The following is a 49,851-nucleotide window of genomic DNA, read 5'->3' as shown; positions in this document are numbered from 1 at the left end:
AAGACTTCAAAGATAAAGGGCTCCACCATGATTTTCGGGCGCATAAAGCCATTGGATGCCATATTGGCCACGGCCGAGAAGAAATCTCTCGTCCGTACCCTGGGGCCGGTTCAACTGACGCTGTTGGGTGTCGGCGCGATTATCGGCACCGGTATTTTCGTTCTGACCGCCGCCGCCGCGCAGAAGGCCGGGCCGGGCATGATGTGGAGCTTCGTCATCGCGGGCGCCGTCTGCGCCTTCGCGGCGCTCTGCTATTCCGAGATCGCCTCGATGGTACCCGTATCGGGTTCCGCCTATACCTATACCTATGCGGTCGTCGGGGAATTGCTCGCCTGGATGGTGGGCTGGGCGCTGATCCTGGAATATGCGGTCGCGGCCAGCGCCGTTTCGGTGGGCTGGTCCGGCTATTTCATGGGATTGCTCAAAAGCATAACGGGACTTGAACTGCCACAGGCGCTTTCGGCGGGGCCCGTCTGGACGATGAACGGCCTCATCCCGCATGCCGATTTCTCCCATGGCGTCATCAACATTCCCGCCATCGTCGTTGCGCTCGCCGTCACCGCTCTGCTGGTGATCGGCACCACGGAAAGCGCTCGCGTCAACGCCGTGCTCGTCGCCATCAAGGTGACAGCGCTCACCGCCTTCATCCTCTTGACGCTGCCCGTGCTGGACACCGGCAATTTCTCGCCCTTCGCGCCCAATGGCTGGTTCGGCCCGGAAGGCACAAGCGGCATGGGCATCGTTGGCGCGGCCGCCTCGATCTTCTTCGCCTATGTCGGTTTCGACGCCGTCTCGACCGCGGCGGAGGAAACCAAGAACCCGCAGCGCAACGTGCCCATCGGCCTGATCGGCAGCCTTGCGCTGTGCACCATCTTCTATCTGCTGGTGGCTGGCGGCGCGATCGGCGCCATCGGCGCGCAGCCGGTGCTCGGCCCGGACGGCGCCGTCGTCGCGCCCGGATCGCAGGGTTTCGCCGCCGCCTGCGCCACCGCGGCCCATGCGAAGGACCTTGTCTGCTCCAACGAAGCGCTCGCCCATGTGCTGCGTGAGATCAACTGGACCGTGGTAGGCAATGCCCTGGGCCTTGCCGCCAATCTGGCGCTGCCCTCGGTCATCCTGATGATGATGTTCGGCCAGACCCGCATCTTCTTCGTGATGGCGCGCGACGGCCTGCTGCCGGAAAAGCTGGCCAGCATCCATCCCCGGTTCAAGACGCCCCATGTCGTCACCATGGTGACGGGCGTCTTCGTTGCCATCGGCGCCGCGCTGCTGCCCGTGGGTCAGCTCGCGGACATCTCCAATTCCGGCACGCTCTTCGCCTTCTTCATGGTGTCGATCGCCGTGCTGGTGTTGCGCGTGAAGGAACCGGGCCGCGCCCGTCCTTTCCGCACGCCGCTGGTGTGGGTTATCGCCCCGATGGCGGCCGTCGGCTGCATCTTCCTCTTCTTCAACCTGCCCTTCGATGCCCAGCTGGTCCTGCCGGTCTGGGGCGGCCTCGGCCTCGTGCTTTATTTCATCTATGGCTATCGCAAGAGCCATGTGGGACGCGGCCTGATCGAAACCCACGAACAGGATGCCGGCATTCCGCCTCAGCCCGTGCCGCCTTTGCCGGGCGCGCATACGCCTGGCGGCCGGGACGCCTGATCGACGAAGGGGGGGGGCGGCCACACCGCCCCCCTTTTCAGTGCAGCGGTTCGAATTCCGGATCGCGCAGCGCGCCATGATGGGGGCGCGTGAACAAATTGCCCCGTTCGGCCCAGGCGACGATCAGGAAGGAGATCGAGCCGAACACTGCCAGCCCCAGCGTCAAAGGCAATGTCGTCCCGTCGAAGGCGCGGCCGATCAGGCTGCCCAGTGCGCTCGACACGGCCGTGGTCAGGAACGCCTGGAAGGAGGAGGCGACGCCCGCGCCCCTTGCGAAGGGTTCCATCGAGATCGCGCTGAAATTCGATGCGGTGAAGGCGATGGTCATCATCGTCGCCGCCTGCAGGATCATGAAGCTGACGATGGTTTCGTACCCCGTCAGGATCACCGCCAGATGCGTGACATTGATCGCCACCAGGCAGAGCAGCGCCGTCTGGCTCAACCGCCGCGCACCGAAGCGCGAGACGAGCCGGCTGTTGAGCAGGCTGCCGATCCCCATGCTGCCGGCGATGGCAGCGAAGGCGAAGGGGAAGATCCTCTGCGCCCCGAATATGTCGAAGAAAATCTGCTGTATCGAGAGGATGAAGCCGATCAGGCCACTCATCACGACGCCGCTTGCCAGCATATAGCCGATCGAGGTGCGGGTGCGCAGGATGGTGCCGACCGTGCGGAAAATCGTGCCCGCGCTCATGCGCAGGCGATTTTCGGGCAGCAGCGTTTCCGGCAGGCGCATGCTCATCCACAGCAGGACGGCCGTCGCCAGGATCGCGAGCGCCCAGAAGATCCAGCGCCAGGGCGCAATCCACAATATCGCCTGGCCGAATGTCGGCGCCATGACCGGGATCAGCATGAAAACGGCGAAGATCAGCGACATCACCCGGGCCATCGCATCGCCCCTGAACCGGTCGCGGACGATGCCGACGGTGATCACCCGGCTGGCCCCTGCGAAGAAGCCGGCGCTGACCCGGCCGACGAGCATCATGGCGAAGCTATGCGCGCCCGCGCAGGCGATGGAGGCGAGGATGAACAGCGCCATCGCGCTGCCCAGCACCCGCTTTCGCCCATATCGGTCGGACAGCACGCCGAACAATAGCGATCCGACCCCCAATCCCATGAAATAGGCGCTGATGATCAACTGCCGGTCATTGGGGTGGGGGACTGAAAGATCCCGGCCGATGTCGGGCAAGGCGGGCAGCATGGGATCGATCGACAGCGCGTTCATCGCCATCAGGCAGGCGCAGAGCATCACGAACTCATGGAACGCTATGTCCTTTTTCGGCTGTGCTGCGGCGACGTCGCGTTGATCGGTCATGCCGGTGGCTATGGGGACAATCGCGCGGACGCGCCACCCCTTTAGTGCCTTCGCGGGGCATTGCCTTTGCCGCCCATGGCATCATCGCGGCTCCGATCTATGGTATCTGCCGCGTTAACCATTTTTTATCCGCTGCCGGTGCAGCCTGTCGCTCGTCGAAAACCATCGCGTCGAAATCCATGAGGGGGATTCGGTTATGGCTAATGGACTGAAGAGTGCGCAGTTTCTGATGGAAAGCCGCTTCGCGGGGGCAGCCGACCGAACGGCGGAGGCCTGTTTCGATCTGGGTGTCGCCTATAGCTGTGGCACGGGCGGTCTGCCCGTCGATCTGATCGAAGCGCATAAATGGTTCAATCTCGCTGCGCTCAAGGGCAGCGAGGAAGGGCAGACGATGCGCGCGGAAGTGGCCGGGGAAATGTCGGCGCGCGAAATCGCCGAAGCGCAGCGGCAGGCGCGTGCGCTGATCGCCGCGACGCAATTGCGGGCTGCCTAGGCATTTCCAGCAGGGGCATCGCCCGATCGCCCGGAAATGGCGACAAGGCAAAAGCCTGGGGCGGCCGCGCCGATGCAAACGGATCGGTGCGATGATCCCACCGGGAAATAACGGGGCTACTCTCCAGCCTTTGCAGGAGTACGGGGCGCCTTTGATCGGACCTGACCGTCCGCCCACAGCCCCTTTGCATCAGTCCGGCCGTGCCTCGCCCTTTCGAAAGGGTGTCCTTTCGGTCAGCCACATCCTGTCGCGCTGCACGCCCTGCCGCTCTGCCGCCAGGAAGTCGGCAACGGCGCGGCGGAAGCTGGCATTGGGTATGAAATGCGCGGAAAAGGTCGGTTCCGGCGCATAGCCGCGCGCCAGCTTGTGGCCGCCCTGTGCACCGGCCTCCACCCGTTTCAGCCGGCGGGCGATGGCGATGTCGATCGCCTGATAATAGCATAGCTCGAAATGCAGATTGGGCACGTCCTCGGTACAGCCCCAATAGCGTCCATAGAGCGTATCCGCGCCGATCAGGTTGAGCGCGCCGGCGATCGGCTGCCCATGCCGCAGCGCCAGCACCAGCAGCACCCGGTCCCCCATGCTTTCCCCCAGCATGGAGAAGAAAGCGCGGGTCAGATAGGGGCGCCCCCATTTGCGCGCGCCGGTATCCTGGTAGAAGGTCCAGAATATGTCCCAATGCGCCTCCGTCAGCGCGGTGCCGGTCAGGTGGACGATCTCCAGCCCCTCGACCGCCCTTTCACGTTCCTTGCGGATATTCTTGCGCTTGGCGCTCGACAGGTCGGCCAGGAAGTCGCCGAAATCGCCATAGCTGCGATTGGTCCAGTGGAACTGGCTATCCTCCCGGATCAGCCAGCCTGCCGCCTCGAACAGCGGCACCTGCTCCGGCGCGATGAAGGTCGCATGGGCGGAGGACAGCTCATTCTGCTGCACCACCGCCTCGATCCCGGCGATCAGCGCCGGGGCGAGGGCTTCGTCGCGCAGCAGCAGCCGGGGGCCCGGCACCGGCGAAAAGGGCGCGGCGATCTGAATCTTCGGATAATATTGCCCGCCGGCCCGCTCCCAGGCATCGGCCCAGCCATGGTCGAACACATATTCGCCCTGGCTATGGGTCTTGCCATAGAGCGGCGCAGCGCCGGCGATCCGCCCATCCGGCCCGTCGATGACCAGCGGCAGGGGCTGCCAGCCGCTATTTCCGCCGACGCTGCCGGACCGTTCCAGCACCGTCAGGAAATCCCAGCTCATGAAGGGATTGGCATCCCCCGCGCAGGCATCCCACTCGTCGCGCGGCAATTCGGCCACGCCCTGGGCAAGGCGCGCCACGCACTCAGCCATGCGACCGCTCGAAGATGATCTGGTCCGCGTGCAGCGCCGCGCGGGCACGCTGCTCCTCGCCACGCACCGTCCATGTCAGCACGGGCAGGCCCCTCCGGCGGGCGTCAACGGATGAGGAGGAAGGCAGGTCGCGGATGTCACAGGCGATAAAATCGGGTTTCGCCGCCCAAAGTGCAAGGGCGCGCCCGATTCTGTCGCGCCAGCCGCGCTTGCCCTGCTCCGTGATCACCAGCCCGCGCACGACCATGGGACGGTGACGCCGGAACCAGCGCATCGCCACGGGATTGAAGGACATGACGGCCGCCGGCGTCTTGGGCCGCCGCGCGAGATCGTCGGCAACCGCCACGCAGATCGGTCCGACATGCCGCCCGTCAACCTTGATCTCGATGAGCAGCGGAACGTCCGTCCCGCACAGGTCGAGCAGGGCGCGAAGGCGGGGAACGCCGCCACCGTCCGGCAGCATCAGCCGGTCTATCGCCCCGGCATCATGATCCTGCACAGCCCCATTCTCGCCCGTCATGCGGCGCAGCACGGCGTCGTGGAAGACAATCGCCACATTATCGCGGCTGAGGCGGACATCGCATTCGATGCCGAAACCGCCGGCGATGGCGGCCGCGAAAGCCGCCATGCCGTTCTCGCTGATCCGGCCCCCATGCAGCCCGCGATGGGCGAAGGGGCGGGCAATCAGGAAGGGGAAGGCGTCAGGCCGGGCGGACAAGGACGATCGCGTCGATCTCGACCACCGCGCCCAGTGGCAGCACCGGCACGCCCACCGCGCTGCGGGCATGCTTGCCCGCGTCCCCGAAGACCTCGACCATCAGTTCGGATGCGCCATTGGCGACCTTGGGCTGGTCGGTGAATTCGGGCGTGCCGCTGATGAAGGCGCCCAGCTTCACGATCCGTTCGACCCGGTCCAGGCTGCCAAGCGCCGCCTTCATCTGGGCGATCAGGTTGAGGCCGCAGGCCCGCGCCGCCTTGACGCCATAGTCGAGGTCGCGGTCCTCGCCCAGCCGGCCCGTCATCAACTGGCCGTCGGACAGCGAGATCTGCCCGGAGATATGCAGCAGGCCGTTCGCTTCCACCGCCGCCACATAGGCGGCGACCGGCGCGGCGGCGGCGGGCAGGGTGATGCCCAATTCGGTCAGGCGGGCTTCGATGCTCATGCGGATGCTCCTTGAGTGGTCGGTAAGGTTTCGGGCGCCGGACCCTCGGCCAATCGGGCCGCGATCCAGGTTTCGGCGGCCGCCCAGTCGTCTATCCGGGCGTGGGCCCGCGGCGCGGCGGCTATCGTGCCGGCGATCTCCGGCTCACCCACCATGTGCAGGCGCCAGACGCCCGGCGCATGGTCCGCCACCGAGCCATGATGCTCGGCCAGGTCGTCGATGAACAGGGCGACGCTGGGCCGGCGCTCCGCGACGATGGCGGCCAGCGGCTGACCCTTGCCGCCCTGGTTCCAATAGACGGTGAAGGGGAGGCCATGGGTCGCGAGCTGCTCCTCCCTCTGCCGGTGATGCCGCTCCGTGATATTGGTGAGGACAACGATGTCCGCGATCCCGCTCAGGCGGCGCATCGCCTCCACCGCCCCGGCGATCGGCGTCTGGCGATGCATTTCCGTATCGAAGAAACCGATCAGCAATTCCCACACCAGCGCGCGCTCCAGCGGCTGGCCGCTGTCCTTGTGCCGCAGCGCCCCACCAAAGCCGCGCTCACGCATGTCGAAATGGACATTGTGGTTCTCGTCCAGCCATTGCCGGAAGGGCACCACCATATGCAGCAGCACCTCGTCGCAGTCGGTGATGATCAGGGGGCGGGTCATGCGATCAGGGACTCCCTTGCGGCGATCAGCGCCTCCGGCCTGCTGTCGATGCTTTCGGCACAGGCGATCAGATCCGGCTCATGATCGGCCAGGAAGCCCAGCACCGCACTCAATATCGCCGGATCGCCCACGCCGTTCCTCAGCGTATCGGCGTCCAGCCCGGTCAGCGCCAGCAGCCGGTCGGCGCGGCGATCGTCCGCCAGTGTCCAGGCCAGCGCCATCAGGGCCAGAACGGATGGCTCCCGGGTCTCGTCTGGGATATGTTGCTTGCCATGGTTAATGTCGGGACGCATGATTGATCTCAACGAAGGGCGGGCCTAGGGGGACGCACTTCCATTATGTTTGCGGATTTCTCCAAACGCGGGTGACTGGTGGCAAAGCGCGTGCTCGTTGTCGAGGACAACGAACTCAATCTCAAACTTTTTTGTGACCTGCTGCGCGCGCACGGGCATGAGGTGCTGCCGCTGCGCGACGGGCGGGACCTGCTGGCGCAGGCGCGCGAATTCCATCCGGACCTGGTGATCACCGACATTCACCTGCCGCATATCAGCGGGCTCGACCTCATCATCTCGCTGAAGCGGGACGCGCAATTGTCGTCGGTGCCGATCATGGCGGTTACTGCTTATGCGGGCCATGGAGATGAGGAACGGATTCGCGGGGCAGGCGCGCAGGCCTATGTGTCCAAGCCGATTTCCGTGCTGCGCTTCATAGAGCAGGTGAACGCTCTGCTCTAGGGCGCGGGGTTGCCGTTGCGGCCATGAAATCCTCCCTCTCCGCCGCCTGAAGCCGGGATTGTCACCGCCCGGTCATACGGCTTTCATCGATCCGTCTCCCTTTTGCAGCCATGTCGTCACGCGGCTCTGCCATGCCGCGGTCGCCAAGGGCGCGGCGTTCAGCCGACAGCCCGGATTGTACACAGGGGTATTCATCCATGTCTCATCTGACCGACGAGGCGCGCGCGGCCTTCCGCGATGCGCAGCCCAAGATCACTGCCGGCGAAGACAGCCTGGAATCGATCGTTGCCGCCAATCCGGCGCGCCGCACCGTGCTGAAGAACGGCCTGCTCGGCCTTTCCATGCTGCCGATGCTGGGTGCGCTCACGGCCTGCGGCGACGATGACGATTCCGGCTCGCCGACACCCACGCCCACGCCGACGCCAGCCCCGGCGCCCAGCTACGCCATCAACTTCGCACCGGTCGCGATCAACGGCAACGACACGGTCACGGTTCCCGCCGGCTACACCGTCGATGTGCTGCTGAAAGCAGGCGACTCGGTCGAAACCGGCACCGCCTATGCCCCCGGCAGCTTCCCCGGCAGCGCGGCCCAGACCAATTTCTGGGCGGGCGGCAATCATGACGGCATGGAATTTTTCGAACTGTCGGGCGTCGACCCCAACAGCGGCGGCCTGCTGGCGATCAACCATGAACTGCCGGATTACAACATCCTCTTTTCCAGCGGCGCCTATAATGCCGCCACCGCCACGGCCGACCAGAAGGCCATCGCCCTGTCGGCGGTCGGCGTTTCCGTCGTGGAGGTCGCCAAGGGCACGGACGGCAAGTTCGCGGTCAAGGCGGGCTCGCGCTTCAACAGGCGCTATAGCGGCAACACGGACTATCGCGTCGGCGGCCCCGCCGCGGGCCTGCTCTCCCCGACCATCCGCGGCACGCTCAACAACTGCTCCTCGGGCCGCACGCCCTGGGGCACCTATCTGACCTGCGAGGAGACAACCAACAACTATCTCGACCCGACGCAGCCCAACAACAATTATGGCTGGGTGGTAGAGATCGACCCCTATCAGGAGCTGGCCGCGCCGACGAAGCGCACCGCCATGGGCCGCTTCTCCCATGAGAATACCGCCTATATGGACGATGCCAACAACCGCGTCGCCTTCTATATGGGCGACGATTCGACGCCGGGATGCATCTACAAATTCGTGCCCGACCGCGCCTACAGCACCGGCAACCGCGCGTCGAACATCGACATGCTCGACTATGGCACGCTTTATGTGGCGCGCTTCAACGCGGATGGTACGGGTGAATGGCGGGCGCTGGTGCAGGGGCAGAATGGCTTGGTCGCCAATGCCTCCGACCCGGGCAATGTCAGCCAGTCGACCACCCCGCCGACCCCCACGACGGTCAGCTTCAACAGTACGGCCGATGTGCTCATCAACGCCCAGTCAGCGGCGCGCGTCGCCGGCGGCACGCTGATGGACCGGCCGGAATGGATCACGGTCGCGCCGAACCGCCAGGCGATCTTCGTCACGCTCACCAACAATAGCGGCCGCCGCGTCACCGATAACCCCAATCCGCGCACGACCAACCTGCACGGTCATATCCTGAAGTTCCGCGAAAATGGCGATTCGCCGCTGGCGACCCGCTTCACCTGGGAAGTCTTCCTGCTGGCGGGCAATCCCAATCTGGCCGAAGCGAACCTGAAGGGGAACATCAGCGGCGATTATTTCTCCAGCCCCGATGGCCTCCGCATCGATCCGCAGGGCCGCCTGTGGGTCCAGACCGATCATAATCTCACCGGCAATGCGGGCACGCTGAACGGTGCGGCGGTCAACATGACCCAGGCCTTCGGCAACAATTCGATGTACCATGTCGACCAGACGAGCAAGGCATCCAAGCGCTTCCTGGTCGGTCCCGTGGGTTGCGAGATCACCGGCATCGCCTATACGCCGGACCTCAAGAGCTTCTTCATCAACATCCAGCATCCGACCGGCAACTGGCCGGTATCGGGGCAGCAGCCACGCTCCTCGACCATCGTGGTGCGCCGTACGGATGGCCAGCCGGTCGGTAATTGATCGATCCGGCTTGGCGGATTTCGGCTAATCCAAGACATTCCCCTCCCGCAAGCGGGAGGGGTAGGGGTGGGTGCGAGCGTAGCGAGCTTCCAGCTTAGACCGTTGCAAATTCCCGCTGATGTCGCGCTAGCCCACCCCCTAGCCCCCTCCCGCTTGCGGGAGGGGGAATGGCAGGAAACCACCCAAAATCCGCCCCCAACCCGCATTTCCAGCCAACAAGGAAAGGCCCGTTCCCCCAGGGGGACGGGCCTCTTCGTTCGGGCATGACGCCGCGAACCGGTAATCGTCGGGCGACCGCAGCCGCCGTCAGATCACTTGATCTTGGCTTCCTTGAACTCGACATGCTTGCGCACGACGGGATCGTACTTCCGGAAGCTCAGCTTCTCGGTCTTGGTGCGCGGATTCTTCTTGGTGACGTAGAAGAAGCCGGTGTCAGCCGAGCTGACGAGGCGAATCTTGACGGTTGCTGGCTTGGCCATGGCCTTAGTCCCTGGTCGTGAATATCGTGAAAAAGAAGAGCGGCCCCAATTCTCTTGCGAGGAAGGGACCGCCCCGTTTCAGCGGTGCCCCATGAGGCAGATTCGGCCCCATGTCAAGGCTCGTGGCCCAGGCGCGGGGGTTATGCTACACTTTACGCGGCCTTAACCCGCTTCGCTCTATCAGGGAGCCGGAGTTACAGGACGGGGGAGTCTTCTCCATGCGACATGATCCGATGCTGGCCATTCTTGCCGATCTGCTGAGGCGGGTCGACGAGCTTGCGGGGGAAAGGGGCCATGTATCGGTCGTGCGGTTGCGCGACGAGATCGACCGCATTCGCCATATTGCCCGCGCCTTTCACCTCGACAGCGTGGAAAGCCTGGCCGGCACATTGCAATCGGCGCTGTCGCTCCAAGGCGCCGGACCGGTCATCATGTCCTATCTCGACCTGATGCGCGACGCGATCGCGGCCAAAATGCCGGAGGCGGACGTCATCGCCATGCCCGTCGCCGCCAAGCCGGCGGTAGGGCCCGGCGCGCACCTGACCGTCTGACTGTCTGGCCGGCTGAATGGATGCATTGCTGATCGCATTGCTCGGCTGTCTGTTGGCGGAGACGGGCGACAAGGGGCAGTTGCTGGCGCTTGCGCTGGCCGAACGGTTCCGCCGCGACGGAGCGGTGATAGCGGGGATCGTGGCGGCGGCGCTCGCCAATGCGGCCATCGGCGCGGCGGCAGGCGCCTTCATCGCGCCGATGCTGGGTACGGACGGGCGGCTCCTTTTCCTGGCGCTGGCGCTGATCTTCCTGGCGGTCGGCATGTTCTGGCCGACGAAACGGCCTGATCCCCTGGCAAGCTGGCGGCTGGGGCCCTTTCCGACCAGCGCGCTCGGCCTCTTCATCCTCGGCTTCGGGGACGGCGCGCAGTTCCTGATCCTGGGAATCGCCGTGCGGACCGCCGATCCTTTCCTGGCCGCGACGGGCGGGGCGATCGGCATCATCGCCGCGACCGTGCCCGCCATTCTGATGCGCGGGCCGTCGTTCAAGGCGCTGCCGCTTCGCGCGATCCGGCTGGGTGGTGGCGTGCTGGTGCTGCTGGCGGGCATGGCGGCGGCGGTGTCGGCCCTGCATCTCGCCTGATCGATTGGCTGCATCACACTGACCGGCATTATCCCGGCAAAATTCCTGTCTTGTCATGGCACCTTATCGGGGACAGACCATTATATGTCCGAAACCAAGTCCCCCAGCAGGAGCCAAGCATGACAGCCCCCGATCTCAAGACCCCGACGGACCTGCGCAGCAACGCCACCAAGTCGGTCGCAGAGGCGCTGAACGGCGTGCTCGCCGACAGCTATGCGCTGTATTTCAAGACCAAGAATTTCCACTGGCATGTATCCGGCCCGCATTTCCGCGACTATCATCTGATGTTCGACGAGCAGGCGACGCAGATCCTGGCGACCACCGACCTGATCGCGGAGCGGGTGCGCAAGACCGGCAACACGACGCTGCGTTCCATCGGAGACATTTCGCGTCACCAGTCGCTGGTCGACAATGACGCCGATTATGTAAGCCCCGGCGACATGCTGAATGAGCTGCGCGAGGACAATCTGAAGCTGGTCGAGGCGCTGCGCGCCGCCAAGGCGGCCGCGACCGAAGCGGGCGACAATGCGACCGAGGGCATTATCGACGACTGGACCGACGAGGCCGAGGAACGCGCCTGGTTCCTGTTCGAAGCTGGCCGCAACGCTTGATTGAATAGACGAAAGCCCTCCAGCCGAAACTGGAGGGCTTCTTTTTTTTGATCAGCATTTATCCGTTTGAACGATACCGATCTTTTTGCAGCGTGCTCCTGCGAAGGCAGGAGCCCAGTCCTGCCGTCCGAACTGGGTTCCTGCCTTCGCAGGAACACAATCCGGCATATTGCGAGGTCTACTCCTCCAATATCGCTTCGATCGCGAGGATCATGATCGCGCCCGGCTTACCGCCGAAATCGACGCTTTCGCCTTCTTCCGCATCCATCATCGCCCGGGCAAGCGGCGCGGAAAAGGCGATGCGTCCTTCAGCCGGCTCCGCCTCATCGTCTCCGACGATGGCGACCCGCTTCTCCTTGCCGTTCAACCGGTAGGTGACGCGGCTGCCGAAGGCCACGGCCTCCGCATCCGGCACCGGCCGCAATTCCGCCGTCGCCAGGCGCGTGCGCCAATAGCGCAGCTCGCGCTTCAGCTTCTTGGCGTCCTCCTCAGCCATGGCTTCGGTATCGACCGCCTCCAGCGCTTCCACCTTCTCCCGCGTCAGCCGCAGGCCGCGCGCCGTCACCCAATTGGGTCCGGGCGGCAACGGAATCTCGAAAGTGGGTTCCAGATGCTCCTCGTCACTCTCGCGACGAAAGGCGACACTCATTGCACTCTCCTGTCAAAACGCTTGTTCGCGCTGACACGAGGTCGAAACTGCCGATCTTCTTTTCAAGGGAAGGTCCGGGCTTCGACATCGCGGAAGCCCGAACGAGCAGGGCCTCTAATCTTCGTCGAACAGTCCGGCGAGCTGCTCCACCATGGTCCCGCCGAGCTGTTCGGCATCCATGATGGTCACCGCGCGGCGATAATAGCGCGTGACGTCATGGCCGATGCCGATGGCGACGAGCTGCACGGGCGAGCGGTTCTCGATCCACTCGATCACCTGCCGCAAATGGCGCTCCAGATAGGTGCCGCTGTTCACCGACAGGGTGGAATCGTCGACCGGCGCGCCGTCGGAGATCACCATCAATATGCGGCGCTCCTCATTGCGGGCGATCAGCCGGTTATGCGCCCAGAGCAGCGCCTCGCCGTCGATATTCTCCTTGAGCAGCCCCTCGCGCATCATCAGGCCCAGATTCTTGCGCGCCCGGCGCCAGGGTTCATCGGCCTTCTTGTAGATGATGTGGCGCAGGTCGTTGAGACGCCCCGGCATCGGCGGACGCCCGGCGGCGAGCCAGTCCTCCCGGCTCTGCCCGCCCTTCCAGGCGCGGGTGGTGAAGCCCAATATCTCGGTCTTCACCCCGCAACGTTCCAGCGTGCGGGCCATGATGTCGGCGCTGATCGCGGCGATGGAGATCGGCCGCCCGCGCATCGACCCCGAATTGTCGATCAGCAGCGTCACGACCGTATCGCGGAACTCGGTGTCCCGCTCGATCTTGTAGGATAGCGAGCGCGTCGGATCGATCACGATCCGCGCCAAGCGCGCCGCGTCGAGCAGCCCCTCTTCCTGATCGAAGTCCCAGCTCCGCGACTGCTGCGCCATCAGCCGCCGCTGGAGCCGGTTGGCGAGCTTCGTCACCGCGCCCTGCAGGCTCACCAACTGCTGGTCGAGGAAGCCGCGCAGCCGCAGCAATTCATCCTCGTCGCACAGATCCTCGGCGGTCACGACCTCATCGTGAAGCTGCGTATAGGGCTTATAGTCGAAGCCCGGCGGCAGGTCGCCCATCGGCCGGTTCGGGCGGACGGGCATCATGCCCTCCTCGCCCATATCCTCCGCGCCTTCCTCGCTGTCGGCGTCGAACTCGTCGCTATATTCGGTTTCGCCGTCCTCGGTGTCGCCGCCCTGGTCCTCGGCGCGCGCCTCGGCAAAGGCGTCGCTGTCGCCCGCCTGATCCTCGCCGCTGTCGCCGTCTTCCTGTTGCTGCTCTTCGTCCTCCCCCTCTTCCTGCGGTTCGGACTCGTCGGTTTCGGGCGGCACGTCGGCGTCGATCAACTGGAGATGCTCCAGCATGGCCGAGGTCAGCTTCTGGAAAGCGCGCTGATCGTCGATGGCCATGGCCAGCGCGTCGAGATCCGCGCCCGCCTTGTCCTCGATCCACTGGTCGACCATCGCCAGACCGGCCCGCACATCCTTGGGCGCGGCCTGCCCGGTCAGCCGCTCGCGCACCTTGAGCGCCAGCGCGGTCGACAAGGGCACCTCATCGGCGGAACGCGCCCGGCGGATCGGATCGGACTTCAATTTCAGGTCGAGCGCATGGTTGAGGTTCGCCCTTACCCCCTCCATCGCCCGCGAACCGATCGCTTCTACCCGCGCCTGCTCGACCGCGTCATAGACGGCCCGCGCCGTCGCGTCGGCAGGCGCGGCGGCGTTGTGAATCCGCGCATTATGGTGCCGCAGCCGCAGCGCATTGGCGTCCGCGAAACCCCGCGCCAGCGCCACCTGATCGGCGGGCAGATTGCGTCCGGGCGTCGGCACCTTGATCGCCTTGCCCGCCATATGCGGCGTGTCGGCGGTGAAGCTCACCTCCACCTCCGCGTCGCGCGCGATCGACCGCGCCGCGCCGGACAGCACGTCCTTGAAGGCGTCGAGGGGCGAACGGTCGGCCATCAGTCGAGCAACATTCCGCGCATCGAATCCCGTGCCGCGGCGTCGACGCCCAGCACATCGTTCAGATAGCCGTCCACGCCGCCATGGCTTTCATCCAGCGTCGCGAACAATGTATCCAGATAGACGGATTCCGCCTTCAGCAGCGGTTCGAGCATGTCGGTCCTGGTCAGCCGCATCCGCGCCACCAGCGTGTTGCGCTGCGCCAGCAGCCAGTCCCAATCGGCATGGGTGTTGGTCGCCAGATAATCCTGAACGATTGTCGGGCGCGGCACGCCCAGCGCCGCCAGAACCAGCGCCGCGCCCACGCCGGTCCGGTCCTTGCCCGCCGAGCAGTTGATCAGCAACGGCACGCGCCCATCCGCGATCCGCGCGAACATGGCGCGGTAGGATTCGGCATGGTCGACCGGGATGACGCGATAAAGGGCGATCATCGTCTGCCGCATATCGTCCGCCGTCGCGCCGTCGCGCTTCAGCATCTCTCCGAGGAGCCCGCTGCTTTCCGCATAGTCGCGGCAGAAATAATCGACCTCGCTCCCATGCCAGAGCGTGGGTTCGGCGGTCCGTTCGTTGCCGCGGCGGAAATCGCAGATCGCCTTGATGCCGAGCGAGCGGAGATGGTCCGCATCCGCGTCCGTCAGCAGCGCCATCGTCCCCGACCGGTAGAGCATGCCGCGCTTCACGCAGCGCCCGTCCGCCGTTGCATAGCCGCCGAAGTCGCGCAGGTTGAACGCGCTCTCCAGCGGCAGGCGGGCTTTTTCCGGCGTCAGGGCGACAGGCTCGCTCACGGCCGCTCGCCCTCCCCGACCATGGGCACGGCGATGGTTTCGATCTGCGTTTCGACCTCGCTCATCAGCTTGTGGACCGGGCATTTCGCGGCGACGGCGATCAGTCTGTCATGCTGCTCTGCGCTCAACGGGCCGGACAGCGCGATGCGCGTGGTCAGCTTGTAGATGCCCTGCCGCTCCTGGCTCGCATCGCGCACCACGCCGACATGGATGCCCTCCACCGGAATGCCGTTGCGCTGCGCATACCAGAGCATGGTCATCGCCTTGCACGCGCCCAAGGCCGAATCGTAAAGATCATGCGGGTCCGGCCCGGCATCATGACCGTCCGGCGCTGTCATGTCCGCGATCAGTTCATGCCCGCGAATGCTGATCCGATGGGCGGTCCCGCCCTCCGGATCGATCCGTTCGACGACGATCACGTCACGCCGCCCGGTGCGCGACGCTTTCGGGCAGATCCTTGCCGAAGACGCGCTGATAATATTCGGCCACCAGCGGCCGCTCCGCCTCGTCGCATTTGTTGAGGAAGCTCAGGCGGAAGGCGAAGCCGATATTCTTGAAGATCAGCGCATTCTGCGCCCAGCTTATCACGGTGCGCGGGCTCATGACGGTCGATATGTCGCCGTTGACGAAGCCCTGACGCGTCAGTTCCGCCACCTTGATCATATTCTCGACTTCCTTGCGGCCGCCCTCATGGTCATATTCGCCGGACTTGGCCAGCACCACCTGCGCCTCGGTAGCGGCGGGCAGGTAATTGAGCGCCACCACCAGATTCCAGCGGTCCATCTGGCCCTGGTTGATCTGTTGCGTGCCGTGATAAAGGCCGGTCGTGTCCCCCAGACCCACGGTGTTGGCGGTAGCGAACAGGCGGAACCAGGGATTGGGGCGGATCACCCTGTTCTGGTCGAGCAACGTCATCTTGCCGTCGGTTTCCAGCACGCGCTGGATCACGAACATCACGTCCGGGCGGCCCGCATCATATTCGTCGAACACCAAGGCGACCGGCCGCTGCAACGCCCAGGGGAGCAGGCCTTCGCGGAATTCCGTCACCTGCTGCCCGTCCTTCAGGACGATGGCGTCGCGCCCGACCAGGTCGATGCGGCTGATATGCGCGTCCAGATTGATGCGGATGCACGGCCAGCGCAGGCGGGCGGCGACCTGTTCGATATGGCTCGACTTGCCGGTGCCGTGATAGCCCTGCACCATCACGCGGCGGTTATAGGCGAAACCAGCCAGGATCGCGAGCGTGGTGTCCGGATCGAACACATAGGCGGGGTCGAGATCGGGCACCCGCTCGTCGGCTTCCGAAAAGGCCGGGATCTTCATGTCGACATCGATGCCGAACACGTCGCGCGCATCCACTTCGCGGTCGGGCGAGGCCAACAGCGTTTCGGCGCGGGTATCGGGCTGGACGTTCGGGATGTCGGTCATCTTCTAATCTCTTTGAACGATCTGGTCGGCACTGCCCTAACCATCAGGGACAGGCATGTCGATAGAGTGGGGCCTTAACACGCCGGGATCAAGCAGCCCATTCGGCCAAATTGGCCTCCTGCCCGACCAGCGCCAGCCCATGGGCGATGGACGTCAATTCTCCGCCGGTTGCAATATGGTCTTTCCCGAAGCGCCGGTCGAAAATGCGCCGGATCGCCGGGATCAGGGACGTGCCGCCGGTCAGGAACACCCGGTCGATGGTATCGGGCGCCACGCCCGCCTTGTCGAGCGCCTTGTCCACCGTGGCTTCGATCCGGGCGATGTCGGGCGCGATCCACCCCTCGAAATCGGCGCGCGTCACCTGCTTTTCGATGGTGAGCCCGCCGCCTTCGAAGCGGAAGGTCGCGCTCTCCGCCTCCGACAGCCGCCGTTTCAAAGACCCCACCGCATCGTAGAGCGGATAGCCCAGTTCCTTCTCGATCACCGTGATCATCCGCCCGATGGCGTCGGGATCATGGGCCGCCTTCTGCAAGCGCGCCAGTTCGTCCATGGTCCGCCGGTTGCGCATCAGCGCCAGCCGCGACCAGTCGGCAAAATCGGCAAAATAGCTGCGCGGAATCTCCAGTTCCTTGCCGAAGCTGTGATAGCTGCCGCCCTTGCCCAGCATCGGCAGCACCAGATGATCGACGATTCGATAGTCGAAGCGGTCCCCGGCCAGGCCGATGCCCGCCGAGCCGAGCGGCACGCAACGCCGCGCCGCGCCCGGCGCCTCGACCCGGACGATGGAAAAGTCGCTGGTGCCCCCGCCAAAGTCCGCCACCAATATCGTCGCCGCTTCGGTCAGGCGGCTGGCATAGCTGAACGCGGCGCCCAGCGGTTCGTAGACATAGTGAATCTCGTCCCCGAACCCTGCGAACATGGCGTCATAGCGCCGCCGGGCGAGCGCCTCGTCGGGCCGCGATCCGGCATATTCCACCGGCCGCCCGACCACGATCCGCTCCGGCCGCCGGTCCAGCGCGCCGCCCGCATGGCCGACCATGCGGGAGAGGAACATTTGCCCCAGTTCCTCGAAGCGGAAGCGCTTCTCGAACACATTCGCGCTTTCGAAGACCGGGCTGGCCGCCACCGACTTGAAGCTTTGCAGGAAGCGGCTGTCCTCCGGAAATTCCAGATATTCCGCTATCGCCCATGGTCCCGCCTCATGCGCCATGCCGCCCTTCACGCCGCTGTCATGCCAGAAGCAGAGCGCGGAGCGGAACACCGCGCCGGTTGCTTCCTTGCCGGCAAATTCCACCAGTTCCGACCCGACCCCGCCAGCGAGCGCGGCCACGCTGTTGGTCGTGCCGAAATCAAGGCCCAGGGCGCGGGTTGTCATAGGAATCTCCGGGGAAGGGTCGGCGCCTATGACAGCGCAATGAACCGATCACAAGTCATTCCCGCCTGCGCGGGAACGACGATGTTCAGGCGAAGGCCTCAGCCTTCCTCAACAATTGATAGGCCTCGATCACTCCCTGCAACAAAGCCTCATGGCTCCGGTCGCCGCCATTATGATCGGGATGAAAGCGCCGCAGCAATTCGGTGTAGCGCTGCCGCAGCGCCCTTCGGTCGGCGTCGATCGGCAACCCCATCACCTCCAGCGCCCGCCGGTCGTCCCGCGACAGGAATTTCCCGTCCTGCCGCGTCTGGTTGTCGGCCCGCGCCTTCGCCATCCGCTCCCTGAACTTGGCGCCGATGGCGTCCAACGGGTCCTGAAAGTCCGACCATCTGGGCGGCGGGCTGGCGGCGTTGGACGAAAAGGCCCGCGTTTCCCGCTCCCACCCCGCATAGGGGCGCTGGGCGGCGGCGATCTCCTCCGGGCTCATGCCGGTGAAGAAATTATAGCCCTGGTTGAATTCCCGCACATGGTCGAGGCACAGCCAGCGCCAGCGTGGGCCTTCCTGGTTCGGCCGGCCTCCTTCCAGGGGCGGCGCGCGAAATTCCCCCGGTTCCTCGCAGCCGGGCACCGCGCAGGGGCGGTCGCTTTCCACGCGGCCGTGGAAACGGTTGAAACGCCGGGTCGAGAAGGGATCGCTAGCCAAGATTGTCCTGATGCAACGGGGAATAAAGGGCCTATATAGGGGCGATGACCGAGATTCTAAAAGGCCCTGTCGCCACCGAAATCGAAGCCCGGCTGCAGGCCGCCCTCAGCCCCGAACGGCTCGCCGTGATCGATGACAGCGAGAAGCATCGCGGCCATGCCGGGCATGACGGATCGGGGGAGAGCCACTTCACCGTGGAGATCGTCTCCGGCCGCTTCACGGGCCAGAACCGCGTCGCTCGCCAGCGGATGGTCAATGCCGCGCTGGCCGACCTGCTGCGCGAAAAGGTCCATGCCCTGGCGATAAAGGCTCGCGCGCCGGGCGAATGACACCATAGCGCCTGTTCGAACGTTGTGCCGCCGTCGAAGGAGGCGCGCATCATGGCCTATGATTTCTGGTACTGGTCCACCATAGCCGGGCGCGGCGAGTTCGTGCGGCTGACGATGGAGGCGTGCGGCATCGCCTATCGCGACCGCGCCCGCACCGACGGCGACGAAGCGCTGATGGCGGACATGGAGCGTCACGACGCCGGTCCCGCCTTCGCCCCGCCCTATCTGGTGACGGACGGCCGCACCGTGGCGCAGACCGCCAACATCCTGTTCTATCTGGCCGAACGCCATGAATGCGGCCCCACCGGCCTCAAGCCGCGCTATTGGCTCGCCCAGGTGCAGCTCACCATCATGGATATGGTGGCGGAGGCGCATGACGTCCACCATCCGGTCGGCGCCCATCTCTATTATGAGAATCAGAAGGCGGAGGCCCTGCGCGCCGCCCAAGGGTTTCGCGCCGGCCGCATCCCCAAATTCCTGACCTATTTCGAACATGCCCTGAGCGCGGAGACGGGCGACTGGCTGGCAGGCCGAAGCTGGAGCTATGCCGATCTCTCGCTCTTCCACCTGATCGCGGGATTGCGCTACGCCTTTCCGCTGCGCATGGCGACGCTGACGCCATCCTTCCCGCGCCTTGCCGATCTGCATGACCGGGTTGCGGCGCTGCCCGAATTGCAGGACTATCTGGCAAGCGAACGGCGCCTGCCGTTCACCGACGAAGATGTCTTCCGCCACTATCCCGAACTGGACGCAGCATGACCCCGCCCGAACCGATCATCCAGAACGATCCGATCATCCAGACGATCACGCCCACCACCCATGACCTGGGCGATTTCCGCGTCCATCGTTCCCTGCCGGTGAAGGATCGCACCATGGTCGGCCCCTTCATCTTCTTCGACCAGGCCGGTCCCGCCCGGATCGAACCGGGGCAGGGCGTGGACGTGCGCCCCCACCCGCACATCAACCTCGCCACCGTCACCTATATGTATGAAGGCAGCTTCCTCCACCGCGATTCCCTGGGCACGGAGCAGTTGATCGAGCCGGGCGCGGTCAACCTGATGACCGCTGGCAAGGGCATCGTCCACAGCGAGCGGTCGCCGGACGAGGACCGGGCAAAGCTGTCGAAACTGTCCGCCATCCAGACCTGGCTCGCGCTTCCCGACCGTTATGAGGAGATGGACCCGGCCTTCGAGCATGTCGGTGAAGGCGGCCTGCCCGTCATCGATGGCGCTGGGGTGCGGGCGCGCGTGATCATGGGCAGCCTGTGGGGCGCAACCTCACCGGTCACCACCTATGCGAACACCATCTATGCCGACATCCAGCTCTCGCCCGGCGGTTCGGTCCCGATCGATGCGGATGCGGAGGAGCGGGCGATCTATGTCTCCGGCGGCGACGCGGCGCTGGACGGGGTGATGCTCCAGCCGCAGACGCTCTACGTCCTGCGGCCCGGCATCAGGGCGACGTTGATGAGCGTGGACGGCGGCCGCGTCATACTTTGCGGGGGAGAGGCGTTCCGGACGCCTCGCCATGTCTGGTGGAATTTCGTGTCATCCTCCACCGACCGCCTGATGCAGGCCCGCGAGGATTGGGAAGCCATGCGCTTTCCCCTGATCCCTGGCGACGACCGGGAATTCATCCCGATCCCCCAGGGACGGCCGAAGACGGTGAGCTATCCGTGATTTTTTGAGATCGTCATCCCCGCGAAGGCGGGGATCCATCTCCCATAAGTCGTCCCAGGCGGCACGTTCAGGAGATGGGTTCCCGCCTGCGCAGGAACGACGAACGGATCACTGCACGAAAGTCAGCGACAGATTCTCGGCATTTTTCGGAATGTCGATCCGGCTTTCGTTGATCGACGCTTCCTCACCCGGTTTCAGGCTGGTCCGGTCCGCCTTGGTGGTCCAGCTGAACACCAGCCGGTTCTGCCTGTCGCGCAGTTGCACCAGCACGGGGGGCACCGGCAGCACCTGCTTGCCGCTGTTCACGATCCGCGCTCCAAAGGCGAAATATTCCTCCCCGGTCGGCAGCTTGCGCCGCTCGGCAGGCTTGGAAAGATAGAAGAGCAGGTCCGGGTCGCCTTCCTCGGGCACCAGGCCCAGATTGACCGCCCAGCCAGGCGTTCCGAAATACCAGAGCGCCCCGCCGGCCGCGCCGATCGCCAGGCAAAAGGCGAGCGCCGCATAGGTCCATATCTTCAGCCGGTTGCGCCGGGGCTTCGCCGCTACCGGCGCGGGTTCGGCCCAATCGTCGCGCGCATCCGCTTCGGCGCGCCCGTAAATATCGTCGAACCGATAGTCCGGCCTTGCCGTTTCCGGGGGTGCGGCTTGTGTGACGGGTTCGGGCTCCACGGGCGCTGCGATGGGCTCCACCGCTGGCGGGGCGGACTCCTCAACCGGAGGCGGCGGTGGGGGCGCCGCCGGGGGGGGCGGTGGAGGCGGAGGCGATGGCGCCGCGACTTCGGGCACGCCTGCCGTCGCCAATGCTTCCTCTCGCGGGGCGAGCGCGGCGCCTTCCTGGAACCAGCTATGTTTGCAGGCGGCGCAGCGAACCTGGCGGCCGTTCGGGCCGACGGCGCTGTCCGGCACGATATAGCGCGTGGCGCAATTGGGACACACCAGGATCATGACGCTTCATAGGCATGAGTTGGATTCGAGGGCAAGCGGCTTCAAACATGCCCGTCCACCCGGGCGCGACTCGCGGACTCAGGCCGGATGGGCTTTACGGCCGCCCGTCCGCTGTGCCATGGCTAGGCCATCGGGGAAGCAGGGAGCGCGCGGGCGCTGAAATAGACGCATGTCGGCCATCGTACAGTTCGAAAATGTCGGCCTGCGCTATGGTCTGGATAGCGAGACGCTGTCCGACGTCAGCTTCTCCCTGGCGAGCGGCGGCTTCTATTTCCTGACCGGCGCGTCGGGCGCGGGCAAGACATCGCTGCTGAAGCTCCTCTACCTCGCCCAGCGGCCCAGCCGCGGCGTCATCCGCCTGTTCGGGGAGGATGTCGTGACACTGCCCCGCAAGCGCCTGCCGGGGTTCCGCCGGCGCATCGGGGTGGTGTTCCAGGACTTCCGGCTGGTCCCGCATCTGTCGGTCTATGACAATATCGCCCTGCCGCTGCGGGTCGCGGGCATGGAGGAGAGCGAGATCGACCTGCCCGTCAGCGAGATGCTGAACTGGGTGGGGCTGGGCGATCGCGGCCAGGCCCGCCCCGCCACCCTGTCGGGCGGGGAACAGCAGCGCGTCGCCATCGCCCGCGCCGTCATCGGCCGCCCGGAAATACTGGTGGCGGACGAGCCGACCGGCAATGTCGACGCCGACATGGCCCGCCGCCTCATGACCCTGTTCGAAGCGCTCAACCGGCTGGGCACCACCATCGTCGTCGCCACCCACGACCTGCCGCTGATCGCGCAGGTGGGCAGCGCGCAGATGATGAAGCTGGACAAGGGCCGTCTGTCCGATCCGACCGGATCGCTGCGCTACCCGCCCCGACCCCAGGCGGCCGGTTGATGGCGTCCCCCGGCACCATGGGCAATCGCCGCGCCGCCGCCGCCGCGCGCCACCGGCTGCTGCCGGAGGGGCGGGTGGCCGGCCCCATGCCCTGGATCATCGCCATCATTATGTTCCTGACGGTCCTGTCGGCCGCCGCCGGCCTGGGCCTGGGCGCGGCGGTGAAGGCGATGGGCGCCGACCTTGCCGGGCGCGCGACGGTGCAGATCGTGGAAGCCAATGCCGAACAGCGCGAGCGCCTCAGCGCCGCCATAGCCGCCGCACTGCGCAAGGACGCGACCGTCCGCGCCGTTCGTCCGGTCCCGTCCGCCGCGCTGGCGGAGCAGATCCGTCCCTGGCTTGGGCAGGATGCGGCCAGCGGCGACCTGCCGATACCGGCGCTGATCGACATCGAACTCACGCCGGGCCAGACGGACGCAAAGGTCGAGCGGCTCCGCCGACAGCTCCATGCCCTCTCGCCAAAGGCCCGCATCGAACCCCATGCCGCCTTCCTCGCGCCGCTCGCGGATCTGCTTTCCGCGCTTGGCTGGCTGGCCGCGGGCATCATCGTGCTGATGACGCTGGCGACCGGCGCGGTGGTCGTCCTTGCCGCCCGCGCCGCGCATGACAGCCATCGCGGCACCATCGACGTGCTGCACCTGATGGGTGCGACCGACGTGCAGATCGCCCGGCTGTTCCAGCGGCGCATCGGCCTCGACGCGCTGTTCGGGGGCGCGCTCGGCTTTGCCTGCGCATTGCTGGTGATCCTGCTGCTGGGCGCGCGGCTGCTGGCGACGGGATCGGAGCTGCTGAGCGGCGTCCAGCTGCCGTGGACAAGCTGGGCCGCGCTGGCCGCGATACCCATGGGTTGCGTGCTGCTGGCGCGGATCGCGGCGCGCTGGACGGTGCTGCGGTCGTTGGGGCGGCTGCTGTGATCGTCCGCTTCATCGCCGTCACCCTGTTGGGATGGATGCTGGGCTTCGCCTGGTTCGCGATCTTCCTGCCCCAGCCGCTGGACGGTCGCCAGACCGACGCGATCGTCGTGCTGACCGGCGGGGCCGGGCGTATCGACCGCGGCCTTTCCCTGCTTCAGGACGGCGCGGCCAAGCGGATGCTGATCTCAGGCGTCGACCGCTCGGTCCGCCCGGCGGAGCTGGCCGCGCAATATAAGGCGCCTGAACGCCTCTTCTCCTGTTGCATCACGCTTGGCCGCGAAGCCATCGACACCCGGTCCAACGCCATAGAGACAGCGCACTGGCTGGAACGGCGGGATTTCAAGATGGTGCGCCTCATCACCACCGACTGGCACATGCGGCGTTCCGCGCTCGAACTGCGGCAGGCCTTGCCCGAACGGGTCACGCTGGTCTACGACGCCGTGCCCAGCCGCCCCAGCCTCACCATGCTGGCGCGTGAATATAATAAATATCTGCTGCGCCGGGCGGCGGCGCTTATTGGTATCTGAACGGTTCAACCGGACATGCTGACCGCGCTGCGATCCCTCGCCTTCATGTCGATCTTCTATCCGGGATCGCTGCTGTTCGTCCTTGCGGCCATGGCGGTCAATCTGGTCGCGCCCCGCTCCATTCCCCGCGTCGCCACCGCGTGGAGCCGCTTCCATCGGGGCTGCGCGCGCTGGCTGCTGGGGCAGAAGGTCCGGGTCGAGGGAAGGCTGGAGAACGGTCCCTATCTCTACATCCTCAAGCATGAATCGATGTTCGAGACGATCGACCTGCTCTGCCTGCTGGATCGTCCCGCTATCGCCGCCAAGCGCGAGCTGTTCGACATTCCGCTCTGGGGCGGCATCGCCCGCCGCTATGGCCTGATCCCCATCGAACGCAGCGCCGGGGCGAGCGCGCTGCGCGCCCTGCGCGCCGCCGCCAAGGCCGCCACGGCGGAGGGCCGCGCCATCTGCCTCTTCCCCGAAGGCACCCGCGTTCCTCATGGCGAAAGCCCGGCCTTGCGCGCCGGTTTCGCCGGGCTCTACGTGCTGCTGGGCCTGCCGGTCGTGCCCATCGCGGTCGACAGCGGCCGCGTCTCGCCCCGCGGCAGGTTCATGAAGCGCAGCGGCACGATCACTTACAAGGTGGGCGAGATCGTTCCGCCCGGCCTGGATCGACGGGAAGCGGAAGCTCGCGTCCATGCGGCCATCAATGCGCTGAACGAGCCTTTATAAGCCGATATGCTGCTGCGAAGGCAGGCGTACGCCGCTATTCAATGTGAACGCCCGAAGTCGGGCTTGGGATCGTCCTGCCCCTGTTCGATGATCGACCGCCGGATCGCCCGCGTGCGGGTGAACAGGTTGAACAGCGCATCCCCGTCATTCCAGCGGATCGCCCGCTGCAAGGCCGACAGATCCTCCGAAAAGCGCTGGAGCATCTCCAGCACCGCATCCTTGTTCGCCAGGAACACGTCGCGCCACATGGTCGGATCGGACGCGGCGATGCGGGTGAAGTCGCGGAAGCCGCCGGCGGAATATTTGATGACTTCCGACTGGGTCACATCCTCCAGATCGCTGGCCGTGCCGACGATGGTATAGGCGATAAGGTGCGGCAGATGGCTGGTCACCGCCAGCACCAGATCGTGATGCGCCGGGTCCATCGTCTCGACATCCGCGCCGACGCGCCGCCACAGCTCCGACACGCGCTCGACCGCCGCCGGATCGGCGTCGGCGGGCGGCGTCACGATGCACCAGCGGCCCCGGAACAGGGAGGCGAAGCCCGCTTCCGGCCCGCTATTCTCCGTGCCCGCGACGGGATGGGCGGGAATGACCGTGCGCCCCGGCAAGGCAATGTTCAACTGCGCCAGCACATCGGCCTTGCAGGAGCCGACATCGCTGATGATCGCCTCCGCAGGCAGATCGTCGGCAATCTCCGCCGCCGCCGCGCCCATGGCCCGCACCGGCACGCACAGCACGACCAGGTCGGCATCCGTCACCGAAGCGCCCGCCGTATCGGTCACGTCGTCGCACAGATCGATGACCCGCGCGATCTCCCGCACGCCGGCATCGGCATCATGGCCCGTCACGCGAACAGTCGGCATGGCTTCGCGGATCGCCCGCGCCAGCGAGGAGCCGATCAGGCCCAGTCCAATGATCGTGACGCGCGAGAATGGCAGCATCAGGCGGCTTCCGCCATGGCGCGCAGCTTGGCCGCGACCTTGCGCATCTGATCCTCGGTGCCGATGGTGATGCGCAGTCCGTTGGGCAGACCCTGCCCCGGCAGCCAGCGGGTGGCGAAGCCTTCGTCCCACAGGCCCTTCATCGCCGCCTCGGCCGTCAGCCGGCCGTCGAACAGGATGAGCAGGAAATTCGCCTTGCTCGGCACGGCGCGCAGCCCATGGTTGGACAGCGCGGCGATCTCGCCCGCCAGCCATTCGCGCCATTTCCGGTTATGTGTCCGGCTCGCCTCGACCCAGGCGGCGTCCTCGATCGCCGCTACCGCAGCGGCCTGCCCGGCCGTCGTCACGTTGAACGGCGCGCGGATGCGGTGCAGCACGTCGATCACCTCGGCGCTGGCATAGCCCCAGCCGATCCGCTCGGCGGCAAGCCCGTAAATCTTCGAAAATGTCCGGGTCACGAACATATTGGCGGCATTCTTCGCCAGTTCCAGCCCGCCATCATCCTCGTCCGCGTCCAGATATTCGGCATAGGCCTGATCCAGCACGAACAATATGTCGGGCCGCAGACCGGCATGCAGCCGCGCAATCTCTTCCCGCGACGTCATGGTGCCGGTCGGGTTGTTGGGGTTGGCGAGGAAGACGACCTTGGTCTTCTCCGTCACCGCCGCGAGCAGCGCATCCACATCGGTCGCGTAATCGGCGTCCGGCGCGATGACCGGCGTCGCCCCCACGCGCCGCGCCGCGATGTCGTACACAGAAAAGCCGTAGCGGACGTAGAGCACCTCGTCCCCCGGCCCGGCATAGGCGCTCGCCGCGATGTGCAGCAATTCGTCCGACCCGGTGCCGTAGATCACCCGCGCCGGGTCCAGCCCATGCGCCGCCGCGATCGCCTCGCGCAGCCTGGCTGCGCCGGGATCGGGATAGGTCGCCAGATCCGCCGTTGCCGCCACCAGAGCGGCCCGCGCCGCTTCCCCGGTGCCCAGCGGATTTTCATTGGCGGACAGCTTCACCAGCGGTCGCCCGTCATCGGCGGCCGACTTGCCGGGAACATAGGGCGAAATGCCGAGGATCCAGTCTTTGGGGGCAGGCTTTGTCATGCGCCGCGCTTTAGCGTCATCGAAGCGAAACGCAAAGCGCTTGGATGCGGGCGTCCGCTTCTCACACCACGGGGGTCAGCAGGGGCTCGCCCGCCGCCCAGGCATCCAGATTGGCCAGCACCAGATCGGCCATCGCCTTGCGCGTCTCGACGGTCGCGCTGCCCTGATGCGGTTGCAGCACCACATGATCCATCGCCAACAGCGCTTCCGGCACATGCGGCTCGTTCGCGAACACGTCGAGACCCGCGCCCGCGATCCGTCTTTCCCCCAGCGCCGCCACCAGCGCGTCCTCATCGATCACGCTGCCCCGGCTGATGTTGATGATCACGCCCTCGGGGCCCAGCGCATCCAGCATCGCCGCATCGACCAGCCCGCGCGCCTCCGGCCCGCCGGAGGTCGCGACAATGACGACATCGCTCTGCCGCGCGAAATCCAGCGCATCGGCCACATAGCGACAGGTCGTATCCGCCACCGCCCGCCGGCTGTGGTAGATAATCTCCCCCGCCACCGGCTCCAGCCGCCGGGCGATGGCGCGCCCGATCCGGCCCAGTCCCAAAATCCCGATCCGCTTGCCCGTCACGCGCCCGCACAGCGGCGGCTTCACGCCCCGCGCCCAATCCCCGGCCCGCACCATCCGGTCATTGGCCGCGATATTGCGCACCGTCGCATAGAGCAGCCCCACCGCCAGGTCGGCCACGTCATCGGTCAGCACGTCCGGCGTATTGGTGACGCGGATGCCCTTTGCCCGTGCATGATCGACATCGACCTTGTCATAGCCAACCGAAAACAGCCCGATCATCTCCAGCTTCGGCAAGGCGTCCATGATCGCCGCGGAGGCGCCGACCGATCCGAAGGATACCAGCGCTCGCGCCTCCCGCGCTTCGGGCGGCAGCGCATCCGGATCGGCATCCGCCGCAAGGGCGTGAACCGCAAAGCGCCGTGCCAGCCCGTCGTCCAGATAGGGATAGAGCGGGCCATAGGTGAGGATAGGGATGGAAGAATGGTCGGTCATGCCCGTCATCTAGGCGACGGAAGGGCCGATTGACAGAGCCCGGCCCCGGTCCTAGCCCGAACCGATATGGCCAGCGCGTCCTTTCCCGATGACACCCGTTTCGGCCTGCGCCGGCAGGCGCGGCTGCCCGGCCCGCTGCGGCTGGACAGCGGAGCCGCGCTGGGGCCGGTGGACATCGCCTATGAAACCTACGGGCGGATGAACGCGGACCGTTCCAACGTCATCCTCATCTGCCACGCGCTGACCGGCGACCAATATGTCGCTTCGGACCATCCCGTCACCGGCAAGCCCGGTTGGTGGTGGCGGCTGGTGGGGGAGGGGAAGCCGGTCGACCCCGCCCGTCATTTCATCGTCTGCGCCAATGTCATCGGCAGTTGCATGGGCTCCAGCGGGCCTGCCAGCCTGGACCCCGCGACCGGCGATCCCCATGCGATGCGCTTTCCGGTGATCACCATCGCCGACATGGTCCGCGCCCAGGCGATGCTGCTCGATCATCTGGGCGTGGACCGGCTTCATGCCGTGATCGGCGGTTCCATGGGCGGGATGCAGGCGCTGATCTGGCCCACCCTTTATCCGGAACGCGTCGAAAGCTGCGTCGTCATCGCCTCCACGGCGCGACACAGCGCCCAGAACATCGCCTTCCACGAAGTCGGGCGGCAGGCGATCATGGCCGACCCCAACTGGCGCGGCGGCGATTATTATGCGGACGGCGCGATCCCCAGCGCGGGCCTGGCGGTGGCGCGCATGGCCGCGCACATCACCTATCTTTCCGAAGCGGGCCTCACGGAGAAATTCGGGCGTCGTCTTCAGGGGCGCCCGGAAAACCCGAATGGGTCCAAGACCTTCGGCTTCGACGCCGATTTCCAGGTGGAATCTTATCTGCGCCACCAGGGGCTGAGCTTCGTCGAGCGGTTCGACGCCAACAGCTATCTCTACATCACCCGCGCCATGGACTATTATGACATTGCGGAGGATCATGGCGGCAGCCTTGCCAAGGCCTTTACGGCATCCAGGGCGCGTTTCTGCCTCGTCAGCTTCGACACGGACTGGCTCTATCCCACGGCGGAATCCCGCCTGATCGTCCACGCGCTCAATGCCGGCGGCGCGCAGGCGAGCTTCGTCGAACTCTCCAGCCCGTTCGGCCATGACGCCTTCCTGCTGGAATGCCCGGAACTGAACCGGGTGGTGGACGGCTTCCTGAAGGGCGGCCGCGCATGAGCCTGCGTCCCGACCTCGCCCTGATTGCCCGTACCGTGACCCCCGGCGCGCGGGTGCTGGACGTGGGCTGCGGCGACGGCGCGCTGATGGCGGCGCTGCGCGACACCAAACGGGTCGACGCGCGCGGCCTTGAAATCGACCCGCACAATGTCGCCGCCGCCGTTGGCCGGGGACTTTCGGTGGTGCAGGGGGACGCCGACACCGACCTTGTCACTTATCCCGAAGCCAGTTTCGACTATGCGATCTTGAGCCAGACGCTCCAGACCACCCGACGCCCGGACCGCGTGGTGGAGGAACTGCTGCGCATTGGCCGTCAGGCCTTCGTATCCTTCCCCAATTTCGCCCATTGGCGCGGGCGGCTGTCGCTGTTCTGGGGCGGGCGCATGCCGGTGACGCGCCTGCTGCCCGACACATGGTACGATACGCTCAACATCCACCATGTCACGGTCGACGATTTCCGCGCCCTGGTGAAGGATCGCGGCTGGACCATAGACGGCCAATGGTTCCTGAAGGGCGACCGGGAAACCACCCATGCGAACGCCAATCTGTTCGCGGAACATGCGGTGTTCCTGCTGCGGCGGTGAGCGGGAGGGGTGGAATCAGGACATTCCCCCTCCCGCAGGCGGGAGGGGGCTAGGGGGTGGGCTGGCGCGACATCAGCGTGAGTTTTCAACGGCTAAGCTGGAAGCTCGCTGCGCTCGCACCCACCCCTAACCCCTCCCGCCTGCGGGAGGGGAATGTCTCGAATTGGCCAAATTCGGCCGTACCCCGTTCAACGCTCCTTGGTCGCGCTGAACTTGACCTTGGGGTGCCGCTCCTGCTGATAGCCGATGTCCCAGGCGCTCTTCGCCATGAAGACGAGGTTGCCGTCGCGATCCTTGGCCATATTGGCGCCGTTGAACGACACCAGGTCCCTGATCGCGGCGTCGTCCCCCGAAATCCATCGCGCCGTGTCGAAGGGCGAAGCCTCCAGCCCGGCCGCGACCTTATATTCCGCCTCCAGCCGGGAGATCAGCACGTCGAGCTGCAACTGCCCGACCACGCCGACGATCCAGTTCGACCCGATTTCCGGATAGAAGACCTGGATCACGCCCTCTTCGGACAGGTCATCCAGCGCCTTGCGGAGCTGCTTCGTCTTGGTCGGGTCCTTCAGCACGACGCGCCGCAGGATTTCAGGCGCGAAGTTCGGCAGGCCGGTGAAGCGGACCCCGGCCTTCTCGCTCAGCGTATCGCCGACGCGCAGCGTCCCATGGTTGGGAATGCCGATGATGTCGCCCGGAAAGGCCTCGTCCGCAATCTCGCGGTCCTGCGCGAAGAAGAGGATCGGGGAATGCACGGCGATCGGCTTGCCGCTGCCGCTTGGCGTCAGCTTCATGCCCCGCCGGAACTTGCCCGAACAGAGCCGCATGAAGGCGATTCGGTCGCGATGCTGCGGGTCCATATTGGCCTGGACCTTGAAGATGAAGCCGGTGACTTCGCTATTCTCCGGCTCGACGGGCGCGGGCTCGGCGGGCTGGGCACGCGGCGGCGGCGCATGGGCGGCCAGCGCGTCGATCAGTTCGGTCACGCCGAACAGCTTGAGCGCCGACCCGAAATAGACCGGCGTCAGGTCGCCATGGCGATAGGCGGCAAGGTCGAAATCGGCATAGCCGCCCACCGCCAGTTCCGCCTCCTCCCGCAGCCGCGCCAGCCCCTGTCCGGACAGATGCCCGGCCAGAGCATCATCGTCGATGCCGGAGAAGGAGGCTTCCTTCCCTTCAAATTCCTTGCTCGCGCCCGAAGGCTGGCGCAGGCGGTTCCGGGCGAAGTCGTAAATCCCCTCGAACTCGCCGCCCATGCCGACCGGCCAGCTCATCGGGCACACGTCCAGCGCCAGCGCGTCCGCCACTTCATCCAGCAGGGCGAAGGCGTCGCGCCCTTCACGATCCACCTTGTTGACGAAGGTGATGATGGGGACGTTGCGCAGCCGGCACACCTCGAACAGCTTGCGCGTCTGCGGCTCGATGCCCTTCGCGGCGTCGATCACCATCACGGCCGAGTCCACCGCCGTCAGCGTGCGATAGGTGTCCTCGGAAAAATCCTCGTGCCCCGGCGTGTCGAGCAGGTTGAACGTCACCCCGTCGCGTTCGAAGGTCATGACGGAGCTGGTCACGGAAATGCCGCGCTGCTGCTCGATCTTCATCCAGTCGGACCGCGCGCGCCGGTTCGCCCCGCGCGCCTTGACCTCCCCCGCCAGATGGATCGCGCCGCCTTCCAGCAGCAGCTTTTCGGTCAGCGTGGTCTTGCCTGCGTCGGGGTGCGAGATGATGGCGAAGGTACGGCGGGAAGGAATGCTCATGGGCGGCCCATATAGCGATTCTTTGCCGCCGCGCCAGTAAGGCCGTTTTTGGAAGGCAACTCGAATTCAGCCGCCCACCACCGTCACGTCCAACCGGAAGGCCCGTTCCTTCCCCGGCGCCAGCCGCATGATCCCCTGCTTCTCCCAAACGTCTCCGGTAAAACCCACCGGATCGGCCATCCCCGCCCAGGGTTCCACGCAAAGATAATGCGCGCCCGGCTTTTGCCACAGTCCCAGCCAAGGCGTATCGGGAAAATCGATCCTCAGCCCCTTGCTGCCGGGCACGCCCCAGAACAGGCTGCGGCTCTCCAGCCGGTCCCAGACCAGCGCGTCGCCCTCAAACATCGCATGGGTGGGCGCCAGCACCTGGCCATCCACGGGCGAAGCAATGCTTTCCCGCGCGATCAGGCCCGGCTCGTCCCCCACCTTGCGGATCGGCGCGGGTTCCGCCTTCTCGAACAGCACCCGGTGATCCTCCGCCGCCCCGCCATAGGGCAGCGGCCATGCAAAGGCAGGATGATAGCCGAAGGAGAAGGGCAGGTCGCCCTCGCCGCTATTGGCCACCGTCGCCTTCATCCGCAGCGCCGCTCCCTCGACCGCGAAGCGCATGTCCAGCCGGAAGTCGAAGGGATAGACCGCCCGCGTCTCCGCATCCGCCTCCAGCCGGAAGGTCACGGCCTCACCGCTCCGCTCCACCAGCGCGAAAGCCCTGCGCCGCGCAAAGCCATGCTGCGGCATCGCGTAATCCCGCCCCTCGAAGCGATAGGCATCCCCGCGCGATCGCCCGACAAAGGGGAAGAGCAACGGCGCGTGTCCCGTCCACCAGCGCGGGTCCGCATCGGTCATCAATTCGCGCCCCTGCCGGTCCTTCACCGACCAGAGCTCCGCCCCCAGCGGGTTGACGACGGCGCTCAGATCGCCTGAATCGATGGTGATGAATGCGTGCGCCATATGCTGCAATCTCCCTTGCCGTCCGGCATAGAGCGATTTCCCGGCGACCGGAACCGACCGCCGGTCAGGAAATCGCGGAAAAGAAAGAGTCCGGAGCGGCCAGGCCGGCGCGGAACCACGCCCAGTCTCAAGGGGTTGAAGAAGCAGCAGGGAGAAATCGGATGAAATGGATCGGCGTGGCTGCGCTGTTGCTCTGTTCGACGGGCGCTCTGGCGCAGGAACAGGAGAAGAAGGACGACACGTTGAAGAAGGCGGGCACCATCGCGACCCAGCCCGCGCGGGATGTCGGCATCGACAAGGACAAGATTCCCGATGTGCTCCAGCAGGCGGTCGAAGACCCCTATAAGCGCCCGCCCTTGCGGAGCTGCAAGGCGCTCAAGACCTCGCTCGACGAACTCAACGCGGTGCTTGGCCCCGACTTCACCGTGGGGCAGAAGGCGAATGAGAACCGCACCGGCAAGATAGCCGAAGCGGTCGGCAAGACGATCGTCAATTCGATCATCCCCTTTCGCGGCCTGGTGCGGGAGATCAGCGGCGCCGCCCCTGCCGAGCGTCGTCTGGAAGCCGCGGTCACCGCCGGCATAGCCCGGCGCGGCTATTTGCGCGGCCTGGCCGACGCCAAGGGTTGCAAGATCATGAGTCCGCCGCCGACGGCGCAGGAAAAGGCCGACGAGCCGAAAAAATAAGCCATAGCGCGAAGACCGCCTCCGCCAGCACCGCCACGATGTCCGCCTGAATCACCGTCGCGTCGGCCAGGTCCGGCGCGATCAGCGCCATCAGGCGCGCCACCGCCTGTACCGAGCCGCCGAACATCAGCGCCGCGCCCAATGCGCGGGGAAACCGCCGCGAGCGGAAAGCCAGCAGACCGATCAGCAGCAGATACAGCCCCAGGAAGATGCGTGCGACGTGCTGAACCTGATCCCGCAGCAGCAGCGTCAGTTCCACGAGCGAATAGGTCTGCGCCATGCCGATGCCCGGATGCGGCGCCCCGTCCAGCAGGATGAGCGGCGCGATGGAGAGAAGGCTGCCTGCCCCCAGCGTCGCAATGCCGATGACGGAAAGCAAAGCCGCCATCCGCGCAACATGCCTCCCGCCCGGCGCGAACAGCGCATAAAGCAGTACGGTCGCCCCCAGCATGGCGCAGGCCATCGCCAGATCGGTCGCCTCCGCCGCGCGATAGGCCCAGGGAAAGTCCTTTATGTTCCGCGCCGTTTCCCGCCCGGAACCGGGCACGACCAGAGCGGCGCGGATCATGGCCTCACCCACGCCGCGCGCCGCCATGCCGCCGAGAAGGAAGAGACCGGCAAGCCGCGCTTTCCCCTCGATCCCGGCGAACAGCCTCATCCCCGCAGAGTGCCGCCCAGCTTTTCCGCCGCCTTCACCACGGCCGCGCTGATCGCGTCCAGCTCTTCCTGGGAAAAGCTCTTGTCGCCGGGTTGCAGCGTGATCTCGACGGCAAGGCTCTTCTTGCCCTCATCCACGCCGGGGCCGACGAAGACGTCGAACAGCCGCGCGTCAACGATCGCTTTCTTGTCCGCGTTCCTGACCGCACGGACCAGTGCGTCGGCTTCGACAGCCTCATCGACGAGGAACGCGAAATCGCGTTTCACCGCCTGCAAGGCCGGCGGCGCATAGGGCGGGCGCATGAAGCCGCTGGCCCGTCGGGCGGGGATCGCGTCGAGGAAGATCTCGCCCGCGACCACCGCGCCGGTCAGCCCGAACTGCCTGGCGAGGCTGGGATGCAGCACGCCGAACTCCGCCAGAACCGTTTTCGGCCCCAGCCGCAACGTGCCCGACTGGCCCGGATGATAGGCGCCCGACGCCTCGCCGAAGCTCTGGAGATTGGCGACGGGCGCGCCCGCGGCGGTGAGCAGCGCGATCGCCTCGCCCTTGGCGTCGAAGGCGGAGAAGGGCTGCGCCTTCCCGGTCTGCCAGCCCCGCGCCACCTTCTCGCCCGCCAGCACGAAGCCGACGGTCGGCCGCTCCTTGTCCGCCAGATAGCGGCGGCCCAGCTCGAACAACCGCACCGAAGCCGCGCCGCGGTCCACATTCCGCCGCGTGGCCGAAAGCAGGCCGGGCAGCAGGGAAGGACGCATGACCTTCAGATCCTCCGAAATCGGGTTGGCGAGGGTCCATGCCCCGCCGCCGACCGCGGCGGCCTCCTTCTCCGAAATGAAGGACCAGTTGACCGCTTCGGCCAGCCCACGCGCCGCCGCCGTCCGGCGCACGCGCCGTTCGATGGCCTGTTCCGGCGTGGCGGTCGGCTTGGCGACGCCGGGGGCGCGGGGCAGGGGGGTGGAGGGCACCTGATCCAGCCCGACGATGCGCACCACCTCCTCGACGATGTCGGGCCAGCCGTCGACATCACGCCGCCAGCTCGGCACCGTCACGGTCCATGTGGCAGGGGTCGTGACCGGCACGCCGTCCTGATATTCGAAGGTGGCGTCATTGCCTTCCACCTCGAATCCCAGGCTTTCAAGAATGCGTTTCTGCTCCGAATCCGCGACGTCGACGCCGGCAAGCGCCAGGCATTGCGCCGGATCGTAGGTCACGGTCTTCACGGCCAGCGGCGGACTGCCGGCGCGCGTCGCCTCGCTGGCGCTGCCGCCGCACAGATGCGTCACCAGATAGGTCGCTATCGACAGGCCGTCGTCCAGGAAGGCCGGGTCCACCCCACGCTCGAACCGTCCGCGCGCGTCGCTGGTCAGCCCCAGCTTCTGCCCCGTCACCGCGATCCGTTCCGGCGTGAAATAGGCGCATTCGATCAGCACGTCGGTCGTGGTTTCCGTGGCGCCCGAATGCTCGCCGCCCATGATGCCGCCAATGTCGTGCACCGCTTCGTCGTCGGCGATCACGGTCATGCTCTCATCGACCGTGTAGGTCTTGCCGTTCAGCGCCAGCACCTGCTCGCCCGGCCTGCCGCGCCGCGCCACCAGCCCGCCCTTCAGCGTCGCCATGTCATAGACGTGCAGCGGCCGGCCCAGATCGATCATGATGTAATTGGTGATGTCGACCAGCGTGCTGATCGGCTTCTGCCCGATGGCCTTCAACTGCTTCGCCATCCATTCGGGCGAACTGCCGTTCTTCACGCCGCGCACCGTCCGGGCGAAGAAGGCGGGGCAGCCCTCCGCATCCTCGATCCGCACGTCCGGCCCGGGCCCCGCCGCCTCGATCGTCGGCACGATCAGCGCGTTCAGCGTGCCCAGCCCCGCCGCCGCCAGGTCGCGCGCGATGCCGCGCACGCCCATGCAGTCCTGCCGGTTGGGCGTGATCGACACGTCGATGACCGGATCGTCCAGCCCCGCCCATTCCGCATAGACCCGTCCCACCGGCGCATCGGCGCTGAGTTCGATGATCCCGTCATGATCCTCGCCCAGTTCCAGCTCCCGGAACGAGCACATCATGCCGTTGGATTCGACGCCGCGAATGGCGGTCTTTTTCAGCACCATGCCGTTGACCGGCACCACCGCGCCCTCGGTCCCGAACACGCCGACCAGCCCGGCGCGTGCATTGGGAGCGCCGCAGACCACCTGCAACGGGCCGTCGCCCGCATCCACGGTCAGCACCTGCAGCTTGTCCGCCTGCGGATGACGCTCCGCCGTCAGCACCTTCGCAATGCGGAAGGCGCCCAGCTTCTCCGCCGGATTCTCCACGCCCTCGACCTCAAGACCGATGTTCGTCAGCCCCTTGAGGATCGTCGGCAGGTCCGCATCGCTATTAAGATGCGTCTTGAGCCAGCTCAGCGTGAACTTCATGCGCCCACTCCCCCGCTCAAAGTGGGCACATCCAGCGCCGAAAAGCCATAATGTTTCAGCCAGCGCAGATCGCCGTCGAAGAAAGCGCGCAAGTCGTTCATCCCATATTTCAGCATGGCGAGCCGGTCGACGCCCGTCCCGAAGGCAAAGCCCTGCCATTCATCCGGATCGAGCCCGCAGGCCTCGATCACCCGCCGGTTCACCATGCCGCTGCCCAGCACCTCCAGCCAGCCGCCACCCGGCGCGTCGCCGTCGCCCCCGATCACCCGCTGGCCGTTCACCAGCGTATATCCGACGTCGACCTCCACCGAAGGTTCGGTGAAGGGGAAATAGCTGGGCCGCAGGCGCAGGACGATGTCGTCGCGCTCGAAAAAGGCCTTCAGGAAAGTCTCCAGCGTCCATTTGAGATGACCGAGCGTGATGCCCTTGTCGATCACCAGCCCCTCGATCTGATGGAACATCGGCGTATGCGTCGCGTCGCTGTCCGACCGATAGACGCGGCCCGGCGCGATGATGCGGATCGGCGGTTCGCCGTTCATCATGGTCCGGATCTGCACTGGGGAGGTGTGGGTGCGCAGCAGCATCTTCTTCCCGTCCCCATTCCCATCGGTGGTGTCGGGGAAGTAGAAAGTGTCGTGCATCGCCCGCGCCGGATGCGTCTCCGGAATGTTGAGCGCGGTGAAATTATGCCAGTCGTCCTCGATTTCCGGCCCCGTCGCCACGGAGAAGCCCAGATCGGCGAAAATCTCCGCCAGTTCGTCCATCACCTGGCTGACCGGATGCACGGACCCCTGTGGACCGGTGTCGGCGGGCAGGGTCATGTCGATCTTCTCGGCCGCGAGCTTCGCATCGAGCGCCGCCTGCTCCAGCGCCGCTTTCCTTTCCGCCAGCGCCGCCGTCACGCTCTCCCGCAAATCCTGGATCGGGGGGCCTTTCTCCAGCCGCTCCTCCGGACTCATCGGGCCCAGCGTCTTGAGCAACCCCGTCACCACGCCATTCTTGCCCAAGGCGCCGACCCGCAGCGCCTCCAGCGCGTCGAGCGTGTCGGCGGCGGCAATATCCGCGATCAGGCCGGCTTTCAGATTGGCAATCTCAGTCATCGAACGTCGTTCCACTTTCCCGTCATTCCCGCGAAAGCGGGAACCCATCTCCTGCCCTCTCGCGGAGGGGTTCAAAGCCGAAAGCCAGGGCCAGATCATCCCATTCGGGATTTCCAGCCTCGATCAGCTCGATCTTCCATTGCCTGTTCCATTTCTTGATCCGCTTTTCCCGCAATATCGCGCCATCGATCGCGTCATGCATTTCGAACCAGACAAGGCGCTTGACGCCGTAGTCGCTCGTGAAGCCTTCAATCAAGCCGTTTCGATGTTCGTATAGACGCTTTACAAGGTCGGAGGTAACGCCGGTGTACAGCGTCCCATTTCGGCGGCTCGCCAATATGTAGACCGTTGGGCTGATTTCGCGTTTCATGCATTCCTCGGGAGATGGGTTCCCGCTTTCGCGGGAATGACGAGGTGGAAAAGCGGGGACTTACGCCCGCGCCCCCAGCAACGCCCCGCCGAAGCCGATGAACATCAACCCCGTTCCCCGGTTGAACAACCGCTGCCGGTTCGCGGGCGCCAGCCAGCGGGCGAGCTTCATGCCACCCAGCGCATAGACGCACTGCCAGCCGAACTCGATGGCGACGAAGCTCGCCACCAATATGCCCAGCTGCACCGCAAAGGGCCGATCGGTATCGATGAACTGCGGAAACAGCGCGGCCGCGAAGATGATGAGCTTAGGATTGCTGAGGCCGGTGAGCAACCCGGTGCCATAGAGCGCCCGCAGCGACCGCGCCCGCGTGGCGCCCACCTCGCCTGCTTCACCCACCGGCGCGCGCCAGGCCTTGACGCCCAGCCAGATCAGATAGGCGACACCTGCATAGCGCAACCCGTCGAACAGGCGCGGAGAGGCTTTCAGCAACGCCCCCAGCCCGAGCGCGGAGGCGATCAGGCACAGCAGGATCGCGCTCATCAGCCCCGCCATGGTGGCAAGCGCGCGACGCGGGCCATGATGAATGCTCTGCGTCATCACATGCAGCATGTTCGGTCCCGGCGTGGCCGAGATCAGGAAAACCGCCGTGACATAAAGCCACCAGACATGCAGCGACATGAGGGATATTCCTTCAATACCGTTCGGGCTGAGCGAAGCCGAAGCCAGCGCTTGAGCCTGGCGAAACCGTTCGCCTGCGGCTCAGCAGAACCTTCGACTTCGCCCAGGGTGAGCGGAGATGGGGGTTCACGCCAATCAAAAAGGGCGCCGAAGGCATCTGCCCCGGCGCCCCTTTGGACGATCTTGCGACCGTTCTAAGCTCAGGCCGCGGGCAGCGCAGCCTTCGCCTGGGCGATGATGGCGCTAAACGCCTCGCCTTCGTGCATCGCAATGTCGGCCAGGACCTTGCGGTCCAGATCCACGCCGGCCAGCTTCAGGCCGTGCATGAACTGCGAATAGGTCAGGCCCTCGGCGCGGACACCGGCGTTGATGCGCTGGATCCACAGGCCGCGGAAGGTCCGCTTCTTGACCTTGCGGTCGCGATAGGCGTACTGGCCGGCCTTTTCGACGGCCTGACGGGCGATGCGGATCGTGTTCTTGCGACGGCCATAATAGCCCTTCGCCTGATCCAATATCCTCTTATGCTTCGCCTTGGTGGTCGTACCACGCTTGACACGTGCCATTGGTCAGCCCTCCCTTACTTCAGGCCATAGGGCGCCCAGAGGCGCACATGAGCCACGTCGGCGTCGGACATGACCGAGGTGCCGCGATTCTGGCGGATATATTTCGCATTGTGGCTGATCAGGCGGTGACGCTTGCCAGCGACGCCGTGCTTGACCTTGCCGGAAGCGGTGAACTTGAAGCGCTTCTTCACACCGCTCTTGGTCTTGAGCTTGGGCATTTTCGTCTCCTTTTCAAAGCGCGACGATTACGGACAGCCACGGCAGCCCTAGTTAGCCGGGCGGTCCTTCCAAATATCGCGAAGGGCGGCCCATAGTCGGAAGCATCCCCGAACGCAAGCGATTCGGACCCAAAAAGGCGGATCGGCGTTGAACCGCCATGGCCGACGCCGATCCCCTCCGGCCGGACATGCCGGCAAGCCCCGATCGGCCGGATAGGCCGACAAGCGAAATGCCGCGCCCCCGCGGCACGGGCCATTATGTCCAGCGCGCGAGAGAGGGCTGGCGAAGGCTCCCCCTGCCGGTGCGCATCCTGCTCTGGATCGTCGGCATTCTCTTCGCGCTCTGGCTCATGCTCTTCATCACCAAGGGCCGCTTCCTCAAGCATCCCTTCGAACGGATGCTCGGCAACCGCCTTGAACGCGCCGTGCGCGTCGGCGGCGACTTCCAGCTCTATTTCGACCCCATCACGATCAAGTTCCGCGCCGAGCATATCGCCGTCGCCAATACGCCCTGGGCCAGCCGGCCCGCCTTTTTCCGCGCCGATCTGATCGATAGCCGGATCGCGCCCCTCAGCCTTCTCTTCGGGGACAAGTACAAGGTCCGCTGGCTCGAACTGCGCAATGCCGCCGCCGATCTGGAATGGTCGCGCGACGGCAGGAGCAACACATGGACCTTCGGTGATCCCGGCAGGAAGGGCGAGCCGCTCAACCTGCCGTTGATCCGCCGCGCCCTCCTGGCCGGTACGACGCTGCGCTATCGCGACCCCCGCATGCAGCTCGACGCCGACATCGGATTCGAGACGGTGAGGGCGCAGGACACCCGCTTTGCCAGCGACGTGCGCTTTTCCGGCACGGGCACGATGCGGGGCCGCCCCTTCAGGCTGCGCGGCGGTCTGCTCTCGCCCAACCAGACGGTGACGGGCGGCCGGAACAGGCTTGCCCTCCGGGCCGAGGCTGGCGCGACCGTGCTGGAGGTCAGCGGCACGCTTCCCGGCGCGACGGAGATCGAGGGGGCGGACCTGCGTCTGCTCACCCATGGCCCCAATCTTGCGCGGCTGTTCGATTTCCTGGGCGTCGCCATTCCCGAAACGCGCGCCTATCGCTTCACCTCCGCGCTGACCAAGGCTGGCGAGGAGTGGCGGTTCACCCATCTCAAGGGCCGTTTCGGCGACAGCGATCTGGCGGGGCGCATGACCGTGTCCCTGCCCGACGACCGCCTGCTGCTGAAGGCCGACCTCGCCACCCAAAGCCTCGACATCGTCGATGTCGGCCCGTTCATCGGCTATGACCCCCAGCGGCTGGAGAGGCAGGGCAAGGCGGGCGCGATCCAGACGGTGGGCGGCACGCCGCGCGTCCTGCCCGACGCGCCGCTGCGGGTGGAGGCGCTGCGCAATTTCGATGCGCGCGTCCGCTATGACGTCCGCCGGGTCCGCGCCGACAATCTGCCGGTGTCCAATATCGGCCTGACGCTCTCGCTCGACCGCAGCCTGCTCAGGCTGTCGCCGCTGACATTCGACATGTCGGGCGGTCATGTCAGTTCCGACATCAGCATCAATGCCCGGACAGAACCCGTTCGCACCAGCTACGACATCCGACTGTCGCCCACGCCTATGGGCAAGCTGCTTTCCCGCTGGGGCGTGGAGGAATCCGGCACCACCGGCACGATCAAGGCGCGCGTCCAGATGACCGGCCTCGGCAACACGCTGCACGATTCGCTCAGCACGTCCAACGGTCGCATCGCCGTGATCCTGCCGGCGGGCTCCATGTGGGCGCGCAACGTCCAACTGGCGGAACTCGACATCGGCACCTTCATCACCAAGATGTTCCAGAAGAAGCTGAAGGACCCGGTGGAGATCAATTGCGGCCTGATCGCCTTCACCGTGCGCAACGGCGTGGCCGCCGCCGATCCGATCATCATCGACACGCGCAAGAATGTGATGCTGGGCAGGGGCGGCTTCTCCTTTCGCAACGAAAGCCTGGACCTCGCCTTCCGCGCCGACGGCAAGAAGTTCAGCCTGTTCTCGGGTCAGTCGCCTGTCGGCATCACCGGATATTTCGCCAAGCCGGGCATCGACGTGATCAGCCCCGAACTGGTCGCGCGCGGCGGCGCGGCTGCGGCGCTCGGCATAGCCGCCACGCCGCTTGCCTCGGTACTTGCCTTCGTCGATGTCGGGGATGCGAAGAGCGCTGCCTGCGGTCCGGTCCTTGCCGGCGCGACGGCCGCCGCCCAGCGCACCAAGGGCGGCAAGCCCCGCGACGATGTCGGCCGCGGCACCACGGCCAAGGATGAAGCCGGTAAGGGCAATGCCCGCGAAAATAAGAGCCAGAAGAAGAAATTCCTGGGCATCTTCTGATGCACTGGCGCCCTGCACCAATCGCGGGGTGCTGAGCGGCGATAGGCTCATTTCCCAGCTAACAGATCGCCGTCCGAGCTGGACGAGTGATACACCCTCCTGAAATAATTAGCGCCCTAATGACCCTCATGCCCCTCGGCCAACGCCTCCAGCACGTCATCCAGCCGCGCGGCGTCGCCCAGCGCTATCACCTGACCGTCGCTGTCATGCGTGAGCGGCTCGCCGGTCCAGTCGCACATCCGCCCGCCCGCGCCCTCCACCACCGGCACCAGCGCCGCCAGATCGTGCAGCTTGAGACCCGCCTCGACCACGATGTCGACATGACCCGACGCGACCAGCCCATAATTATAGCAGTCCCCGCCCCAGACGGTGTCGCGGCACTGCCCCGCAAGGCGTGAGAAATGCTCGCCGCTGCAGCCCGGGAAAAGCTGCGGCGCGGTGGAGGCCAGGATCGCCTCGTCCAGGGCGCGGCAGGCGCGGGTGGTCACCGGCTTGCCGTTGAAGGTCGTCGGCTGCCCCATCATTCCCGCCCAGCGTTCCTCCGCAATGGGCTGGTCGATGATCCCGACGGTCGGCCAACCCGCCTGGGTCAGCGCGATCAGCGTGCCGAAGATCGGCCGCCCGGCGATGAAGCTGCGCGTACCGTCGATGGGATCGAGGATCCATACCCGTTCCGCATCCTCGCGGCTCGCGCCATATTCCTCCCCGATGATGCCGTCCTGCGGTCGTTCCTTCTCCAGGATCGCGCGGATCGCTGCTTCCGCAGCCCTGTCCGCCTCCGTCACAGGGGACTTGTCGGATTTGAATTCCATGTCGTAGCGCGCGCGGAAAAAGGGGCGGATCGCCGCGCGGGCGGCGTCGGCAAGGCGGTTGGCAAGGGCCAGATCGTCGCGGGTCGTCATGCCATGGGCCTAGAGCATTTTCCCGCCCGGCGGAACGGTCGACCGCCGTGAAAATGCAAAGGACTGTCGCGACGGGCGAAGTTAAAGGATAGGCTGGGCCTCTCCGATTCCCTGAAGGAGGGATGTGATGCCCGGTTCCCCCGTCATCCCCGGCCTGCGCTATGCCGATGCGCCCGCCGCCATCCGGTTTCTCTGCCGGGCTTTTGGTTTCGAAGTGCAGGCCAGCTACGAAGATGTGGACGACCCGCACATCGTCCATCATGCCCAGCTGGTGCTGGGGGAGGGCATGGTCATGCTGGGCAGCGTCCGCGACGGAGCGATGGAATCGCTCTATAGCTGGAGCACGCCCAGGGAACTGGGCGGCGTCACCACCTGCATCTATGTGGTCGTGCCCGACGCCGACGCCCACTGCCTTCACGCACGGAATGAAGGCGCCGTCGTGGTCAGCGAGCCGCACGACAATGACGGCTATCCCGGTCGCGGCTATGAAGCGCTCGATCCAGAGGGCAATGTCTGGAGCTTCGGCACTTACGACCCCTGGGCGCATTCCGCCTAAACTTCCGGCGGTTCGCGCCGTCCTATCCTTCGATATGTCTCGAAGGAGTTGCTGGTGGCGCTGGTCGGCTGGATTGTAAGTTTCATGGCCCTGTTCGGAGGGCTGGCGCTGTGGCAGGATCTGCCGGCCGACGGTTCGCCCGCATTGGCGAACATCCTGTTCATGCTGGCCCTGCTGACCTGCCCCTGGTTGTGGCGCGACAAGCCGCTCGGCATTTCACTCAGCCAGCGCATCTTCCTGGCGATGGCGCTGGTGTGCAGCCTGCCGCTGCTGCTGTTTCCGCGCAACTGAGCAAAGTCGCGCCGCGCGACTTTGCCGAACGGACATGAAAAAGGCTGCCGATGGGATCATCGGCAGCCTTTTTTCGGCTTCCTGGCGGCGATCTCAGTCGAACAGGCTGGAAACGGAGCTTTCGTCCGCGATGCGCTTGATCGCCTCGCCCAACAGGGGAGCGATCGGCAGATGGCGGATGCTCTTCGCGCCGCAGACCGCATCCGTACCCTGGATCGAGTCGGTGATGACCAGTTCCTTGAGTTCCGACGCCTCGACCCGCGCCACCGCGCCGCCCGACAGCACGCCATGGCTGACATAGGCGGCCACCTCCTCAGCCCCCGCCGCCTTGAGCGCGGCTGCGGCGTTGCAGAGCGTGCCCGCCGAATCGACGATGTCGTCGATCAGCACGCAGAAGCGGCCCTTCACGTCGCCGATGATGTTCATGACCTCCGATTCGCCTGCGCGCTCGCGCCGCTTGTCGACGATGGCGAGGGGGGCGTTGTCCAGCCGCTTGGCAAGGGCGCGGGCGCGCACCACGCCGCCCACGTCCGGCGACACGACCATCAGGTTGCGGTCGCCGAAGCGCGCCTGGATGTCGGCCGACATGACCGGCGCGCCGAACAGATTGTCGGTCGGAATGTCGAAGAAGCCCTGGATCTGCCCGGCGTGCAGGTCCACCGACAGTACGCGGTTGGCGCCTGCGGTGGTGATGAGATTGGCGACCAGCTTGGCCGAGATCGGCGTGCGGGGGCCGGGCTTCCGATCCTGCCGGGCATAGCCGAAATAGGGGACCACCGCCGTGATTCGCTTGGCCGACGCGCGCTTCAGCGCGTCGATCATGATCAGCAGCTCCATCAGATTGTCGTTCGTCGGATAGCTGGTCGACTGGATCACGAACACGTCCTCGCCGCGGACATTCTCGTGAATTTCCACGAAAACCTCTTCGTCGGCGAAGCGGCGGACGCTCGCGTCGGTCAGGGGAATCTCGATATAGTCGGCGATGGCGGCCGCGAGCGGCTTGTTGGAATTGCCGGTCATGAGCTTCATGGCCAAACCCCTAGAACTAAATGGCGTGACAAATTGGTGACGCTGTCGGAACGCGGCCCCTTTAGCGGCGGAGGCCCCTCCTGAAAAGGCGCTTTTGCGCGCTGCTGCAAAATGCTCTAGGGGCGCGGACCATGACCGACAAACTCGTGATAGCCCTGGCCCAGATGACGCAGTCGGTGGGCGACTTGTCCGCCAATGCCGACGCGATGCTGGAATGGCGTGCGCGGGCGATGGAGGCGGACCTCATCGTCTATCCCGAACTGCAACTGATCGGCTATCCGCCCGAGGATCTGGTGCTGAAGCCCGCGCTGGTGGACCGGGCCAATCATGAGCTGGACCGGCTGGCGCAGGCGACCGCCGACGGCGGCCCCGCCATGCTGGTGGGCACGGTCGTGGCGTCGCAAGGCGTCCTGTTCAATGTCGTCGCCCTGCTGGAGAATGGCGCGGTCACCGCCATCCGGCAGAAGCGGGAATTGCCCAATTACGGCACCTTCGACGAAAAGCGCCTGTTCGCCCCCGGTCCGCTGCCCGCGCCCATCGAGTTCCGGGGCGTTCGCATCGGCGTCCCGATCTGCGAGGACATCTGGTTTCCCTTCGTCACCGCCCATTTGCGGGCGGAAGGCGCGGAAATCCTGATCAGCCCCAACGGCTCCCCGTTCGAGGTCGACAAGGACGACCGCCGCATCAACGCCGTCGCCGGGACCCGGGTTCGTGAAACCGGCCTGCCGCTCGTCTATCTGAACCGCGTTGGCGGGCAGGACGAACTGGTGTTCGACGGCGCCTCCTTCGTCATGAACGGCGACCTCAGCCTGGCGCACCAGCTTCCCGACTGGGAAGAGGCGCTGGTCCTGACGCAATGGGAAAAATGGGAAGGCCAGTGGGTCTGCCTTCCCGGCGAGCGTCACGCGCTCGATGATCGCCCCGCCGACATCTACAACGCCATGGTCCTGGGCCTGCGCGACTATGTGAACGGGAACCGCTTTCCCGGAGTCGTGCTTGGCCTGTCGGGCGGCATCGACTCGGCCCTTTCCGCTGCCGTCGCGGTGGACGCGCTGGGCGCCGACCGGGTGTGGTGCGTGATGATGCCATCGCGCTTCACCAGCCGGGAAAGCCTGGACGATGCCATCGAATGCGCCCGCCTGCTGGGCGTCCGCTACGACAGCATCCCCATCGAACCCGCGGTGGAGGCTTTCGATGCGATGCTGGCCGACGTCTTCGCCGGCCGCCAGCGCGACCTGACGGAGGAGAATATCCAGTCCCGCATCCGGGGCGTGACGCTGATGGGCCTGTCCAACAAATTCGGTCATATGCTGCTCACCACCGGCAACAAGAGCGAGATGTCGGTCGGCTATGCCACCATCTATGGCGACATGGCGGGCGGCTATTCGGTGCTGAAGGACGCCTATAAGACGACGGTGTTCGACCTTTGCCGCTGGCGCAACGAGAATGTCCCGTCGCTGGGCGAGGGGTTCGGCCCCAATGGCCCCGTCATGCCCGAGCGCGTCATCACCAAGCCGCCCAGCGCCGAATTGCGCGACAACCAGAAGGACGAGGACAGCCTGCCCCCCTATGAGGTGCTGGACCCCATCCTCTACGGTTTGGTGGAGGAGGAACTGTCGGTCGAGCAACTGGTCGCCCGCGGATTCGAACGCGACACGGTCGCCCGTATCGAACGGCTGCTCTATGTCGCGGAATATAAGCGCCGCCAGTCGCCCCCGGGCGTGAAGCTTGGCATCCGCAATTTCGGCCGCGACCGCCGCTACCCGATCACCAACGCCTTCCGCACGCTGTAGACCGCATGACAGTCATCACCCGCTTCGCTCCGTCGCCCACCGGCAACCTCCATGTCGGCAATATCCGCGCCGCGCTGCACAACTGGCTGTTCGCGCGCAAATATGGCGGCCAGTTCCTGCTGCGCCTCGACGACACCGATCTCGAACGCTCGCGCCCCGAATATGCCGATGGCATCAAGGCGGACCTGAACTGGCTCGGCCTGCATTGGGACGGGGAGGAGAAGCAGTCCGACCGCTTCGCCCTCTATGAGGAAAAGTTCGAAGCGCTCAAGGCGTCGGGTCATGTCTATCCGGCCTATGAAACCGCGCAGGAACTGGACCTGCGCCGCAAGGTGCTGCTGGGTCGTGGCCTGCCGCCGGTCTATGACCGGGCGGCGCTGTCCCTGAGCGCGGACCAGATTGCGGCCTATGAAGCCGAAGGGCGTCGGCCGCACTGGCGCTTCAGACTGGATCATGACCTGCCCATCGGCTGGACCGACCTGATCCGCGGCGACCAGCGCTTCGACCCGAAACTATTGTCCGATCCGGTGATCCGCCGCGCCGATGGAAGCTGGCTCTATATGCTGCCGTCGGTGATCGACGACATCGCCATGGGCGTCACCCATGTTCTGCGCGGGGAAGACCATGTGTCCAACACTGCGACGCAGATCCAGATGTTCGCGGCGCTGGGCGCGACACTGCCCGCCTTCGCCCATGAAGCGCTGCTGACCGGGAGCGAAGGCAAGCTTTCCAAGCGGCTGGGGTCGCTTGGCGTCGCGCATTTTCGCGAGAGCGGTCTTGAACCGATGGCCATCGCCTCCCTGCTGGCGCGGCTGGGCAGTGCCATGCCGGTGGAACCCTTTACGGACCTGCAACCGCTGATCGACAGCTTCCACTTCGCCCATTTCGGCCGTGCGCCAGCGCGCTTCGATGAAGGGGAACTGGCGAGCCTCAACCAGAAGATCGTCCACCTGCTGCCCTATGCGGCTGTTGCGGATCGTTTGCTCCAGGGCATGGACGAAGCGGCCTGGGAGGCCATCCGCCCCAATCTGGAAACCGTGGCGGGGGCGGCTGACTGGTGGCGGATCGTCACCGGCCCGATCGACGCGCCATTCCCGGCGGACGAAGATCGCGACTTCCTGGCCCTGGCGCATGCCCGGCTGGCGGAGGCGAGCTTCGATGCCGCCATCTGGCGAACCCTGACCGAAGCGCTGAAGTCGGAAACCGGCCGCAAGGGCAAGGCGCTGTTCCTGCCGCTGCGCCGGGCACTGACCGGACTGGACCATGGACCGGACATGGGCCAGCTCCTGCCGCTGATCGGGCGGGAAGAAGCCTTGGCGCGTCTGTCGGTCTGATCGGGAGATTTGGTGAGGAGCGGACCAGAAGACCGTTCGGGCCGAGCTTGTCGAAGCCCTTTATGCCTGTTTTTGCGCCACAGTCCCAAGCAAGACCGGTGGGAGAAAGCAGGCCTGTCCGCTCTCCACCCGGGCCACTATCCCGGCGCTCCGAAAGCCCTACCGCTGCATAAGCTCCAGCGCCCGGCCCACGGCCAAAATCCCTTCCGGCGCGGCTGCGAAGCCCATATGGGTGCAGTCGACCTCGATTGCCCGATCCCGCTCGCCGACGCGCCCCTTGGCGCATTGGGGCAGTATCACGCCATCCCGACGCGACCAGAGCGCCACGGTCGGCACCGGCGGTTTTTCCTCACGCCGGCAGGTGAAGGGCGGCCGGTCGACCGGAAATCCGGAAACGAGCTGGTAGAGCCGCCACGCATGATTGGCGCGGGGATCGCCGGAAAAGGGCGTACCCATCGTCACGACGCCGCCGACCTTATGCATGGCGAATTTGGCATATTCCCGCGCGAACAGCCCGCCCAGGCTCCAGCCCACCAGAGTGACGGGCGCTCCGGTCTCACGCCTTATGGCGTCCACCCGGCGGTCGATCTGTTCCAGACTGTCCGGCTTGGGTCCGAAATTGCGGCCCATGCCCCAGCCATGCGCCTCATAACCCGCCGCGTTCAGCACGGCGCGTAAAGGCTCCATCCGCTGCTCGCTTGCGAGCAGGCCCGGGATCAGCAGGACCTGCCGCCCATCGCCATGGATGGCCCGCGCCAGTTGGGCAGCCTGCGCCCGTGTCCGCGCCAGATCGAAAGGCACCGATGCATTACCCAACAGATGCTGGAGCGACGGCCGCTCGGCCGCGCGAGGTCCGCTGGCCAGGCGGCTCTTCCAGAAACTGGCAATGGCGTCGGCATAGGGCGGCACGAAAATGTCTTTCCTTCTTCCAACAGGAAAAATGACATTCTCATGACACAGGCTCCCGAGTCCATGGAGATTTGTCCACGGGCATGAACGGTTCGCCGTTTGTGACAGTGGCTTATGGAAGGATCAGGGCGCCAATGGAGAGGTCTGCGCCACCGGCGCGCCGTCGGCCGCTCGCAATTGGCGCGGCTCCAATATCGCGGCCGTTTCGATCAGGTCCAGCGCCCGCCGCGCTTCCATGTAGCGCCGCGCATATTGCATCCAGCGGTCTGCCGCCGCGCGTCCCGGCATCTGCTCCACCTCGGCGAGAGCCGCGCCGACCTGCGATCCGTCCAGATAGCGCAGCGCCCGGTCCAGCGCTGCCTGCGGCCGGGGAGAGGGGGTGGACGCCCGGTGAATGGTGATGATCTCCCGCGCCTCATGTTCCAGCGCTTCCCACCAGCTCGCGTCGGCGGGCGGGACGGTGACCCGGTCGGCCAGGGCCGTCAGCCCGGCGCGCAGGTCGGCCAGCGTCACCGGTTCCCGCGCGGCGTTGATGATGGTCGCCACCGCGCGCGGCTGCGCCTGTCCGAAACGAAGGCGCAACTGGCCCTCGATATAGCCGAGCGGCGTCCCGCTATCGAGCGCCCGCCGCGCCGCGAAGGCGACCAGCAGGCCCTCCGCGCGCGCCGCGTTGCCCGACGCCGCCTGCGCCTCCACCGTGATGCGGTTGAGCCGTTCCTCCAGTTGCACGACGCGCGCGTCCAGCATCTGCCCGGCATCGGCGGACAGCGGCCGCATCGGCACGCCCGGCGCGGCGGCATTCAGCAACGGATCGCTCAGCACCGACGGCCGTTGCGGTGCATTCCACCGCTGGATGCGCGGCAGGGCGAGGACGGTCAGCACGACCCCGACCGCAAAGGCGAGCAAGACCAGCAGCACCAGCAGCCAGGATCCGCGTCGCGCCGGGGGCGGCGCCGCTACGCCGCCGGACGGGCCATCCGTGTCGCTCATCAAGGGCTTTTCTTCCATATGAGGCGAATCATTCGCATAATCGGACGGCAAGGGCCAGCATCCTCTCATCATCGGGCTTATCGGGCGCCTGAGCGCTGGCCCATCCGGTGCCGCAGGCGACCAGCGCCGCAGGGCTGATGGCGATCAGGTGGAGTGATCTGCGCAGCCCCGGACCCACATGGCGCGCCAGCAATTCGCCGGCACGCGGGGAATGGACCAGAAGGACGCTGCCGGCCTCCAGCCGCTCCGCCCATCCCTCATCGCCGGTCCGCAGCATTTCATAGACGACGACCCGCTCGATCCGCAGCGCGCCCGCGTCGATCGGCGCCACCGTCCGCCCCGCCAGATGCAGCACATCGCCATGCCCGTCCGCCGCGATCCGCCGCGCAATGGAGGTGCCGTCGCCATCCCCGGCGACGACATCTGCGAATCCGGCTTCCTCCAGCGCCTTCGCCGTCGCCTGTCCGACCGCATAGACGGGCAACTTCCGATAGCGGGCCAGCCCTTCCCCCGCCAGCCGGGTCGCATTGGCACTGGTCAGCAACAGGGCGTCGAATCTTTCCGGGGCAGGGGCCTCCCATTGCAGCGCCCGGGGCGCGAACAGCGGAAAGACCCGCGTTTTCAGCCCCAGTTCCGCCGCCCGCGCCGCGGTCTTGCCCGCCCCCGGTTCAGGCCGCAGGATGACGAGGGGCCTCACGCCTCGAACAAAGCCCGCAGCGTCGGGCTGGCCCTGTCCAGCAAAGCGCGTCCCATCCTTTCCGCGGCGGCGGCATCGTCCCGCCCGATCCGCAGCGCATCGCTGACCGTCTCCTGCCCGTCGGGGCTGATGATCTCGGCCCGCAGATGGACCCGCCCATCCTCCAGCCGGGCCAGCGCCGCAATGGGCGAATGGCAGGTGCCGCCGAGCCCGGCCAGCACCGCGCGCTCCGCCATCACGCAATCGAAGGTGT

56 protein-coding genes (1 of these 56 running past the window's edge) are annotated in these 49,851 nt (G+C 66.0%); 22 read left to right on the top strand and 34 right to left on the bottom strand.

Going from position 1 to position 49,851, the window contains the following annotated elements; genetic code table 11:
• The first annotated feature begins 27 nt into the window (after nucleotides 1-27).
• Nucleotides 28-1,644 (top strand): amino acid permease, encoded by a 1,617-nt coding sequence (locus LDB29_RS16670; RefSeq protein ID WP_061934326.1) that lies wholly within the window; start codon nucleotides 28-30, stop codon nucleotides 1,642-1,644.
• Between the two features lie 37 nt (nucleotides 1,645-1,681).
• Here the strand turns inward: LDB29_RS16670 and LDB29_RS16665 are convergent, their stop codons facing one another.
• Complete coding sequence (locus LDB29_RS16665) at nucleotides 1,682-2,956, bottom strand: multidrug effflux MFS transporter (protein ID WP_257554849.1); 1,275 nt, start codon at nucleotides 2,954-2,956, stop codon at nucleotides 1,682-1,684.
• 196 nt (nucleotides 2,957-3,152) lie between these two features.
• Between LDB29_RS16665 and LDB29_RS16660 the strand changes: the two genes are divergently transcribed.
• Nucleotides 3,153-3,449, top strand: a complete 297-nt coding sequence (locus tag LDB29_RS16660; RefSeq protein WP_044661147.1) for an SEL1-like repeat protein — start codon at nucleotides 3,153-3,155, stop codon at nucleotides 3,447-3,449.
• Between the two features lie 189 nt (nucleotides 3,450-3,638).
• On the opposite strand, the gene LDB29_RS16655 is transcribed toward LDB29_RS16660, so the two are convergent.
• From LDB29_RS16655 to LDB29_RS16635, 5 genes are read right to left on the bottom strand one after another with little or no spacing between them, the layout of a single operon-like run.
• On the bottom strand, nucleotides 3,639-4,784 hold the full coding sequence (locus LDB29_RS16655; RefSeq protein ID WP_257554846.1) for a GNAT family N-acetyltransferase: 1,146 nt from the start codon (nucleotides 4,782-4,784) through the stop codon (nucleotides 3,639-3,641).
• Nucleotides 4,777-5,502, bottom strand: a complete 726-nt coding sequence (locus LDB29_RS16650; RefSeq protein ID WP_193666696.1) for a glycerophosphodiester phosphodiesterase family protein — start codon at nucleotides 5,500-5,502, stop codon at nucleotides 4,777-4,779. The genes LDB29_RS16655 and LDB29_RS16650 overlap by 8 nt, the downstream gene beginning before the upstream one ends.
• On the bottom strand, nucleotides 5,486-5,947 hold the full coding sequence (locus tag LDB29_RS16645; RefSeq protein WP_257554844.1) for a RidA family protein: 462 nt from the start codon (nucleotides 5,945-5,947) through the stop codon (nucleotides 5,486-5,488). Before LDB29_RS16645 ends, LDB29_RS16650 begins: the two co-directional genes overlap by 17 nt.
• Nucleotides 5,944-6,600 (bottom strand): HAD family hydrolase, encoded by a 657-nt coding sequence (locus tag LDB29_RS16640; RefSeq protein WP_193666695.1) that lies wholly within the window; start codon nucleotides 6,598-6,600, stop codon nucleotides 5,944-5,946. Before LDB29_RS16640 ends, LDB29_RS16645 begins: the two co-directional genes overlap by 4 nt.
• The gene (locus LDB29_RS16635; protein ID WP_044661152.1) at nucleotides 6,597-6,893 is read right to left on the bottom strand and encodes a DUF3572 domain-containing protein; all 297 of its coding nucleotides are present in this window, start codon (nucleotides 6,891-6,893) and stop codon (nucleotides 6,597-6,599) included. The genes LDB29_RS16640 and LDB29_RS16635 overlap by 4 nt, the downstream gene beginning before the upstream one ends.
• A gap of 78 nt (nucleotides 6,894-6,971) precedes the next feature.
• Between LDB29_RS16635 and LDB29_RS16630 the strand changes: the two genes are divergently transcribed.
• On the top strand, nucleotides 6,972-7,334 hold the full coding sequence (locus LDB29_RS16630) for a response regulator (RefSeq protein WP_170825584.1): 363 nt from the start codon (nucleotides 6,972-6,974) through the stop codon (nucleotides 7,332-7,334).
• 72 nt (nucleotides 7,335-7,406) lie between these two features.
• On the opposite strand, the gene LDB29_RS16625 is transcribed toward LDB29_RS16630, so the two are convergent.
• Entirely contained in the window at nucleotides 7,407-7,529 is a 123-nt protein-coding gene (locus LDB29_RS16625) for a hypothetical protein (protein WP_255308956.1), read from the bottom strand.
• 2 nt (nucleotides 7,530-7,531) lie between these two features.
• Here LDB29_RS16625 and LDB29_RS16620 point away from each other — a divergent pair, with 2 nt between their 5' ends.
• Complete coding sequence (locus LDB29_RS16620; RefSeq protein ID WP_193666694.1) at nucleotides 7,532-9,406, top strand: PhoX family phosphatase; 1,875 nt, start codon at nucleotides 7,532-7,534, stop codon at nucleotides 9,404-9,406.
• Nucleotides 9,407-9,717: 311 nt separating this feature from the next.
• Here LDB29_RS16620 and rpmG read toward each other — a convergent pair whose 3' ends face one another.
• A complete protein-coding gene (gene rpmG / locus LDB29_RS16615; protein WP_007687342.1) occupies nucleotides 9,718-9,885 on the bottom strand; it encodes a 50S ribosomal protein L33 in 168 nt (55 codons plus the stop codon).
• A gap of 218 nt (nucleotides 9,886-10,103) precedes the next feature.
• Between rpmG and LDB29_RS16610 the strand changes: the two genes are divergently transcribed.
• From LDB29_RS16610 to LDB29_RS16600, 3 genes are all read left to right on the top strand, one after another.
• On the top strand, nucleotides 10,104-10,436 hold the full coding sequence (locus LDB29_RS16610) for a hypothetical protein (protein WP_025552368.1): 333 nt from the start codon (nucleotides 10,104-10,106) through the stop codon (nucleotides 10,434-10,436).
• Between the two features lie 16 nt (nucleotides 10,437-10,452).
• Nucleotides 10,453-11,019, top strand: a complete 567-nt coding sequence (locus LDB29_RS16605) for a TMEM165/GDT1 family protein (RefSeq protein WP_193666693.1) — start codon at nucleotides 10,453-10,455, stop codon at nucleotides 11,017-11,019.
• A 119-nt stretch (nucleotides 11,020-11,138) separates the two neighbouring features.
• Nucleotides 11,139-11,630: a Dps family protein gene (locus LDB29_RS16600; protein WP_048577868.1), complete on the top strand. Its 492-nt coding sequence runs from the start codon at nucleotides 11,139-11,141 to the stop codon at nucleotides 11,628-11,630.
• Nucleotides 11,631-11,808: 178 nt separating this feature from the next.
• Here LDB29_RS16600 and LDB29_RS16595 read toward each other — a convergent pair whose 3' ends face one another.
• The 7 genes from LDB29_RS16595 to LDB29_RS16565 all read right to left on the bottom strand — a co-directional run bounded on the left by LDB29_RS16595 (nucleotide 11,809) and on the right by LDB29_RS16565 (nucleotide 18,511).
• Nucleotides 11,809-12,279, bottom strand: coding sequence for a GreA/GreB family elongation factor (locus LDB29_RS16595; RefSeq protein ID WP_193666692.1), 471 nt, complete (start codon nucleotides 12,277-12,279; stop codon nucleotides 11,809-11,811).
• Nucleotides 12,280-12,393: 114 nt separating this feature from the next.
• The gene (gene cobT / locus LDB29_RS16590) at nucleotides 12,394-14,220 is read right to left on the bottom strand and encodes a cobaltochelatase subunit CobT (RefSeq protein ID WP_061940874.1); all 1,827 of its coding nucleotides are present in this window, start codon (nucleotides 14,218-14,220) and stop codon (nucleotides 12,394-12,396) included.
• A complete protein-coding gene (locus LDB29_RS16585; protein ID WP_193666691.1) occupies nucleotides 14,220-15,005 on the bottom strand; it encodes a tyrosine-protein phosphatase in 786 nt (261 codons plus the stop codon). Before LDB29_RS16585 ends, cobT begins: the two co-directional genes overlap by 1 nt.
• Nucleotides 15,002-15,424 carry an OsmC family protein gene (locus tag LDB29_RS16580; protein WP_193666690.1) on the bottom strand — a complete coding sequence of 141 codons (423 nt, stop codon included), beginning with the start codon at nucleotides 15,422-15,424 and terminating at the stop codon, nucleotides 15,002-15,004. The genes LDB29_RS16585 and LDB29_RS16580 overlap by 4 nt, the downstream gene beginning before the upstream one ends.
• 1 nt (nucleotide 15,425) lies before the next feature.
• Nucleotides 15,426-16,433, bottom strand: coding sequence for a cobaltochelatase subunit CobS (gene cobS, locus LDB29_RS16575; protein ID WP_061940867.1), 1,008 nt, complete (start codon nucleotides 16,431-16,433; stop codon nucleotides 15,426-15,428).
• Between the two features lie 88 nt (nucleotides 16,434-16,521).
• Entirely contained in the window at nucleotides 16,522-17,808 is a 1,287-nt protein-coding gene (locus LDB29_RS16570; protein WP_193666689.1) for an Hsp70 family protein, read from the bottom strand.
• A gap of 85 nt (nucleotides 17,809-17,893) precedes the next feature.
• Nucleotides 17,894-18,511: a J domain-containing protein gene (locus LDB29_RS16565; RefSeq protein ID WP_193666688.1), complete on the bottom strand. Its 618-nt coding sequence runs from the start codon at nucleotides 18,509-18,511 to the stop codon at nucleotides 17,894-17,896.
• Between the two features lie 44 nt (nucleotides 18,512-18,555).
• Between LDB29_RS16565 and LDB29_RS16560 the strand changes: the two genes are divergently transcribed.
• Genes LDB29_RS16560 through LDB29_RS16550 form a run of 3 tightly spaced genes read left to right on the top strand, consistent with a single transcriptional unit; the run spans nucleotide 18,556 to nucleotide 20,519 of the window.
• Nucleotides 18,556-18,840: a BolA family transcriptional regulator gene (locus LDB29_RS16560; protein ID WP_044661165.1), complete on the top strand. Its 285-nt coding sequence runs from the start codon at nucleotides 18,556-18,558 to the stop codon at nucleotides 18,838-18,840.
• Nucleotides 18,841-18,891: 51 nt separating this feature from the next.
• The gene (locus LDB29_RS16555) at nucleotides 18,892-19,599 is read left to right on the top strand and encodes a glutathione S-transferase (RefSeq protein WP_044662973.1); all 708 of its coding nucleotides are present in this window, start codon (nucleotides 18,892-18,894) and stop codon (nucleotides 19,597-19,599) included.
• Nucleotides 19,596-20,519: a pirin family protein gene (locus tag LDB29_RS16550; RefSeq protein WP_193666687.1), complete on the top strand. Its 924-nt coding sequence runs from the start codon at nucleotides 19,596-19,598 to the stop codon at nucleotides 20,517-20,519. The genes LDB29_RS16555 and LDB29_RS16550 overlap by 4 nt, the downstream gene beginning before the upstream one ends.
• A gap of 108 nt (nucleotides 20,520-20,627) precedes the next feature.
• Here the strand turns inward: LDB29_RS16550 and LDB29_RS16545 are convergent, their stop codons facing one another.
• Nucleotides 20,628-21,464 carry an MJ0042-type zinc finger domain-containing protein gene (locus LDB29_RS16545; protein WP_193666686.1) on the bottom strand — a complete coding sequence of 279 codons (837 nt, stop codon included), beginning with the start codon at nucleotides 21,462-21,464 and terminating at the stop codon, nucleotides 20,628-20,630.
• A 169-nt stretch (nucleotides 21,465-21,633) separates the two neighbouring features.
• On the opposite strand from LDB29_RS16545, the gene ftsE reads away from it, so the two are divergent.
• The 4 genes from ftsE to LDB29_RS16525 are packed head-to-tail and all read left to right on the top strand — an operon-like array spanning nucleotide 21,634 to nucleotide 24,496.
• Nucleotides 21,634-22,344: a cell division ATP-binding protein FtsE gene (gene ftsE / locus LDB29_RS16540; RefSeq protein WP_044661168.1), complete on the top strand. Its 711-nt coding sequence runs from the start codon at nucleotides 21,634-21,636 to the stop codon at nucleotides 22,342-22,344.
• Nucleotides 22,344-23,258, top strand: a complete 915-nt coding sequence (locus LDB29_RS16535) for an ABC transporter permease (protein ID WP_193666685.1) — start codon at nucleotides 22,344-22,346, stop codon at nucleotides 23,256-23,258. The genes ftsE and LDB29_RS16535 overlap by 1 nt, the downstream gene beginning before the upstream one ends.
• Nucleotides 23,255-23,785: a YdcF family protein gene (locus LDB29_RS16530; protein ID WP_257554830.1), complete on the top strand. Its 531-nt coding sequence runs from the start codon at nucleotides 23,255-23,257 to the stop codon at nucleotides 23,783-23,785. The genes LDB29_RS16535 and LDB29_RS16530 overlap by 4 nt, the downstream gene beginning before the upstream one ends.
• A 15-nt stretch (nucleotides 23,786-23,800) precedes the next feature.
• A complete protein-coding gene (locus LDB29_RS16525) occupies nucleotides 23,801-24,496 on the top strand; it encodes a 1-acyl-sn-glycerol-3-phosphate acyltransferase (RefSeq protein ID WP_099186445.1) in 696 nt (231 codons plus the stop codon).
• Between the two features lie 38 nt (nucleotides 24,497-24,534).
• On the opposite strand, the gene LDB29_RS16520 is transcribed toward LDB29_RS16525, so the two are convergent.
• The 3 genes from LDB29_RS16520 to LDB29_RS16510 form a co-directional block, all read right to left on the bottom strand.
• Nucleotides 24,535-25,440: a prephenate/arogenate dehydrogenase family protein gene (locus LDB29_RS16520; RefSeq protein WP_193666684.1), complete on the bottom strand. Its 906-nt coding sequence runs from the start codon at nucleotides 25,438-25,440 to the stop codon at nucleotides 24,535-24,537.
• Nucleotides 25,440-26,537: a histidinol-phosphate transaminase gene (gene hisC, locus LDB29_RS16515; RefSeq protein ID WP_048577880.1), complete on the bottom strand. Its 1,098-nt coding sequence runs from the start codon at nucleotides 26,535-26,537 to the stop codon at nucleotides 25,440-25,442. The genes LDB29_RS16520 and hisC overlap by 1 nt, the downstream gene beginning before the upstream one ends.
• Before the next feature lie 61 nt (nucleotides 26,538-26,598).
• Entirely contained in the window at nucleotides 26,599-27,558 is a 960-nt protein-coding gene (locus LDB29_RS16510; RefSeq protein ID WP_193666683.1) for a 2-hydroxyacid dehydrogenase, read from the bottom strand.
• Between the two features lie 57 nt (nucleotides 27,559-27,615).
• On the opposite strand from LDB29_RS16510, the gene LDB29_RS16505 reads away from it, so the two are divergent.
• Complete coding sequence (locus tag LDB29_RS16505) at nucleotides 27,616-28,767, top strand: homoserine O-acetyltransferase (RefSeq protein WP_044661175.1); 1,152 nt, start codon at nucleotides 27,616-27,618, stop codon at nucleotides 28,765-28,767.
• Entirely contained in the window at nucleotides 28,764-29,351 is a 588-nt protein-coding gene (gene metW, locus LDB29_RS16500; protein ID WP_044661176.1) for a methionine biosynthesis protein MetW, read from the top strand. Before LDB29_RS16505 ends, metW begins: the two co-directional genes overlap by 4 nt.
• Nucleotides 29,352-29,539: 188 nt before the next feature.
• Here the strand turns inward: metW and LDB29_RS16495 are convergent, their stop codons facing one another.
• Both LDB29_RS16495 and LDB29_RS16490 read right to left on the bottom strand, forming a co-directional pair.
• Nucleotides 29,540-31,105: a peptide chain release factor 3 gene (locus LDB29_RS16495; RefSeq protein ID WP_025548226.1), complete on the bottom strand. Its 1,566-nt coding sequence runs from the start codon at nucleotides 31,103-31,105 to the stop codon at nucleotides 29,540-29,542.
• A gap of 66 nt (nucleotides 31,106-31,171) precedes the next feature.
• Nucleotides 31,172-32,056, bottom strand: coding sequence for an aldose 1-epimerase family protein (locus LDB29_RS16490; RefSeq protein WP_193666682.1), 885 nt, complete (start codon nucleotides 32,054-32,056; stop codon nucleotides 31,172-31,174).
• Nucleotides 32,057-32,217: 161 nt separating this feature from the next.
• Between LDB29_RS16490 and LDB29_RS16485 the strand changes: the two genes are divergently transcribed.
• Nucleotides 32,218-32,742 (top strand): hypothetical protein, encoded by a 525-nt coding sequence (locus LDB29_RS16485; RefSeq protein ID WP_025548227.1) that lies wholly within the window; start codon nucleotides 32,218-32,220, stop codon nucleotides 32,740-32,742.
• On the opposite strand, the gene LDB29_RS16480 is transcribed toward LDB29_RS16485, so the two are convergent.
• The 7 genes from LDB29_RS16480 to rpmI all read right to left on the bottom strand — a co-directional run bounded on the left by LDB29_RS16480 (nucleotide 32,690) and on the right by rpmI (nucleotide 38,743).
• Nucleotides 32,690-33,400: a DUF4386 domain-containing protein gene (locus tag LDB29_RS16480; RefSeq protein ID WP_025548228.1), complete on the bottom strand. Its 711-nt coding sequence runs from the start codon at nucleotides 33,398-33,400 to the stop codon at nucleotides 32,690-32,692. The two genes, LDB29_RS16485 and LDB29_RS16480, sit on opposite strands and share 53 nt — an antisense overlap.
• Nucleotides 33,397-35,811, bottom strand: coding sequence for a phenylalanine--tRNA ligase subunit beta (pheT, locus tag LDB29_RS16475; protein ID WP_193666681.1), 2,415 nt, complete (start codon nucleotides 35,809-35,811; stop codon nucleotides 33,397-33,399). Before pheT ends, LDB29_RS16480 begins: the two co-directional genes overlap by 4 nt.
• The gene (gene pheS, locus LDB29_RS16470) at nucleotides 35,808-36,911 is read right to left on the bottom strand and encodes a phenylalanine--tRNA ligase subunit alpha (protein ID WP_025548230.1); all 1,104 of its coding nucleotides are present in this window, start codon (nucleotides 36,909-36,911) and stop codon (nucleotides 35,808-35,810) included. The genes pheT and pheS overlap by 4 nt, the downstream gene beginning before the upstream one ends.
• 22 nt (nucleotides 36,912-36,933) lie before the next feature.
• Nucleotides 36,934-37,281, bottom strand: a complete 348-nt coding sequence (locus tag LDB29_RS16465; protein WP_007689499.1) for a GIY-YIG nuclease family protein — start codon at nucleotides 37,279-37,281, stop codon at nucleotides 36,934-36,936.
• Nucleotides 37,282-37,341: 60 nt separating this feature from the next.
• The gene (locus tag LDB29_RS16460) at nucleotides 37,342-37,962 is read right to left on the bottom strand and encodes a LysE family translocator (protein WP_025548232.1); all 621 of its coding nucleotides are present in this window, start codon (nucleotides 37,960-37,962) and stop codon (nucleotides 37,342-37,344) included.
• 200 nt (nucleotides 37,963-38,162) lie between these two features.
• A complete protein-coding gene (gene rplT / locus LDB29_RS16455) occupies nucleotides 38,163-38,525 on the bottom strand; it encodes a 50S ribosomal protein L20 (RefSeq protein WP_022682430.1) in 363 nt (120 codons plus the stop codon).
• A gap of 14 nt (nucleotides 38,526-38,539) precedes the next feature.
• Nucleotides 38,540-38,743 (bottom strand): 50S ribosomal protein L35, encoded by a 204-nt coding sequence (rpmI, locus tag LDB29_RS16450; RefSeq protein WP_007689506.1) that lies wholly within the window; start codon nucleotides 38,741-38,743, stop codon nucleotides 38,540-38,542.
• A 158-nt stretch (nucleotides 38,744-38,901) separates the two neighbouring features.
• On the opposite strand from rpmI, the gene LDB29_RS16445 reads away from it, so the two are divergent.
• A complete protein-coding gene (locus tag LDB29_RS16445) occupies nucleotides 38,902-41,097 on the top strand; it encodes an AsmA family protein (protein WP_193666680.1) in 2,196 nt (731 codons plus the stop codon).
• A 116-nt stretch (nucleotides 41,098-41,213) separates the two neighbouring features.
• On the opposite strand, the gene hisN is transcribed toward LDB29_RS16445, so the two are convergent.
• Nucleotides 41,214-41,999 (bottom strand): histidinol-phosphatase, encoded by a 786-nt coding sequence (gene hisN / locus LDB29_RS16440; protein WP_025548235.1) that lies wholly within the window; start codon nucleotides 41,997-41,999, stop codon nucleotides 41,214-41,216.
• Nucleotides 42,000-42,126: 127 nt separating this feature from the next.
• Between hisN and LDB29_RS16435 the strand changes: the two genes are divergently transcribed.
• Together LDB29_RS16435 and LDB29_RS16430 are read left to right on the top strand one after the other, a co-directional pair.
• Nucleotides 42,127-42,555: a VOC family protein gene (locus LDB29_RS16435; protein WP_025548236.1), complete on the top strand. Its 429-nt coding sequence runs from the start codon at nucleotides 42,127-42,129 to the stop codon at nucleotides 42,553-42,555.
• A gap of 54 nt (nucleotides 42,556-42,609) precedes the next feature.
• The gene (locus LDB29_RS16430; RefSeq protein WP_025548238.1) at nucleotides 42,610-42,846 is read left to right on the top strand and encodes a hypothetical protein; all 237 of its coding nucleotides are present in this window, start codon (nucleotides 42,610-42,612) and stop codon (nucleotides 42,844-42,846) included.
• A gap of 93 nt (nucleotides 42,847-42,939) precedes the next feature.
• On the opposite strand, the gene LDB29_RS16425 is transcribed toward LDB29_RS16430, so the two are convergent.
• Nucleotides 42,940-43,875 (bottom strand): ribose-phosphate pyrophosphokinase, encoded by a 936-nt coding sequence (locus tag LDB29_RS16425; protein ID WP_025548240.1) that lies wholly within the window; start codon nucleotides 43,873-43,875, stop codon nucleotides 42,940-42,942.
• Between the two features lie 131 nt (nucleotides 43,876-44,006).
• Here LDB29_RS16425 and LDB29_RS16420 point away from each other — a divergent pair, with 131 nt between their 5' ends.
• Entirely contained in the window at nucleotides 44,007-45,668 is a 1,662-nt protein-coding gene (locus tag LDB29_RS16420; RefSeq protein WP_193666679.1) for an NAD+ synthase, read from the top strand.
• 5 nt (nucleotides 45,669-45,673) lie between these two features.
• Complete coding sequence (gltX, locus tag LDB29_RS16415) at nucleotides 45,674-47,002, top strand: glutamate--tRNA ligase (protein WP_025548241.1); 1,329 nt, start codon at nucleotides 45,674-45,676, stop codon at nucleotides 47,000-47,002.
• A 159-nt stretch (nucleotides 47,003-47,161) separates the two neighbouring features.
• On the opposite strand, the gene LDB29_RS16410 is transcribed toward gltX, so the two are convergent.
• The 4 genes from LDB29_RS16410 to hemC form a co-directional block, all read right to left on the bottom strand.
• Nucleotides 47,162-47,911, bottom strand: a complete 750-nt coding sequence (locus LDB29_RS16410) for a triacylglycerol lipase (protein WP_025548243.1) — start codon at nucleotides 47,909-47,911, stop codon at nucleotides 47,162-47,164.
• A 123-nt stretch (nucleotides 47,912-48,034) separates the two neighbouring features.
• On the bottom strand, nucleotides 48,035-48,919 hold the full coding sequence (locus LDB29_RS16405) for a hypothetical protein (protein WP_025548244.1): 885 nt from the start codon (nucleotides 48,917-48,919) through the stop codon (nucleotides 48,035-48,037).
• A 10-nt stretch (nucleotides 48,920-48,929) separates the two neighbouring features.
• Nucleotides 48,930-49,598, bottom strand: a complete 669-nt coding sequence (locus LDB29_RS16400) for a uroporphyrinogen-III synthase (protein WP_025548246.1) — start codon at nucleotides 49,596-49,598, stop codon at nucleotides 48,930-48,932.
• On the bottom strand, nucleotides 49,595-49,851 hold the 3' end of the coding sequence (gene hemC, locus LDB29_RS16395) for a hydroxymethylbilane synthase (RefSeq protein WP_025548248.1). 682 nt of this gene lie beyond the right edge of the window; 257 of the gene's 939 nt are visible here — the last part of the coding sequence; its start codon lies off the right edge, out of view; it ends in the stop codon at nucleotides 49,595-49,597. Before hemC ends, LDB29_RS16400 begins: the two co-directional genes overlap by 4 nt.

Origin of the sequence: Sphingobium sp. CFD-2, from assembly GCF_024611135.1 — a bacterium.
GTDB classification, from domain to species: Bacteria; Pseudomonadota; Alphaproteobacteria; order Sphingomonadales; family Sphingomonadaceae; genus Sphingobium; species Sphingobium fuliginis.
Note: the sequence above shows the minus strand (reverse complement) of the source record. Positions and strands in the feature narration are given on the sequence as shown.

Excerpts from the sequence above, each read along its gene's own strand:
- LDB29_RS16670 (WP_061934326.1), top strand. The coding sequence starts at position 28 with ATGATTTTCGGGCGCATAAAGCCATTGGATGCCATATTGGCCACGGCC.
- LDB29_RS16665 (WP_257554849.1), bottom strand. The coding sequence starts at position 2,956 with ATGACCGATCAACGCGACGTCGCCGCAGCACAGCCGAAAAAGGACATA.
- LDB29_RS16660 (WP_044661147.1), top strand. The coding sequence starts at position 3,153 with ATGGCTAATGGACTGAAGAGTGCGCAGTTTCTGATGGAAAGCCGCTTC.
- LDB29_RS16655 (WP_257554846.1), bottom strand. The coding sequence starts at position 4,784 with ATGGCTGAGTGCGTGGCGCGCCTTGCCCAGGGCGTGGCCGAATTGCCG.
- LDB29_RS16645 (WP_257554844.1), bottom strand. The coding sequence starts at position 5,947 with ATGAGCATCGAAGCCCGCCTGACCGAATTGGGCATCACCCTGCCCGCC.
- LDB29_RS16640 (WP_193666695.1), bottom strand. The coding sequence starts at position 6,600 with ATGACCCGCCCCCTGATCATCACCGACTGCGACGAGGTGCTGCTGCAT.
- LDB29_RS16635 (WP_044661152.1), bottom strand. The coding sequence starts at position 6,893 with ATGCGTCCCGACATTAACCATGGCAAGCAACATATCCCAGACGAGACC.
- LDB29_RS16625 (WP_255308956.1), bottom strand. The coding sequence starts at position 7,529 with ATGAATACCCCTGTGTACAATCCGGGCTGTCGGCTGAACGCCGCGCCC.
- LDB29_RS16620 (WP_193666694.1), top strand. The coding sequence starts at position 7,532 with ATGTCTCATCTGACCGACGAGGCGCGCGCGGCCTTCCGCGATGCGCAG.
- rpmG (WP_007687342.1), bottom strand. The coding sequence starts at position 9,885 with ATGGCCAAGCCAGCAACCGTCAAGATTCGCCTCGTCAGCTCGGCTGAC.
- LDB29_RS16610 (WP_025552368.1), top strand. The coding sequence starts at position 10,104 with ATGCGACATGATCCGATGCTGGCCATTCTTGCCGATCTGCTGAGGCGG.
- LDB29_RS16605 (WP_193666693.1), top strand. The coding sequence starts at position 10,453 with ATGGATGCATTGCTGATCGCATTGCTCGGCTGTCTGTTGGCGGAGACG.
- LDB29_RS16600 (WP_048577868.1), top strand. The coding sequence starts at position 11,139 with ATGACAGCCCCCGATCTCAAGACCCCGACGGACCTGCGCAGCAACGCC.
- LDB29_RS16595 (WP_193666692.1), bottom strand. The coding sequence starts at position 12,279 with ATGAGTGTCGCCTTTCGTCGCGAGAGTGACGAGGAGCATCTGGAACCC.
- cobT (WP_061940874.1), bottom strand. The coding sequence starts at position 14,220 with ATGGCCGACCGTTCGCCCCTCGACGCCTTCAAGGACGTGCTGTCCGGC.
- cobS (WP_061940867.1), bottom strand. The coding sequence starts at position 16,433 with ATGACCGACATCCCGAACGTCCAGCCCGATACCCGCGCCGAAACGCTG.
- LDB29_RS16570 (WP_193666689.1), bottom strand. The coding sequence starts at position 17,808 with ATGACAACCCGCGCCCTGGGCCTTGATTTCGGCACGACCAACAGCGTG.
- LDB29_RS16560 (WP_044661165.1), top strand. The coding sequence starts at position 18,556 with ATGACCGAGATTCTAAAAGGCCCTGTCGCCACCGAAATCGAAGCCCGG.
- LDB29_RS16555 (WP_044662973.1), top strand. The coding sequence starts at position 18,892 with ATGGCCTATGATTTCTGGTACTGGTCCACCATAGCCGGGCGCGGCGAG.
- LDB29_RS16550 (WP_193666687.1), top strand. The coding sequence starts at position 19,596 with ATGACCCCGCCCGAACCGATCATCCAGAACGATCCGATCATCCAGACG.
- LDB29_RS16545 (WP_193666686.1), bottom strand. The coding sequence starts at position 21,464 with ATGATCCTGGTGTGTCCCAATTGCGCCACGCGCTATATCGTGCCGGAC.
- ftsE (WP_044661168.1), top strand. The coding sequence starts at position 21,634 with ATGTCGGCCATCGTACAGTTCGAAAATGTCGGCCTGCGCTATGGTCTG.
- LDB29_RS16535 (WP_193666685.1), top strand. The coding sequence starts at position 22,344 with ATGGCGTCCCCCGGCACCATGGGCAATCGCCGCGCCGCCGCCGCCGCG.
- LDB29_RS16525 (WP_099186445.1), top strand. The coding sequence starts at position 23,801 with ATGCTGACCGCGCTGCGATCCCTCGCCTTCATGTCGATCTTCTATCCG.
- LDB29_RS16520 (WP_193666684.1), bottom strand. The coding sequence starts at position 25,440 with ATGCTGCCATTCTCGCGCGTCACGATCATTGGACTGGGCCTGATCGGC.
- hisC (WP_048577880.1), bottom strand. The coding sequence starts at position 26,537 with ATGACAAAGCCTGCCCCCAAAGACTGGATCCTCGGCATTTCGCCCTAT.
- LDB29_RS16510 (WP_193666683.1), bottom strand. The coding sequence starts at position 27,558 with ATGACGGGCATGACCGACCATTCTTCCATCCCTATCCTCACCTATGGC.
- LDB29_RS16505 (WP_044661175.1), top strand. The coding sequence starts at position 27,616 with ATGGCCAGCGCGTCCTTTCCCGATGACACCCGTTTCGGCCTGCGCCGG.
- metW (WP_044661176.1), top strand. The coding sequence starts at position 28,764 with ATGAGCCTGCGTCCCGACCTCGCCCTGATTGCCCGTACCGTGACCCCC.
- LDB29_RS16495 (WP_025548226.1), bottom strand. The coding sequence starts at position 31,105 with ATGAGCATTCCTTCCCGCCGTACCTTCGCCATCATCTCGCACCCCGAC.
- LDB29_RS16490 (WP_193666682.1), bottom strand. The coding sequence starts at position 32,056 with ATGGCGCACGCATTCATCACCATCGATTCAGGCGATCTGAGCGCCGTC.
- LDB29_RS16485 (WP_025548227.1), top strand. The coding sequence starts at position 32,218 with ATGAAATGGATCGGCGTGGCTGCGCTGTTGCTCTGTTCGACGGGCGCT.
- LDB29_RS16480 (WP_025548228.1), bottom strand. The coding sequence starts at position 33,400 with ATGAGGCTGTTCGCCGGGATCGAGGGGAAAGCGCGGCTTGCCGGTCTC.
- pheT (WP_193666681.1), bottom strand. The coding sequence starts at position 35,811 with ATGAAGTTCACGCTGAGCTGGCTCAAGACGCATCTTAATAGCGATGCG.
- pheS (WP_025548230.1), bottom strand. The coding sequence starts at position 36,911 with ATGACTGAGATTGCCAATCTGAAAGCCGGCCTGATCGCGGATATTGCC.
- LDB29_RS16465 (WP_007689499.1), bottom strand. The coding sequence starts at position 37,281 with ATGAAACGCGAAATCAGCCCAACGGTCTACATATTGGCGAGCCGCCGA.
- LDB29_RS16460 (WP_025548232.1), bottom strand. The coding sequence starts at position 37,962 with ATGTCGCTGCATGTCTGGTGGCTTTATGTCACGGCGGTTTTCCTGATC.
- rplT (WP_022682430.1), bottom strand. The coding sequence starts at position 38,525 with ATGGCACGTGTCAAGCGTGGTACGACCACCAAGGCGAAGCATAAGAGG.
- rpmI (WP_007689506.1), bottom strand. The coding sequence starts at position 38,743 with ATGCCCAAGCTCAAGACCAAGAGCGGTGTGAAGAAGCGCTTCAAGTTC.
- LDB29_RS16445 (WP_193666680.1), top strand. The coding sequence starts at position 38,902 with ATGGCCGACGCCGATCCCCTCCGGCCGGACATGCCGGCAAGCCCCGAT.
- hisN (WP_025548235.1), bottom strand. The coding sequence starts at position 41,999 with ATGACGACCCGCGACGATCTGGCCCTTGCCAACCGCCTTGCCGACGCC.
- LDB29_RS16435 (WP_025548236.1), top strand. The coding sequence starts at position 42,127 with ATGCCCGGTTCCCCCGTCATCCCCGGCCTGCGCTATGCCGATGCGCCC.
- LDB29_RS16425 (WP_025548240.1), bottom strand. The coding sequence starts at position 43,875 with ATGAAGCTCATGACCGGCAATTCCAACAAGCCGCTCGCGGCCGCCATC.
- LDB29_RS16420 (WP_193666679.1), top strand. The coding sequence starts at position 44,007 with ATGACCGACAAACTCGTGATAGCCCTGGCCCAGATGACGCAGTCGGTG.
- gltX (WP_025548241.1), top strand. The coding sequence starts at position 45,674 with ATGACAGTCATCACCCGCTTCGCTCCGTCGCCCACCGGCAACCTCCAT.
- LDB29_RS16405 (WP_025548244.1), bottom strand. The coding sequence starts at position 48,919 with ATGGAAGAAAAGCCCTTGATGAGCGACACGGATGGCCCGTCCGGCGGC.